69 protein-coding genes (1 of these 69 cut by a window edge) are annotated in these 53,053 nt (G+C 56.8%); 54 read left to right on the top strand and 15 right to left on the bottom strand.

What is annotated here, in order from left to right; genetic code table 11:
* From recG to gntU, 3 genes are all read right to left on the bottom strand, one after another.
* Positions 1-221 carry the beginning of an ATP-dependent DNA helicase RecG gene (gene recG, locus AACW87_RS01160; protein WP_241326348.1) on the bottom strand. The gene continues 1,849 nt to the left of window position 1, outside the view, so 221 of the gene's 2,070 nt are visible here — the first part of the coding sequence; its start codon is at positions 219-221; its stop codon lies beyond the left edge, outside the window.
* A gap of 190 nt (positions 222-411) precedes the next feature.
* A complete protein-coding gene (gene pssA / locus AACW87_RS01155; protein ID WP_241326347.1) occupies positions 412-1,761 on the bottom strand; it encodes a CDP-diacylglycerol--serine O-phosphatidyltransferase in 1,350 nt (449 codons plus the stop codon).
* 146 nt (positions 1,762-1,907) lie between these two features.
* Positions 1,908-3,248, bottom strand: a complete 1,341-nt coding sequence (gene gntU / locus AACW87_RS01150) for a gluconate transporter (protein ID WP_241326346.1) — start codon at positions 3,246-3,248, stop codon at positions 1,908-1,910.
* 245 nt (positions 3,249-3,493) lie between these two features.
* Between gntU and AACW87_RS01145 the strand changes: the two genes are divergently transcribed.
* The 4 genes from AACW87_RS01145 to AACW87_RS01130 all read left to right on the top strand — a co-directional run bounded on the left by AACW87_RS01145 (position 3,494) and on the right by AACW87_RS01130 (position 7,277).
* The gene (locus AACW87_RS01145; protein WP_241280504.1) at positions 3,494-4,003 is read left to right on the top strand and encodes a gluconokinase; all 510 of its coding nucleotides are present in this window, start codon (positions 3,494-3,496) and stop codon (positions 4,001-4,003) included.
* Complete coding sequence (gene edd, locus AACW87_RS01140) at positions 4,000-5,796, top strand: phosphogluconate dehydratase (RefSeq protein ID WP_241326345.1); 1,797 nt, start codon at positions 4,000-4,002, stop codon at positions 5,794-5,796. Before AACW87_RS01145 ends, edd begins: the two co-directional genes overlap by 4 nt.
* Positions 5,797-5,805: 9 nt before the next feature.
* Entirely contained in the window at positions 5,806-6,447 is a 642-nt protein-coding gene (locus AACW87_RS01135; protein WP_241280506.1) for a bifunctional 4-hydroxy-2-oxoglutarate aldolase/2-dehydro-3-deoxy-phosphogluconate aldolase, read from the top strand.
* A gap of 137 nt (positions 6,448-6,584) precedes the next feature.
* On the top strand, positions 6,585-7,277 hold the full coding sequence (locus tag AACW87_RS01130; RefSeq protein ID WP_241326344.1) for a helix-turn-helix transcriptional regulator: 693 nt from the start codon (positions 6,585-6,587) through the stop codon (positions 7,275-7,277).
* Here AACW87_RS01130 and AACW87_RS01125 read toward each other — a convergent pair.
* Both AACW87_RS01125 and AACW87_RS01120 read right to left on the bottom strand, forming a co-directional pair.
* Positions 7,266-7,655 (bottom strand): nuclear transport factor 2 family protein, encoded by a 390-nt coding sequence (locus tag AACW87_RS01125; RefSeq protein WP_241280508.1) that lies wholly within the window; start codon positions 7,653-7,655, stop codon positions 7,266-7,268. The genes AACW87_RS01130 and AACW87_RS01125 overlap by 12 nt on opposite strands.
* Positions 7,656-7,769: 114 nt before the next feature.
* Positions 7,770-8,777, bottom strand: coding sequence for a substrate-binding domain-containing protein (locus tag AACW87_RS01120; protein WP_241326343.1), 1,008 nt, complete (start codon positions 8,775-8,777; stop codon positions 7,770-7,772).
* An 89-nt stretch (positions 8,778-8,866) separates the two neighbouring features.
* Between AACW87_RS01120 and AACW87_RS01115 the strand changes: the two genes are divergently transcribed.
* Positions 8,867-9,517: a Qnr family pentapeptide repeat protein gene (locus tag AACW87_RS01115; RefSeq protein WP_043136421.1), complete on the top strand. Its 651-nt coding sequence runs from the start codon at positions 8,867-8,869 to the stop codon at positions 9,515-9,517.
* Between the two features lie 114 nt (positions 9,518-9,631).
* Here AACW87_RS01115 and AACW87_RS01110 read toward each other — a convergent pair whose 3' ends face one another.
* Together AACW87_RS01110 and gpmM are read right to left on the bottom strand one after the other, a co-directional pair.
* Entirely contained in the window at positions 9,632-11,032 is a 1,401-nt protein-coding gene (locus tag AACW87_RS01110) for a peptidoglycan DD-metalloendopeptidase family protein (RefSeq protein WP_241326342.1), read from the bottom strand.
* A 9-nt stretch (positions 11,033-11,041) separates the two neighbouring features.
* Positions 11,042-12,571: a 2,3-bisphosphoglycerate-independent phosphoglycerate mutase gene (gpmM, locus tag AACW87_RS01105; protein WP_043554032.1), complete on the bottom strand. Its 1,530-nt coding sequence runs from the start codon at positions 12,569-12,571 to the stop codon at positions 11,042-11,044.
* Between the two features lie 325 nt (positions 12,572-12,896).
* On the opposite strand from gpmM, the gene AACW87_RS01100 reads away from it, so the two are divergent.
* The 3 genes from AACW87_RS01100 to gpsA are packed head-to-tail and all read left to right on the top strand — an operon-like array spanning position 12,897 to position 14,853.
* Positions 12,897-13,328 carry a rhodanese-like domain-containing protein gene (locus AACW87_RS01100; RefSeq protein WP_042866955.1) on the top strand — a complete coding sequence of 144 codons (432 nt, stop codon included), beginning with the start codon at positions 12,897-12,899 and terminating at the stop codon, positions 13,326-13,328.
* A 47-nt stretch (positions 13,329-13,375) separates the two neighbouring features.
* Positions 13,376-13,846, top strand: coding sequence for a protein-export chaperone SecB (gene secB, locus AACW87_RS01095; RefSeq protein WP_005319808.1), 471 nt, complete (start codon positions 13,376-13,378; stop codon positions 13,844-13,846).
* 2 nt (positions 13,847-13,848) lie between these two features.
* Positions 13,849-14,853 (top strand): NAD(P)H-dependent glycerol-3-phosphate dehydrogenase, encoded by a 1,005-nt coding sequence (gene gpsA, locus AACW87_RS01090; protein ID WP_043136411.1) that lies wholly within the window; start codon positions 13,849-13,851, stop codon positions 14,851-14,853.
* 245 nt (positions 14,854-15,098) lie between these two features.
* On the opposite strand, the gene nfuA is transcribed toward gpsA, so the two are convergent.
* Together nfuA and AACW87_RS01080 are read right to left on the bottom strand one after the other, a co-directional pair.
* The gene (gene nfuA / locus AACW87_RS01085) at positions 15,099-15,677 is read right to left on the bottom strand and encodes a Fe-S biogenesis protein NfuA (protein WP_011704302.1); all 579 of its coding nucleotides are present in this window, start codon (positions 15,675-15,677) and stop codon (positions 15,099-15,101) included.
* A 229-nt stretch (positions 15,678-15,906) separates the two neighbouring features.
* Complete coding sequence (locus AACW87_RS01080; protein ID WP_241326341.1) at positions 15,907-16,635, bottom strand: ComF family protein; 729 nt, start codon at positions 16,633-16,635, stop codon at positions 15,907-15,909.
* A gap of 38 nt (positions 16,636-16,673) precedes the next feature.
* Here AACW87_RS01080 and bioH point away from each other — a divergent pair, with 38 nt between their 5' ends.
* The 4 genes from bioH to AACW87_RS01060 all read left to right on the top strand — a co-directional run bounded on the left by bioH (position 16,674) and on the right by AACW87_RS01060 (position 18,919).
* The gene (bioH, locus tag AACW87_RS01075) at positions 16,674-17,438 is read left to right on the top strand and encodes a pimeloyl-ACP methyl ester esterase BioH (RefSeq protein ID WP_241326340.1); all 765 of its coding nucleotides are present in this window, start codon (positions 16,674-16,676) and stop codon (positions 17,436-17,438) included.
* 71 nt (positions 17,439-17,509) lie between these two features.
* Positions 17,510-17,743, top strand: a complete 234-nt coding sequence (locus AACW87_RS01070; RefSeq protein ID WP_042866965.1) for a hypothetical protein — start codon at positions 17,510-17,512, stop codon at positions 17,741-17,743.
* A gap of 1 nt (position 17,744) precedes the next feature.
* Positions 17,745-18,545, top strand: coding sequence for a putative metalloprotease CJM1_0395 family protein (locus tag AACW87_RS01065; protein WP_241326339.1), 801 nt, complete (start codon positions 17,745-17,747; stop codon positions 18,543-18,545).
* A gap of 95 nt (positions 18,546-18,640) precedes the next feature.
* Complete coding sequence (locus AACW87_RS01060; RefSeq protein ID WP_042866969.1) at positions 18,641-18,919, top strand: hypothetical protein; 279 nt, start codon at positions 18,641-18,643, stop codon at positions 18,917-18,919.
* A gap of 143 nt (positions 18,920-19,062) precedes the next feature.
* On the opposite strand, the gene AACW87_RS01055 is transcribed toward AACW87_RS01060, so the two are convergent.
* Both AACW87_RS01055 and AACW87_RS01050 read right to left on the bottom strand, forming a co-directional pair.
* The gene (locus tag AACW87_RS01055; RefSeq protein ID WP_241326338.1) at positions 19,063-20,049 is read right to left on the bottom strand and encodes a phage integrase; all 987 of its coding nucleotides are present in this window, start codon (positions 20,047-20,049) and stop codon (positions 19,063-19,065) included.
* Positions 20,050-20,115: 66 nt separating this feature from the next.
* Complete coding sequence (locus tag AACW87_RS01050; protein ID WP_241326337.1) at positions 20,116-20,415, bottom strand: helix-turn-helix domain-containing protein; 300 nt, start codon at positions 20,413-20,415, stop codon at positions 20,116-20,118.
* A gap of 116 nt (positions 20,416-20,531) precedes the next feature.
* On the opposite strand from AACW87_RS01050, the gene AACW87_RS01045 reads away from it, so the two are divergent.
* The 11 genes from AACW87_RS01045 to AACW87_RS00995 all read left to right on the top strand — a co-directional run bounded on the left by AACW87_RS01045 (position 20,532) and on the right by AACW87_RS00995 (position 30,102).
* Complete coding sequence (locus AACW87_RS01045; protein ID WP_241325099.1) at positions 20,532-20,861, top strand: Cox family DNA-binding protein; 330 nt, start codon at positions 20,532-20,534, stop codon at positions 20,859-20,861.
* A complete protein-coding gene (locus AACW87_RS01040) occupies positions 20,858-21,097 on the top strand; it encodes a hypothetical protein (protein ID WP_241326336.1) in 240 nt (79 codons plus the stop codon). Before AACW87_RS01045 ends, AACW87_RS01040 begins: the two co-directional genes overlap by 4 nt.
* Positions 21,097-21,297: a hypothetical protein gene (locus tag AACW87_RS01035; RefSeq protein ID WP_029305002.1), complete on the top strand. Its 201-nt coding sequence runs from the start codon at positions 21,097-21,099 to the stop codon at positions 21,295-21,297. The genes AACW87_RS01040 and AACW87_RS01035 overlap by 1 nt, the downstream gene beginning before the upstream one ends.
* Positions 21,231-21,488 (top strand): ogr/Delta-like zinc finger family protein, encoded by a 258-nt coding sequence (locus AACW87_RS22590; protein ID WP_445206839.1) that lies wholly within the window; start codon positions 21,231-21,233, stop codon positions 21,486-21,488. Before AACW87_RS01035 ends, AACW87_RS22590 begins: the two co-directional genes overlap by 67 nt.
* 39 nt (positions 21,489-21,527) lie before the next feature.
* Positions 21,528-21,848 carry an ogr/Delta-like zinc finger family protein gene (locus tag AACW87_RS01025; protein WP_065479349.1) on the top strand — a complete coding sequence of 107 codons (321 nt, stop codon included), beginning with the start codon at positions 21,528-21,530 and terminating at the stop codon, positions 21,846-21,848.
* Positions 21,845-22,486 (top strand): GPO family capsid scaffolding protein, encoded by a 642-nt coding sequence (locus AACW87_RS01020; RefSeq protein ID WP_241326335.1) that lies wholly within the window; start codon positions 21,845-21,847, stop codon positions 22,484-22,486. Before AACW87_RS01025 ends, AACW87_RS01020 begins: the two co-directional genes overlap by 4 nt.
* A gap of 13 nt (positions 22,487-22,499) precedes the next feature.
* On the top strand, positions 22,500-23,465 hold the full coding sequence (locus AACW87_RS01015; protein ID WP_241326334.1) for a P2 family phage major capsid protein: 966 nt from the start codon (positions 22,500-22,502) through the stop codon (positions 23,463-23,465).
* 4 nt (positions 23,466-23,469) lie between these two features.
* Positions 23,470-24,195, top strand: a complete 726-nt coding sequence (locus AACW87_RS01010; RefSeq protein WP_241326333.1) for a hypothetical protein — start codon at positions 23,470-23,472, stop codon at positions 24,193-24,195.
* A 263-nt stretch (positions 24,196-24,458) separates the two neighbouring features.
* Positions 24,459-24,740, top strand: coding sequence for a hypothetical protein (locus tag AACW87_RS01005; protein WP_241326332.1), 282 nt, complete (start codon positions 24,459-24,461; stop codon positions 24,738-24,740).
* Positions 24,737-26,725, top strand: coding sequence for a replication endonuclease (locus AACW87_RS01000; RefSeq protein WP_241326331.1), 1,989 nt, complete (start codon positions 24,737-24,739; stop codon positions 26,723-26,725). Before AACW87_RS01005 ends, AACW87_RS01000 begins: the two co-directional genes overlap by 4 nt.
* 314 nt (positions 26,726-27,039) lie before the next feature.
* Complete coding sequence (locus AACW87_RS00995; protein WP_241326330.1) at positions 27,040-30,102, top strand: TrlF family AAA-like ATPase; 3,063 nt, start codon at positions 27,040-27,042, stop codon at positions 30,100-30,102.
* A gap of 924 nt (positions 30,103-31,026) precedes the next feature.
* Here the strand turns inward: AACW87_RS00995 and AACW87_RS00990 are convergent.
* Positions 31,027-31,437, bottom strand: coding sequence for an H-NS family histone-like protein (locus AACW87_RS00990; protein ID WP_241326329.1), 411 nt, complete (start codon positions 31,435-31,437; stop codon positions 31,027-31,029).
* A 307-nt stretch (positions 31,438-31,744) separates the two neighbouring features.
* Here AACW87_RS00990 and AACW87_RS00985 point away from each other — a divergent pair, with 307 nt between their 5' ends.
* A complete protein-coding gene (locus tag AACW87_RS00985; RefSeq protein WP_241326328.1) occupies positions 31,745-31,936 on the top strand; it encodes a YegP family protein in 192 nt (63 codons plus the stop codon).
* A 153-nt stretch (positions 31,937-32,089) separates the two neighbouring features.
* Here the strand turns inward: AACW87_RS00985 and AACW87_RS00980 are convergent, their stop codons facing one another.
* On the bottom strand, positions 32,090-34,405 hold the full coding sequence (locus tag AACW87_RS00980; protein WP_241326327.1) for a Tex family protein: 2,316 nt from the start codon (positions 34,403-34,405) through the stop codon (positions 32,090-32,092).
* Positions 34,406-34,750: 345 nt separating this feature from the next.
* On the bottom strand, positions 34,751-35,224 hold the full coding sequence (greB, locus tag AACW87_RS00975) for a transcription elongation factor GreB (protein WP_043136397.1): 474 nt from the start codon (positions 35,222-35,224) through the stop codon (positions 34,751-34,753).
* A gap of 223 nt (positions 35,225-35,447) precedes the next feature.
* On the opposite strand from greB, the gene ompR reads away from it, so the two are divergent.
* Complete coding sequence (gene ompR / locus AACW87_RS00970) at positions 35,448-36,167, top strand: osmolarity response regulator transcription factor OmpR (RefSeq protein ID WP_005319762.1); 720 nt, start codon at positions 35,448-35,450, stop codon at positions 36,165-36,167.
* Positions 36,164-37,474, top strand: a complete 1,311-nt coding sequence (gene envZ / locus AACW87_RS00965) for a two-component system sensor histidine kinase EnvZ (protein ID WP_172955230.1) — start codon at positions 36,164-36,166, stop codon at positions 37,472-37,474. Before ompR ends, envZ begins: the two co-directional genes overlap by 4 nt.
* A 37-nt stretch (positions 37,475-37,511) precedes the next feature.
* Here the strand turns inward: envZ and AACW87_RS00960 are convergent, their stop codons facing one another.
* A complete protein-coding gene (locus AACW87_RS00960; RefSeq protein ID WP_043136391.1) occupies positions 37,512-38,426 on the bottom strand; it encodes a DMT family transporter in 915 nt (304 codons plus the stop codon).
* 356 nt (positions 38,427-38,782) lie between these two features.
* Here AACW87_RS00960 and rpsJ point away from each other — a divergent pair, with 356 nt between their 5' ends.
* The 28 genes from rpsJ to rplQ all read left to right on the top strand — a co-directional run bounded on the left by rpsJ (position 38,783) and on the right by rplQ (position 52,403).
* On the top strand, positions 38,783-39,094 hold the full coding sequence (gene rpsJ, locus AACW87_RS00955; RefSeq protein ID WP_005307944.1) for a 30S ribosomal protein S10: 312 nt from the start codon (positions 38,783-38,785) through the stop codon (positions 39,092-39,094).
* A gap of 22 nt (positions 39,095-39,116) precedes the next feature.
* Positions 39,117-39,749: a 50S ribosomal protein L3 gene (rplC, locus tag AACW87_RS00950; protein WP_005319753.1), complete on the top strand. Its 633-nt coding sequence runs from the start codon at positions 39,117-39,119 to the stop codon at positions 39,747-39,749.
* Positions 39,750-39,766: 17 nt separating this feature from the next.
* Positions 39,767-40,372 carry a 50S ribosomal protein L4 gene (gene rplD, locus AACW87_RS00945; protein WP_005340616.1) on the top strand — a complete coding sequence of 202 codons (606 nt, stop codon included), beginning with the start codon at positions 39,767-39,769 and terminating at the stop codon, positions 40,370-40,372.
* Positions 40,369-40,671, top strand: coding sequence for a 50S ribosomal protein L23 (rplW, locus tag AACW87_RS00940; protein ID WP_042019359.1), 303 nt, complete (start codon positions 40,369-40,371; stop codon positions 40,669-40,671). The genes rplD and rplW overlap by 4 nt, the downstream gene beginning before the upstream one ends.
* Before the next feature lie 15 nt (positions 40,672-40,686).
* Positions 40,687-41,508 carry a 50S ribosomal protein L2 gene (gene rplB / locus AACW87_RS00935; RefSeq protein WP_005319743.1) on the top strand — a complete coding sequence of 274 codons (822 nt, stop codon included), beginning with the start codon at positions 40,687-40,689 and terminating at the stop codon, positions 41,506-41,508.
* Between the two features lie 22 nt (positions 41,509-41,530).
* On the top strand, positions 41,531-41,809 hold the full coding sequence (gene rpsS, locus AACW87_RS00930; protein WP_005307960.1) for a 30S ribosomal protein S19: 279 nt from the start codon (positions 41,531-41,533) through the stop codon (positions 41,807-41,809).
* 10 nt (positions 41,810-41,819) lie between these two features.
* The gene (gene rplV / locus AACW87_RS00925) at positions 41,820-42,164 is read left to right on the top strand and encodes a 50S ribosomal protein L22 (protein ID WP_033130007.1); all 345 of its coding nucleotides are present in this window, start codon (positions 41,820-41,822) and stop codon (positions 42,162-42,164) included.
* A gap of 3 nt (positions 42,165-42,167) precedes the next feature.
* Positions 42,168-42,881, top strand: a complete 714-nt coding sequence (gene rpsC / locus AACW87_RS00920) for a 30S ribosomal protein S3 (protein WP_033130008.1) — start codon at positions 42,168-42,170, stop codon at positions 42,879-42,881.
* A gap of 12 nt (positions 42,882-42,893) precedes the next feature.
* Positions 42,894-43,307, top strand: coding sequence for a 50S ribosomal protein L16 (gene rplP, locus AACW87_RS00915; protein WP_005340612.1), 414 nt, complete (start codon positions 42,894-42,896; stop codon positions 43,305-43,307).
* Entirely contained in the window at positions 43,307-43,498 is a 192-nt protein-coding gene (gene rpmC, locus AACW87_RS00910; protein ID WP_005319733.1) for a 50S ribosomal protein L29, read from the top strand. Before rplP ends, rpmC begins: the two co-directional genes overlap by 1 nt.
* Entirely contained in the window at positions 43,498-43,746 is a 249-nt protein-coding gene (gene rpsQ, locus AACW87_RS00905) for a 30S ribosomal protein S17 (RefSeq protein ID WP_005319730.1), read from the top strand. The genes rpmC and rpsQ overlap by 1 nt, the downstream gene beginning before the upstream one ends.
* A 147-nt stretch (positions 43,747-43,893) precedes the next feature.
* A complete protein-coding gene (gene rplN / locus AACW87_RS00900) occupies positions 43,894-44,262 on the top strand; it encodes a 50S ribosomal protein L14 (RefSeq protein ID WP_005307975.1) in 369 nt (122 codons plus the stop codon).
* An 11-nt stretch (positions 44,263-44,273) separates the two neighbouring features.
* A complete protein-coding gene (gene rplX, locus AACW87_RS00895; protein WP_042033862.1) occupies positions 44,274-44,591 on the top strand; it encodes a 50S ribosomal protein L24 in 318 nt (105 codons plus the stop codon).
* A 13-nt stretch (positions 44,592-44,604) separates the two neighbouring features.
* Positions 44,605-45,144 (top strand): 50S ribosomal protein L5, encoded by a 540-nt coding sequence (rplE, locus tag AACW87_RS00890; RefSeq protein WP_005319725.1) that lies wholly within the window; start codon positions 44,605-44,607, stop codon positions 45,142-45,144.
* A 10-nt stretch (positions 45,145-45,154) separates the two neighbouring features.
* On the top strand, positions 45,155-45,460 hold the full coding sequence (gene rpsN / locus AACW87_RS00885) for a 30S ribosomal protein S14 (RefSeq protein ID WP_005319722.1): 306 nt from the start codon (positions 45,155-45,157) through the stop codon (positions 45,458-45,460).
* Between the two features lie 19 nt (positions 45,461-45,479).
* Complete coding sequence (gene rpsH / locus AACW87_RS00880) at positions 45,480-45,872, top strand: 30S ribosomal protein S8 (RefSeq protein ID WP_005307980.1); 393 nt, start codon at positions 45,480-45,482, stop codon at positions 45,870-45,872.
* 13 nt (positions 45,873-45,885) lie between these two features.
* Positions 45,886-46,419, top strand: coding sequence for a 50S ribosomal protein L6 (gene rplF, locus AACW87_RS00875; protein WP_005319720.1), 534 nt, complete (start codon positions 45,886-45,888; stop codon positions 46,417-46,419).
* A 9-nt stretch (positions 46,420-46,428) separates the two neighbouring features.
* A complete protein-coding gene (rplR, locus tag AACW87_RS00870) occupies positions 46,429-46,782 on the top strand; it encodes a 50S ribosomal protein L18 (RefSeq protein ID WP_005319717.1) in 354 nt (117 codons plus the stop codon).
* Between the two features lie 14 nt (positions 46,783-46,796).
* Positions 46,797-47,297, top strand: coding sequence for a 30S ribosomal protein S5 (gene rpsE / locus AACW87_RS00865; protein ID WP_042010196.1), 501 nt, complete (start codon positions 46,797-46,799; stop codon positions 47,295-47,297).
* 6 nt (positions 47,298-47,303) lie between these two features.
* Positions 47,304-47,483 (top strand): 50S ribosomal protein L30, encoded by a 180-nt coding sequence (rpmD, locus tag AACW87_RS00860; protein ID WP_005307985.1) that lies wholly within the window; start codon positions 47,304-47,306, stop codon positions 47,481-47,483.
* A 2-nt stretch (positions 47,484-47,485) separates the two neighbouring features.
* Positions 47,486-47,923: a 50S ribosomal protein L15 gene (gene rplO, locus AACW87_RS00855; protein ID WP_005319708.1), complete on the top strand. Its 438-nt coding sequence runs from the start codon at positions 47,486-47,488 to the stop codon at positions 47,921-47,923.
* Positions 47,924-47,931: 8 nt separating this feature from the next.
* The gene (gene secY / locus AACW87_RS00850) at positions 47,932-49,260 is read left to right on the top strand and encodes a preprotein translocase subunit SecY (protein ID WP_010672567.1); all 1,329 of its coding nucleotides are present in this window, start codon (positions 47,932-47,934) and stop codon (positions 49,258-49,260) included.
* A gap of 27 nt (positions 49,261-49,287) precedes the next feature.
* Positions 49,288-49,401, top strand: a complete 114-nt coding sequence (gene rpmJ, locus AACW87_RS00845) for a 50S ribosomal protein L36 (protein WP_005319705.1) — start codon at positions 49,288-49,290, stop codon at positions 49,399-49,401.
* Between the two features lie 139 nt (positions 49,402-49,540).
* Entirely contained in the window at positions 49,541-49,897 is a 357-nt protein-coding gene (rpsM, locus tag AACW87_RS00840; RefSeq protein ID WP_005307991.1) for a 30S ribosomal protein S13, read from the top strand.
* Positions 49,898-49,911: 14 nt separating this feature from the next.
* Positions 49,912-50,301 (top strand): 30S ribosomal protein S11, encoded by a 390-nt coding sequence (gene rpsK, locus AACW87_RS00835; RefSeq protein ID WP_005319702.1) that lies wholly within the window; start codon positions 49,912-49,914, stop codon positions 50,299-50,301.
* A 39-nt stretch (positions 50,302-50,340) separates the two neighbouring features.
* Positions 50,341-50,961: a 30S ribosomal protein S4 gene (gene rpsD / locus AACW87_RS00830; RefSeq protein ID WP_005340600.1), complete on the top strand. Its 621-nt coding sequence runs from the start codon at positions 50,341-50,343 to the stop codon at positions 50,959-50,961.
* Between the two features lie 25 nt (positions 50,962-50,986).
* On the top strand, positions 50,987-51,976 hold the full coding sequence (locus tag AACW87_RS00825; protein WP_005307997.1) for a DNA-directed RNA polymerase subunit alpha: 990 nt from the start codon (positions 50,987-50,989) through the stop codon (positions 51,974-51,976).
* A 43-nt stretch (positions 51,977-52,019) separates the two neighbouring features.
* Entirely contained in the window at positions 52,020-52,403 is a 384-nt protein-coding gene (rplQ, locus tag AACW87_RS00820) for a 50S ribosomal protein L17 (RefSeq protein WP_005307999.1), read from the top strand.
* The last annotated feature ends 650 nt before the right edge of the window (positions 52,404-53,053 follow it).

The raw sequence follows: 53,053 nt of genomic DNA, 5'->3' as shown, positions 1-53,053 counted from the left end.
CGGCCCATCACCAGCTGAGTGTCCTGGATTTCGCCCTCGACGGCGCCGTGCAGCCCGGGCGGCAGATCGCCGATGGGCCACACCTGGGTACGGTCCTCGTAGCGCAGGGGGAGGTGGAACAGCAGATCCTGTACCGTCGCCAGCCCCAGCCGCTCGAGTTTCTCCTGCATCTTGCTGCCGACGCCCTTGAGGCTGTCGAGGGAGATTTTATCCAATTTCATCAATTAGATGCCCGAAAACACTGTAAATATGTCCAGATGATAGGGGTTGTTGATGGCTCGATGCAAGCCGCGTTGCAGTGAGCCGGGCCGGCCGGGCGGCTGAAAAAAGGTGGTGGCCACATGTGACAAAGGCCTGCCGAAAAACGGGAGGCCTTTGTTGCAGCTGCCTGTGGGCGCGATGCGCCCGGCGTCAGATGATGCGTTTGAGCAGGATATGAGCCCTGACCCTGTGGATCCGGGCCAGCAGCTTGCGCACCTGTTCCGGGTAGTCCTTGATCTGCTCAATCTGATCGAAGTGGCTGATCCGCTTGGTGTTGGCGAGTATGTTCTCCCGCTCCCCGTTGAACTGGGCACGCAGGTGATGGCGACGATCGTACACCAGCAGACCGTTCTCCAGATCCAGCGCCCAGGCGCGGGGGTTCAGGTTGTTGCCGGTGAGCAGCGCCCACTCGTCATCCACGAAGATCCCCTTGAGGTGGTAGGAGTTGCGCTCGCAGCACCACAGCATCAGGTTGAGACGGCCGGCATCGATGTGATGCTGGTTGCGCTCGGCAAACTTGCGCAGATTGGTCTCGTACAGATAGGGCAGGCCGCCTATGGTGGAGAATTTCTCCTCCGGCGGGATGAAGAAGTCGTTGGCCGTCTTGTCACCCACCACTATGGTCACCTTGCAGCCGCGCTTGAGCAGGGCCTCGATGTCCTTGTTCAACTCCTTGGGCGGGTTGAAATAGGGGGTGCAGATGAAGATCTCCCGCTCGGTGGCGCGCACCAGGGTACGGATCATCTTGTTGAGCTGATTGCCCCGCTTGCCCAGCCCCGTCATCGGAGTGATGGCGATCTCCTGGCTGTTGACCGGCATGCTCTCGAAGCGGTACTGGCCCAGGCGCAGGCTGTGCTTGAAGCGGCGGATCGGCCCCTTCAGCTGCTTGGCAGTGGGGATGCCGCTGCGATCCAGCCGCTGTACCGCTTCGCTCTTGAGGAAGAGATCGTCCACATAGTGGACCATGCAGCGGGTCAGCTCGGGGCTGGTGATCTGGTGATAACGGTCGAAACGGTAGCGATCCTGCTGATGCAGGTAGATGTCGTTGAGGCTGGCACCCGAGTAGAGCAGGGTGTCATCGAAGATGAAGCCCTTGAGGTGCAGCACGCCGAGCAGTTCGCGCCCCTTCACCGGCACGCCGTAGATGGCGATCTGGTGTTCGTGGCGGGCGGCCATTTCCTGATACATCAGGTGGTTGCCCCCCTGCTTGCCCTTGCCGATCAGACCGCGCTGGGCACGGTGGAAGTCGACGAAGAGCTTGATGTCCAGGGCCGAGTTGCGCTGCTTGGCGGAGTAGAGGGCGGACAGTATCTCCCGTCCCGCTTCGTCATCCTGCAGGTAGAGGGCCACCAGATAGATGCGGTGAGTCGCGCTGGCGATGAGCGAAAGGATCCGGCTCTTGAAGTCCCGGGCGCTGTTGAGCACCTGAAACTGATCTGCGGCGACGGCGATCTGGGGCAGACGAGCCAACAGCTGTCGATAGTGTGCCGATGAATGCATAGAGAAACCTGAAATCACTGCGTTAAGCGTTCCACTCGGAGCGATGGATAGGCGATTCTAGCAACCTCGACCTGTTAGCCAAAGAAAGAATCGTCATAAAGATGAAAAAGGCCTCACATCGGAGGCCTTTTCGACAGCGGTTATGTTCAAAGGAAGCTGTAGATGATCATCGCCATGACGCCGCCCGTGGTGCCTATGATGGTCTCCATCACTGTCCAGGTCTGCAGGGTCTGCTTCTCGGAGAGGCCTAGATAGCGGTTGGCCAGCCAGAAGCCGGAGTCGTTGACGTGGGAGAGCACTATGGCCCCGCCCCCGATGGCGATGGTCACGGCGGCCAGCTGGGCACCGTTCAGGCCGAGCGGTTCCAGCATGGGCAGCAGCAGACCGCAGGCGGTCAGCATGGCGACGGTGGCGGAACCCTGAATCACCCGCACCGCGGCCGCCAGTATGAAGGCCAGCGCGACTATGGGCAGGCCGGAATCCGCCAGCATGTTGCCAAGGGCGGCACCCACCCCGGAATCCACCAGGATCTGTTTGAACACACCACCGGCGCCGGTCACCAGTATGATGACGCCGGCCGGCTGGATAGCGCTGTTGCAGACGCTCATCACCTCGTCACGGGACATGCCGCGACGCACCCCCAGCAGGTAGAAGGCGGCCAGACAGGCGACCATGATGGCGGTGAAGGGGTGACCGACGAACTCCAGCCAGTTGTGCAGGGTGGATCCCGCCTCGACGAAGCGGCCGACTATGGTCTTGAGACCTATCATCAGCAGCGGCAGACCGATCAGACCCATGGCCAGCCCGAACGAGGGCAGGGTCTTGCTGTCGTCGTGGGCGCTGCTCTGGGCATCGGCGGGCAGCGGCACATCCACCACCTTGCTGATCAGCTCCCCGAACAGCGGGCCCGCCAGGATCAGGGCCGGCACGGCGGCGATCAGGCCGAACAGTATCATGTAGCCAAAATCGGCCCCCAGCTGGGACGCCACCAGAATGGGACCCGGCGCCGGGATCAGGAACGCCTGGCAGGTGGCGATGCCCGCCAGCAGTGCTATGCCGATCTTCACCACGCTGCCGCCGCCGCGACGGACGATGGCAAAGGCCACCCCGATCAGCAGCACCACGGCCACGTCGAAGAAGAGCGGCAGTGCGCAGATGAAGCCGGTCAGTGACATGGCCCAGTTGGCGCGCTTGACGCCGAAGGTACCGAGCAGGGTATGAGCCACCCGGTCGAGGGCGCCGGTGACCTCCATCACCTTGCCGAACATGGCGCCCAGCGCCACCACCACGGCCACGAAGCCCAGGGTGCCGCCCATCCCTTTCTGGATGGTGTTGGCGATCTCGGCCGGGTTCATGCCAGCGGCAAGGCCGGCCACCATGGAGACCAGGATGAGGGAGACGACCGCGTGCAGGCGGGCCTTCATCACCAGAAAGAGCAGCAGCACTATGGAGCCGGCGGCCGTCATGATCAGGGAGAGGTCAGACATTGTTGTGCGTTCCTTGTTCCAGATTCAGTATCGACACCCTGCCGATCCATTGGCAGGCCATATCTTTATGATTTATTTAGATTTATGGCCAGGGCTCTAGCTCGCTTGCCCAGGTGACTGTGAGTTCGCTCAGTCTGTGGCAGACTTCACATTTCTTGTTGTTACCGGTAACATGTTACCGGTAACGTGCTAAGTTAGAACCCATCGGCAGCACGATTTTTGAAAAATGGGATAGAGGTCAAACAATGGCGGGCAAGAGCATTATCGTGATGGGTGTGTGTGGTAGCGGCAAGTCCAGCGTCGGCCTCAAGGTGGCCCAGGCGCTGGGGGCCAAGTTCATCGATGGCGATGATCTGCACCCCAGGGCCAATATCCAGAAGATGGCCGGTGGCAACCCGCTCAACGACGAGGATCGCGCCCCCTGGCTGGAGCGGATCCGCGATGCGGCCTACAGCCTGGAACAGAAGAACGAGGTGGGCGTCATCGTCTGCTCGGCCCTCAAGAAGCAGTACCGCGACCAGATCCGCGAGGGCAATGACTCGGTGCATTTCCTGTTTCTGGACGGTGATCAGCCGCTGATCCTCGAACGGATGCGGGCACGCAAGGGCCATTTCATGCGGGAAACCATGGTACAAAGTCAGTTCGATACCCTGGAGCGCCCGGATGGCGAGGCCGGTGTATTTCACATCGATATAGACGGCACCTTCGAACAGGTGGTTGATCGGGCCGTCACAGCATTGGAGCAAGCCCAATGATCCATCAGGTTATTTCCAGCGTCACTGCCCGCATTCGCGAGCGCAGTGCCGCCCGTCGCCAGACTTTTCTGGCCCGCATTCAGCGCCAGGCCGAGCAGGGCAAGACCCGCGCCGCCCTGGCCTGCGGCAACCTGGCGCACGCCGTGGCCGCCTGCAGCAGTGACGAGAAGGGGCGCATCCTTGACATGACCCGCGCCAACGTCGGCATAGTCACCGCCTACAACGACATGCTGAGCGCCCATCAGCCCTATCAGGGCTACCCGGACATCATCAAGGCCGCGCTGGCCGAACTGGGCCACAGCGCCCAGGTGGCGGGTGGCGTACCGGCCATGTGCGATGGCGTGACTCAGGGCCAGCCCGGGATGGACATGTCCCTGTTTTCCCGCGATCTGATCGCCCAGGCGACCGCGCTCTCCCTCTCTCACAACACCTTCGACGCCACCCTGTTGCTCGGCATCTGCGACAAGATAGCCCCGGGCCAGATCATGGGTGCGCTCTCCCACGCGCACCTGCCCACCGCCTTCGTGCCGGCCGGCCCCATGGCCAGCGGCATCAGCAACGATGACAAGGTGAAGGTGCGCCAGCAGTACGCCGCCGGTGAACTGGGCCGCGACGCCCTGCTGGAGATGGAGTGCGGCGCCTATCATGCGCCGGGCACCTGCACCTTCTACGGCACAGCCAACACCAACCAACTGGTGTTCGAGGCCATGGGCCTGATGCTGCCGGGCTCCGCCTTCGTCCATCCCCACAGCGAGTTGCGCCACGCCCTCACCGAAGAGGCCGCCCGCCGCATCAGCGCCATGATCCCGGGCTCCCCGGCCTACCGCCCCCTGAGCGAGGTGCTGGACGAGCGCTCCCTGGTCAATGGTCTGGTGGCCCTGCTTGCCTCCGGCGGCAGCACCAATCACAGCATCCACATGGTGGCGCTGGCGCGGGCCGCCGGCCTGCACCTGACCTGGGATGACATCAGCGACCTCTCGGACGTGGTGCCGCTGTTGGTGCGCATGTACCCGAACGGCCCGGCCGACGTCAACGCCTTCGAACAGGCGGGCGGGGTGCCCGGCCTGATGCGCCGTCTGGCGCAAGAGGGGCTGATCCACATGGATGCCACCCCTGTGTTTGGCGAGATGCAGGATTACCTCAGCCGTCCGGCACTGGTGGATGGCAAGCTGGTATGGCAGCCGGTGGGTGAAAGCAGCGACGGGAGCGTGTTGTCGCCGACCGGTTCCGTATTCCAGGCGACCGGTGGTACCAAGCTGCTGGCGGGCAATCTGGGCCGCGCCGTGGTCAAGGTCTCCGCCGTGGCTCCCGAGTATAGAGTCATCGAAGCGCCCGCCCGGGTTTTCTCCTCCCAGCATGCTGTGGAGGCGGCCTACAAGGCTGGCAGTCTCAATCAGGATGCCGTTATCGTGGTGCGCCACAACGGCCCGGCCGCCAACGGCATGCCGGAGCTGCACAAGCTGATGCCTGTGCTCGGCAATCTGCAGAAGGCGGGCCACAAGGTGGCGCTGGTCACAGATGGCCGCCTCTCAGGCGCCTCTGGCAAGATCCCGGCGGCCATCCATGTCACCCCGGAAGCCTTGCACGGCGGCGCCATAGGCCTGCTGCGCGATGGCGATCTGCTGCGGGTAGACGCGGTGACTGGCCGCCTCGACTGCCTGACCGATTTGAGTGGCCGTACCCAGGCCGAGATTGACCTCACTCTGGAACAAGAGGGGTGGGGCCGTGAACTGTTCAGCGTGATGCGTCGCGCGGTATCGAGCGCCGAGTGCGGCGCCACCATCTTTGATTAAGGAAGCGTTATGCAAAACTGGAAAGTGACCCCTGCCGAGGTGTTTGCCGCCTCTCCGCTGGTACCCGTGATGGTCATCAACGATCTGGAACAGGCCCTGCCGATGGCCAAGGCGCTGCTGGACGGCGGCATCTCCGTATTCGAGATCACCCTGCGTACCCCGGTGGCGCTCGATGCCATCGCCCTCATCGCCAAGGCGATGCCGGATGCCATGGTCGGCGCCGGTACCGTGCTCAACTGCGCGCAGTTTGATGCGGCCGTGGCCGCCGGTGCCCGCTTCGTCATCTCCCCGGGGATGACACCGGCGCTGCTGGCCCATGCCGCCAACAGCACGGCACCCTTGATACCGGGTGTTGCCACCGCTTCCGAAGTGATGCAGGCGCTGGAGGCAGGCTACGACCATCTGAAGTTTTTCCCGGCCGAAGCGAACGGCGGCACCAAGGCGCTGGCTGCCATCGCAGCACCGCTTCCCCAGATCAAGTTCTGCCCCACCGGCGGCATAGGCCCGAAAAACGTGGCCGACTATCTGGCGCTGAAATGCGTCGCCACCGTCGGCGGTTCCTGGATGCTGCCGGCCGATGCGGTCAAGAGCGGCAACTGGGAGGAGGTGACTCGCCTCTCTCGCGAAGCGGTCGAGCTGGTTACACGCTAAGCGCCGGTAGTGCAGAAAAATCAGACAGGCCACCCTCGGGTGGCCTGCTTTTTGGTCGTCCTAATGGTGAAAAAGCCATTTGCAGCACGCAGCCTGCTCCCTTATGGTTATGGCCGGTTTCTCTCCGGCTGGCCGACATGTCCTTTCTCCATCGTTCCTGCCCGCAAGGGCACTTCACCCCGCTGCACTGCCATCCACAGGCCCAGTATTGCTACATGCACGATGGCGGCGGCGTCATCACGGGAGGCGGTGCCAGCGAGCTGCTGGTCGCCGGCCAGCTCTGTTTTATTCCTAAGGGCTGGGAGCACGAGTTTCGCGCGCTGCGCCACACACGTCTCTCGCTCATCTATACAGCGCCGTCCGGGCATGATCCTTTTGGTCTGCGTCAGGTGACCCCCTTGCTGGCTGGTCTCTTTGCCCGTCTTGCCGAGTTGGGGGAGGGAAACGAGTGCGAGGCCTATTTGATGGTGATCGGCCACGAACTGGCACGCGCTGTCCCGCAGGCGGCTCAGCCTGCGCTTGCAGCCAATCTCGATCCACGCCTGCTGCGGGTGCTGGAGCGGGTCTGTCAGGCTCCCTCTGTCAACATTGCACTGGCGATGCTGGCAGAGGATTGCGGCGCCTCGGTACGCACCCTCAACCGACTCTTTCTCCAGCAGTTGGGTTGCACCTTTCGTCAGTGGCGGGAGCAGGTGGTGATGGGACGGGCGCGTCAGCTACAGCATCAGGGGCTCACGTTGGCGCAGATCGCCGACCAGCTCGGCTATGAGGATCCTGATGCCTTCTCTCACGCTTTCCAGCGCTTTGTGCGGTGCGACTCAGCGCCGTGAACCTATGTCCTCGTCCTGCGCGCTGCCAGTCAGCAGGCAGGTTACCTCGTCGGTCTGGCAGATCCTGCCGTGGTGAAAGGTAAAGAGGCCGCTCACCTTGCAAACGAGGGGGAGGCCATCGTGACGGGTGGCCCGCACCACGTGGGTCGAGTGCACTCTCTCCCCTTGCGCCAGCATGGCGATAAAATCGATTGATGCACTCGCCAGATGGTTTCTCAGTGCCGCGATGTGCTGGCGGAAAGCCGCGTAGTCGAGCTGCTCGCCATTCACTTGCTGGCAGTAGTCCGGAGTGAACCACTGGTCGAGTTCGGCAAGGGTAAAGCTGGGATCGCAGATCACGTGTTGCAGGCAGGTTTGCAATCTCTCGGTGTTGTTCATCTTCTGCTCCTGATGATGTGGTCGGGATGTCGGGCCAGCATAGATCAGGGGACGGAGAGAACAGGCGGGAGGATGCGCCATCATGGCTGGTAAATGCGCCATGATGGCAGTGGGTCAGCCCAGGCTGTCCCCTTCATAGAGGGAGAAGCCCATGTCGAGCTGGGTGTCGGCCAGTGGTTGACCGTTGAGGCGGGCGAGCAGCATGGTGGCTGCCGCACGGCCTATCTCCTTGCGCGGGGTGACGATACTGGCCAGCTTGGGGGTCATGGCATGGCCTATGTCGAGGGCGTTGCTGCCGGCGATGGCAATCTGCTGCGGTACGGGTATCCACTTGGCCTGACACTGCAGCAGGGCGCCCACCGCCAGGTCATCGTTGGTGCAGAACAGGCCGTCGAGGTCGGGGTAGCACACCAGCGCCTGATCCAGCAGCTGACCACCCAGGGTGAAACTGGAGGACTGCTCGGTCAGCAGGTGCTGGCCGGTCAGGCCATAATCGCCCATCGCCTGGTAGTAACCCTCCATCCGGAGCTGGGTGCGCACGTCGAGTCGCGCGCCGAGATAGACCAGCTTGCGTCGGCCCCGGCGCAGCATCTCTGTTACCATGGCCCGGGCGGCGGCCCTGTGATCCATCCCCACCACCATGTCGATGGGGGTCTGCGGCAGATCCATGGTCTCCACCACAGGAATGCCGGCGGTGGCGATCATCTTGCGGGTGCGCTCCGTGTGCTGGCTGTCGGAGAGGATCAGGCCGTCCACGTGATAGGAGAGCAGGGAGGCCACCTGCTCCTCTTCCCGTTCAGGGCTGTAGCCGTAGTGGGCGAGCAGGGTCTGGTAGCCGGCGGGCCGGGTCACCGACTCTATGCCGTGCACCACGGCGGAGAAGACCTGGTTGGAGAGGGAGGGGATCAGTATGCCGATCGCCCTGCTGGTGGCGTTGGAGAGAATGTCCGGCGCCCGGTTGGGGATGTAGCCAAGCGCCTCCACCGCGGCGGCGATCCGCTCACGGGTGCCCTCGGCCACGGCCTGCGGATCGCGCAGGTAGCGGCTGACGGTCATCTTGGTGACCCCGGTCTGGTCGGCTATGTCCTGCAGAGTGGGGCGGCGCTTTCGGGTATCGTTCATCTCGGGATCCGGCAAAAATGTTACAGGTAACATTACCGTTTTTGTTTAACAAAGTCAGCATATGACGCCATCGGCAGAGGACTATTCGCATGATCAAGGGCAAGTGCTTCGAGGGGAAGCGTTTCGAACAGCAGTATGTGGCGCAAGAGTGTTTTACTGAGTGCCGCTTCATCGACTGCAACTTCTCCTGGCTGGACTTGAGCGAGAGCCGCTTCGTCGACTGCAGTTTCTACGAGCGGGAGCGCGAGCTGGGCTGCCAGCTGCAGGGCTGCGATCTGCGGGAGGCCAGCTTCCTGCGCTGCGATCTGACCCTGGCAGATCTCAGCCGCAGCCAGTGCCTGGGGCTGGAGATGCGGGACTGCCAGGCCATGGGCATCAACTTCGCCCGCGCCAGCTTCGCCAACCAGATCACCGTCAAGAGCTACTTCTGCGAGGCGCATCTGACCGGCAACAACTTCAGCTATGCCAACTTCGATGGCTGCCTGCTGGAGCGCTGCGAGCTCAGCGGCAATCGCTGGCAGGGGGCCAACCTGCTGGGGGCCTCGCTGGCCGGCTCCGATCTGAGCGGTTCAGAGTTCGGCCAGATAGAGTGGACCAGCTTCAACCTGCAGGGCTGCGATCTGCGCCAATGCGATCTGCCCGGGCTGGATCTGCGTCGGGTCAACTTGGACGGGGTGCAGATCAATGAAGAGCAGCAGCAGGGGTTGCTCGAACAGCTCGGCCTCATCGTCTTCCCCTGATCCCGGCGGTCGAAAACGAGGTAAGTTTTCGTCATTCGATGCCGCCGACAGGGCCGTCGGCGACGATCAAAAAAGCCTGCGTCATGCAGGCTTTTTGTCATCGCGTGTGCGGGGTCAGCGTTTGGCCAGCCACTTGGTCGGGTTGATGGCTTCACCCTGATAGCGGATCTCGAAGTAGAGGCCGGGTCTGTCCTGGCCGCCACTGTCGCCGACCAGCGCCACGGGTTCGCCCTGTTCCACGCTCTGGCCCACCTGCCGCAGCAGCGACTGGTTGTGACCGTAGAGGCTCATATAGCCCTTACCATGATCTATGACCAGCAGCATGCCGAAGCCATCCAGCCAGTCGGCGTACACCACCTGGCCCGGTGCGACCGCCTTGACCTGGGTCCCTTCGCTGGCGCCAATCAGGGTGCCCTTCCACTTGAGCTCGGCAGTGCGGGGTGAGCCGTAGGAGATGAGGATCGGGCCCTGCACCGGCCAGCGCAGGCTGCCGTTGGTACTGAGGCCGCCGTAGCCGCCACTGCTTGGCTTGCTGCTGCGCGCGGCGGCTTGCTGCTCCGCCACCCGGTTCTGTTGTTCGGCGACTTTCTGCTGTTGGGCCGCGAGCCGTTGCTGCTCGCCGACCTGTCGCTGCTGCGCCGCGATCCGCTGCTGTTCTGCAATCCGTTTCTGCTCGGCGGCCAGGCGCTGGGCCTCCAGGCGGCGCTGGCGCTCCTGCTCGGCCTTCAGCTTGGCCAGCCGTTCCCGCTCGGCCCGTTCACGGCGCTCCTGCTCTTCCCGCTGGCGACGCAGCTCTTCCAGCCGGGCCTTCAGGGCTTTCTCCGCCTTGACCAGCTTGGTCAGCTTCTGTTCGTCATCCTGTACCGACTGCTGCAGCTGGTTGCGTACCTTGGCGCGGCTCTGCTGGCTGGCCAGCAGGCTCTGGTGATGTTGCTGCTGTTCGCTCAGCAGGGTTTGCAGCTTGTTCTCGGTCTCTTTGGTAGCCTGCTGGTTTTTCGCCAGCTTGGTGCGGGTCGTGCGCAGGGCTTCGATGGCCTCGATGCGGGCCTTGTTGAGGTAGTCGTAGTAATCGAGAGAGCGGCTCAGTTTGGCCGGATCCTGCTGATTGAGCAGCAGTTTGAGGTAATCGTGGTTGCCCGCCTGGAAGGCGCTTTCCGCCTGCTTGGCCAGCAACTGCTTCTGATGGCTGGCCTGTTGTTCCAGATCCAGCTTGTCCTGTTGCAGGCCCACCAGTTTTTGCTGATTCTGTTTCAGCTGTTGCTTGGTCTGCTCGAGCTTGGCCGCCGCGGCAGAGATGGCCTGCTCATCGGCCTTGAGCTGGGTGTTGAGTTTGGCCAGCTCCTGCTTGCTGAGCTTGATGGTCTTCTGTTGCTCTTTGATCTGGGACTGCATGGTGCCGAGCTGCTGATTGGCAGCCAGGGCCTTGCCCGCGATAAACGACAGGCAAAAAAACAGCGCGCCGGCCAACAGGCCGACGCGACTGGTTTTGTTTGAAATAACTTCGCATCCCCGCATGGGGAAGGATTATTTCAGAATCATCAGGGGCTTGCCAGTCATTTCCGGCGGGACCGGCAGACCCATCAGGGTCAGCATGGTCGGAGCCAGATCGGACAGTTTGCCACCTTCAACCACCTCGGACTTGCGACCGAAATAGATGAGGGGAACCGGCAGGTTGGTATGGGCTGTGTGGGCCTGACCCGTCTCTTCGTCCAGCATCTTCTCGGCGTTGCCGTGGTCGGCGGTGATCAGGCACTCGCCACCCACTTCGGCCAAGGCCTCGGTGACACGACCGATGCAGTGGTCAACCGCCTCACAGGCTTTGACGGCCGCATCGAACACGCCGGTGTGACCGACCATGTCGCCGTTCGGGTAGTTGCAGATGATGGTGTCGTACTTGCCGCTCTTGATGGCGGCAACCAGCTTGTCGGTCAGCTCTTCGGAGCTCATTTCCGGCTGCAGGTCATAGGTGGCCACTTTCGGGCTGGCGACGATCTCGCGGTCTTCGCCGGTGAAGCAGGACTCTTCGCCACCGTTGAAGAAGAAGGTGACGTGGGCGTACTTCTCGGTTTCGGAGATGCGCAGCTGGGTCTTGCCCTGCTTGGCCAGCCACTCACCCAGGGTGTTCACCAGGGCGGTCGGCGGGTAGGCGCAGGCGGTTTTGATGTCGGCCGCGTATTCGGTCAGCATCACGAAGTTCAGCGCCGGGGTGGCGGCACGGGCAAAGCCGGTAAAGTCGCTGTCGACGAAGGCGCGGGTGATCTCGCGGGCGCGGTCGGCACGGAAGTTCATGAAGATCAGCGCATCGCCATCCTGCATGGGGGCGGCAGCACCGATGCGGGTGGCTTTGACGAATTCGTCGTTCTCGTCGCGGGCATAGGCGGCGGCCAGGGCTTCGCTGGCGCTGTCGGCGGTGAACTCGCCCTTGCCCTGAGTCATCAGGTCATAGGCTTGCTGCACGCGATCCCAGCGGTTGTCACGGTCCATGGCGAAGTAGCGGCCGATCATGGAGGCGAAACGACCCTTGCCCAGACGGGCAAACAGGGCATCGAACTGTTCGATGGAGGACTGGGCGGAACGCGGCGGCACGTCGCGGCCATCCAGGAAGGCGTGGAAATAGATCTGCTCGGCGCCACGCTTGGCGGCCATTTCGATCATGCCCATGATGTGCTCTTCGTGGCTGTGTACGCCACCCGGGGACATCAGACCCATGATGTGCACGGCCTTGCCCTTGGTCACAGCACCGTCAACAGCCTTGGCCAGTTCGACGTTCTGGAAGAAGTCGCCGTCCTTGATCTCTTTGGAGATGCGGGTCAGTTCCTGATAGACGATGCGACCGGCACCTATGTTGACGTGACCCACTTCGGAGTTACCCATCTGACCATCCGGCAGACCCACGTCCAGGCCGGAGCCGGAGATTAGGGTGCTGGTGTAGTCACGGGCGAGACGGTCGAGGTTGGGAGTCTTGGCGGCAGCGACGGCGTTGTGCTCTTGCTTGGTGCTGTAGCCCCAACCGTCCATGATGACCAGAACCAAAGGTTTCTTAGCTGTTGACATAAGGCTATGTCCTCTCGGATAGGAATGAATTGCGGGAAGTGAAACTAGCGTAATATTACTACATCTGCCGAAATAGTCACCTGATAGCCAAGCCCAGGCCCGCCGTCGTTCAGGACTGTTGCCAGCCTGTTTCCCCTTTGTCGCCGGCTTGTCTCCCGGCTCGAAGAATCCTCGCCTCAAGGCGTCGGACGCCACTTTTTATTCCGATCCTTTATCGTGCCCCTGCCCGATGGGAGCCCGCTCCCGCTTTGCCGCCAAGATGGCTGATCTTGGTGGGGTCCCCATGTATACTCGGGCCCTTGTCTTGGTCCCTGGATAGTAGAAGATGCAAGAGTATTTGGATTTTGCGGCCCGTAACCCGCTGCTGACCGCAGCCTGGTTCGGCCTGGCAGGCACCCTGGTTTACACCACTGTGCGTGCTCGTTTTTCTCCGGTTAAGACGGTGAACAACCACACGGCTACCCTGCTGATCAACCGTGAAAATGCCACAGTGGTGGACATTCGCAGTCAGGAAGAGTTTGCCAAGGGCCATCTGGCCGGTGCCCAGCACCTGCCGCTCAGCCAGATCCAGAGCAATAACCTGGGTCCGGTTGAAAAGCATAAAGATGCCCCCATCATAGTGGTGTGCGAGTCGGGGATGACCGCTGGTGGCGCGGGTCGCCAACTGAGCAAGGCCGGTTTCAAGCAGGTGTATGTGCTCAGCGGTGGCATGGCCCAGTGGCGTGCAGATAATCTGCCGGTGACCAAAAAACGCTGATTTAAGGGCCTGCGCCCACATATTTTCTTAAAAAGGAATCAAACGAAATGGCTGACGAAATCAACAACCAGGAAGTACAACCGGAATTCCACATCCAGCGTGTTTACACCAAGGATGTCTCTTTCGAAGCCCCGAATACCCCGCACATCTTCCAGAAAGAGTGGCAGCCGGACGTCAAGCTGGACATGGACACCAAGACCAACATCCTGGCTGACGGCGTGTATGAGGTTGTGCTGACCCTGACCGTGACCTGCAAGCTGGAAACCGAGACTGCCTTCCTGTGTGAAGTGCAGCAAGCCGGTATCTTCACCATAGGCAACCTGCCGGAGCCGCAACTGGCTCACTGCCTGGCCGCCTTCTGCCCGAACATCCTGTTCCCGTATGCCCGCGAAGCCGTGGCCAACATGGTGAGCAAGGGTTCCTTCCCGCAGCTGAACCTGGCACCGGTCAACTTCGATGCCCTGTTTGCCCAGCACATGGCGCAAGCACAGGCCCAGCAGGCGACTGCGGAAGCCTGATAATGGCTGACCAGATCGCTATCTCAGTCTTGGGGGCGGGGTCTTATGGCTCCGCCCTTGCCATTTCTCTGGCGCGCAACGGTCATCCGACCCTGCTGTGGGGTCACGACCCTGCCCATGTCGCCGAGCTGGAACAAGACCGCTGCAACAAGGCTTTTCTGCCGGATGTCCCTTTCCCTGCCGATCTGCAGCTGACCGCCGATCTGCAGGCGGCGGTGCAAGCCGCGCCCGTGCTGCTGCTGGTAGTGCCGAGCCATGTGTTCGGCCAGGTGCTGGCTCAGGTCAAGCCCTTCCTGCGCCCCGATACCCGTATCGCCTGGGCCACCAAGGGGCTGGAACCTGACAGCGGCCGCCTGCTGCAAGACGTGGCCCGTGAGGTGCTGGGTGAGGCGATCCCGCTGGCGGTGATCTCCGGTCCCACCTTCGCCAAGGAGCTGGCCGCCGGCCTGCCGACCGCCATCTCGGTGGCGTCGACTCACGACGACTTCGCCGACGATCTCTCCCTGTTGCTGCACTGCGGCCGTTCGTTCCGGGTCTATACCAATCCGGACTTCGTCGGTCTGCAGCTGGGCGGTGCCGTCAAGAACGTCATCGCCATCGGTGCCGGTCTCTCAGATGGGCTGGGATTTGGCGCCAACGCCAGAACCGCGCTCATCACCCGGGGTCTGGTGGAGATGCAGCGTCTGGGCGCGGCCCTGGGTGCTGACGCCAAAACCTTCATGGGGATGGCGGGGCTCGGGGATCTGGTGCTGACCTGTACCGACAACCAGTCGCGCAACCGTCGCTTCGGTCTGGCCCTCGGGGCCGGCAAGAGCGTGGATACCGCCATGGCCGAGATAGGTCAGGTGGTGGAAGGCTATCGCAACACCAAGGAGGTGCATCTGCTGGCGGCCCGTTGTGGCGTCGAGATGCCCATCTGCGAGCAGATCTTCCAGGTGCTCTATCAGGGCAAGAACCCGAAAGAGGCCGCCATCGCCCTGCTCAGTCGGGACAAGCGCGACGAATAAGAGCAAATCCCATTAGGCTGTTTTATTAGCCATTTTGAACCTGGGCAGTGCTCGAAATCCTCACGTATGCCTATACGCTCCGGTTTCTGCGCGCTGTCCGTGTTCAAACTGCCGTCAACAACGACGCCTACTGAGATAGGCTCATTCGGTTCGCCGGATAGCAAAAGGCCCCGCCAGATTGGCGGGGCCTTTTTATGTGCAGCAAGGGAGATCAAGCCTGGCGGGTGATCGCCACTGGCACAGGATCAATAGTAGGAGTGATCGCCGCGCTGGTGCTCGGTGGCATCTTTGACGCCGTTGAGCTCGCCCGGGAATTTCTCCAGCAGCTGCTTCTCGATCCCCTCTTTCAGGGTGTAATCGACCATGGAGCAACCGTTGCAACCGCCGCCAAACTGCAGGATGGCCAGCTTGTCTTCGGTCAGCTCGACCAGGGTAACCTTGCCGCCGTGACCGGCCAGCATGGGGTTCACCTCGGACATCAGCACATATTCGATGCGGTCGATCAGCGGTGCATCGTCGGCCACCTTGCGCATCTTGGCGTTTGGCGCCTTGAGGGTGAGCTGGGAGCCCATCTGATCGGTGACGAAGTCGATGGTGGCATCGACCAGGAAGGGGGCGCTCAGAGGATCGACCAGGCAGTCGAAGCCGCTGAAGGGCAGGTGTTGATCTTCCGGATCGACCGCATCGGGTGGGCAATATGATACGCCGCACTCGGCATTCTGGGTTCCCGGATTGACCACAAACACCCGGATATTGGTGCCATCAGGCTGTTTTTCCAGCAGTTTACGGAAATGGGCCTGGGCGGTGTCGGAAATGCTGATCATCACTATCCTCATAAACCTGAGTGTACGACTAGGGTATTCATGATAACTCGCTTGGCAGTGCTTGGGTAGCATGCTGATGGCGCCGAGCATATGTCAAATATACCTATGGCCGCCTGATGTGGATGAGCCTGCGGGATACATGCCGCGGATTATTGAGGATGTTTGCGGGGGCGGCATACATCTCTGTGGCAGCCTGATGTGCCTGAGCTTGCGGTAGCCATGCCGAGTGTCATTTGAGGTGTTTGAGCGTGCGGCAAATGGCCCACACCTCCACTTTTGCGATGCCGCTCTCGTGCAGCACTCGGGTGAGTTGGCCTGCCGTCGCCCCCGTGGTCACCACATCGTCGAGCAAGGCCACGTGCTGGTAACGGTGGGGCTGGATCTGGAAGGCACCGCGCAGATTCCGTCGTCGCTGAGCGGCACTGAGCCTGGTCTGCTGCGGGGTGGCTCGGGTTCTGCGCAGCAGCCGGGTGTCGCAGGGGATGCCGGTGATCTCGCTGAGGGTGATGGCTATCTCCTCCGCCTGATTGAAGCCGCGCCACCACAGTCGCCACCAGTGCAGGGGAACCGGAATGATGGCCTCGGGGAGATCGTCTCTCTCCAGATGATCGGCCAGCAGACGGGCGAGCAGCGGCGCCAGCAGGATCTGGCCAGAATATTTCAGCTGCGGAATGAGCATGGAGTAGGGGGCCTGGTAGTCGCCAATGACCTGCAGCCGCTGCCAGGGCGGTGGCCTGCGCTGGCAGCGCCCGCAGACAGCTTCGGTTTCTCCGTCAGGTTCCGGCAAGGGCGCCGCACACAGGCTGCATTTGCGATAGGGCTGGTGGAGGGCCTGCTGGCACCAGCTGCAGAGCAGTGGCTGTGTATCGCAAGGCTGTTGGCAGAGCAGACAGTGGCCCTGCCAGTCGGCATGGTTGCCAAGGATCGGACTTGCTTTGGCGAGCAGCCGCTTTAACATGCTGACCCCAAGAGAATGAACAGGGATCTTGAGTCTAGATGAGCGTATCGGTAGAGCGATTTGGTCAGGGGCCCGATCTGGTGCTGTTGCACGGATGGGGCATGAATGGTGCAGTTTGGCATGGTATTGCCCAGCAGTTGGCGGCCCATTATCGGCTGCATCTGGTGGACTTGCCCGGGTTTGGCAACAGTCCGCTGGCCGACGGGAGTGAGTACTCCTTGCCCTGGCTGGCTGAGCAGATTGCCGCCGTCTTGCCGCAGAAGTGCCATCTGCTCGGCTGGTCCCTCGGTGGTCTGGTGGCGAGCCAGTTGGCGCTGACCCAGCCTGAGCGCTGCCAGAGCCTGATCACGGTGGCGAGCTCCCCCTGCTTCATGGCCCGTGACGACTGGCCGGGGATAGCCCCCAAGGTGCTGACCGGCTTCAATCAGATGCTGGCGGGTGACTTCAAGCAGACCATAGAGCGTTTCCTCGCGATCCAGGCCATGGGCAGTGAGCACGCCCGGGATGATATCCGCCAGCTGCGCCATTGGTTGGCAGAGCGTCCGGCTCCCCAACTTGCGGCACTGGAGGCTGGACTCGGTCTGCTGGCTGACGTTGATCTGCGCGATGAGCTGGCAACGCTGAGCCAGCCCTGGCTGCGGGTCTATGGCCGACTGGATTCGCTGGTGCCCAAGGCGGCCATACCACTGCTGGACGAACGCTACCCAGCCAGTCACAGCCTGGTGCTGGAAAAGGCCTCGCACGCACCCTTTATTTCCCATCCACAGCAGTTCGTTGAAATCATTCGACATTTTGTTGGTTGAAAAACAACCTATTTGCTTCATTAATCCTCTGGCGTGACGGATAATTAATCCAGTGTCAGAGGAGTGTCATCATGCGTATAGATTCTGCATTGAACAGCGGAGTACAAGGGTTTCAGCGAGCGGAACAGATTGCCGACAAGGCATCCAGCCAGATCGCCCGGCTCAACACCCCGAGCGGTGATCAGGTACAGCTGCCTGATGAGTTGGTCAACCTCAAGGTGGCCGAAGTACAGGCCGGAGCATCTGCCAAGGTGATCCAGACCGCCAGTGATGTTATGGGTACCCTGATCGATATCCGGGTGTGACATGAACATCAATGTCAGTCTGCCGACCATTATTCCTAATCAGCTGCAACCGCAGACGGAATCGGCACGCACTGACAATCGCCGTGCAGCCCTCATCCCCCAGACCCGTCAGAGCGAGGCATTCAATGCCGAGCCTGAAGTCGGCTCACAGAAAGACAAGTCCAAGGCCAGCCAGGCCAATCCCAACCAGACCTCCCAGCAGACGCGGGAAGCTTCCCAGACCGGCAATCCGCAAACGCCGGTTGATCACCGCTTCGTGGAGGCCACGGGTGAAGACGGGCAGCGCAACAAGCAACAGCAGGATCCCAGACAGCAGGAGCAACAACAGAAGCAGGAGCTGCAGATCAAGGAGCTGGCCGACAGGGATCAGGAGGTACGGACCCACGAGCAGGCACATCAGAGCACTGGCGGCCAGTATGCCAGCAGTCCGACCTATCAGTTCTCGATGGGACCGGATGGCAAGCGCTACGCTACCGGCGGTGGCGTCTCCATCGACATCGGAACCATTCCCGGCGATCCCAGGGCGACTATCGCCAAGATGCAGCAGGTGCGTGCCGCCGCCCTGGCCCCGGCCGATCCTTCCGCACAGGATCTGAGCGTGGCCAGAAGTGCCGCCGCCAAGGAGGCTCATGCCCGCAAGGCGCTACTCTCATCCGACCCAGACTCCACCTTGGCGGCCGATGGCAGCGCCAAGACGGGCGTGCTGAATGGCTACATGGAGCAGCGCAACCAGGTCATTGCCCAGCGTTATCAACAGGCGGTCAGGCCTGCTGCGCAGCAAGGTTTCAGCCTGAACGTCTGAGCGCGGCGCCACTCTGCCCCCTGATTTTTCGATCACGTCCCGGGTAATTGCAACTAATCTGAGGGGTAATCCCATTCATCCTCACAGGAGTCGTCATGCACTTTGATGAAGTCAAACCGGAAGACTTTGCCACCTTCTCCCGCGTTCCCCCTCCTCACCTTCAGATGGAACAGTTTTTGATGCAGCTTGGTGGTGGCGGAACCGAAGGCACTCACTTCAAGAAGAAAGTCATGCTGGCGGCCGGTTGGAGCCATACCGGCGTGGTTTCCTATGGCAAGTACCCGCAGGAGGCCTGCAAGGCATTCAATCGACTGCGGGAGGTGCTGGCCCGGCATCAGGATCCTGAAAGCATTCTGGCCACCCTCAGTCAATGAGTCTTGGCGTCTTGTAAAAAAGCCCCTTTCGGGGCTTTTTCGTACCCTGTGCAGCTATCGGCCGCACAGGGTATCAATCACTTAGCTACCATTATGGCCCAATATCACAGGGCAAAATGTCCCTAAATGTGGACACAGTGTGGTCACTCAATGCCAGCTCTTCCCCGTAGTGGATTGAAGGTGATGGCATCCTGCAAATAATCCGGTGCAAAGTGCGCATAGGTCATTGTTTGCTGGATGTTTGCATGGCCCAAAATCCGCTGTAGCGTGATGATATTCCCCCCATTGGCCATAAAGTGTGTGGCGAACGTGTGGCGCAAAACATGGGACGCTTGCCCGTGTGGCAAGTCCGGTTTCACCTCTCGCAATATCTGCCTCACGACCAGGTAATCTACCTTCGGAAATAACCGCCCTGTTTTCCCATCAACCAGCTGTGTAGATAAGTCTGCCGAGATTGGCACCACGCGCGTTTTGCCATTCTTGGTGGCCACGAACATGACCCGCTGATTGATGACATGTTCGGCCCTGAGTGCAGCAGCCTCTCCCCACCTTGCACCAGTGCTCAAACACAACATGGCCAGGTTGCGATTGTCGCCCTCTAATCGAGTTAGTAAACCGGTAATCTCACCTTGAGATAAATAGCTCATGGCGATGGGGGCCTCTTTGAGCTTCTTCATTTCTCTCAATGGGTGAGGTGCGTGATACATCCCGGCACCAATCAGGAAACTAAACATCCCCCCCAAGGTGATCAACCGCCGATTCACCGTTGAGGCTTTTATCCCCTGGCTGAGTAGGCGAGATCGAAATACCGCAATAGCACGATCATCAATCTGGAAAGCACAGGGATTACCCATTAATCGCTCAACCAGCCCCAGGGTTTGGCGTGCTGTTACACCCCATTTCATATTCTGCCCGTGATAGAGCCACCAGAGTTGGATGAGTTCAGACAATCGCCGAGCATCCTTCGGTTTCTCTATCCACGCCTTGTCATGCTGGTTTGCCAGCACATACCGCTCGAAGGCAGTTGCTTCATGCTTCTTGGCAAACTTCCGCCGGATACGCTTTCCGTTGCGCCCTTGCGGTCTAATGTCCACTTCATAACGACCATCATCGAGCTTCTTAATCGACATAAGGAAGCCCTCCGATGTAACCCAAACACGATGTTTCTATTTCGCTGAGAAATGCCTCATGCAGGGTTAGCCAATTTTCTGGTCGGAGAGGGATGAGTCCCCTTCCTCTTGCCCAAAGTGTGCGAGAGCCGGTGCTATCTGACCGGCTTCCGGAGCGACCTTATCGGTCATAAACCAGAGCGTGTACTTAGTGAATAAAGGGATGTTGAGAATCTTCATGGAAACGTCTGTCGGTGGCGTGGACCTCCCAGTTTCATAATAATTTAGTGTTCCAACAGGAACCCCTGTCGCTTCTGAAAACTGCTTTCTCGTCATGTATTCAGACTTTCGAATCAATACCAGTTTTTCACTTATGCTCGTTGACATAGTGATTTGATCTCCATAGCATAGTATCAAGATGTAAATAGTTAACTATCTATAGGTAGTCAACCAACCATTATGATGCACTAAGGCCCATTGAGGCCCGCGAGGGAGAATATCAGATGACAGCAGCAAGCCAAACCCAACCGCCGACCGAGACAGACCCGCGCGTGTCGCTGGTGCTCGAACCCATGATAAATGCCTCCGATGCCGTGCCCGTTGAGGTGTTCGCCAAGATGATTGGCAAAACCAAGGGCGCAGTGCGGGGGATGATTGAAAAGGGCAAGGTGCCGGTGGTGCCGATGCGCAACCCCCTTAACCCGAGCGCCCCCGCCGAATACTGGATCTACCTTCCGGCATGGAACGAGGGGATGAAACTGGCCTTCGAGAGCCGCCCTCGTGAAATCCGTGACGGCTGGTTGTCCTGGCTGGGGCTGGGGTGTCCGGTATGAGCCAGACATGGGATGAACAAGCAGCCTTGAACATGGCGGGGGCACAGTTGCTGCGCGAAACCGTGGAGCGGGTCAATAGCCGCCAGCAACGGGCCAGCCATGAGAAGGGGGCGCAGTGCCTGTCGCGCAAGCTGGCAGTGCTGCAAACCCTGAATGGCGGGCAAAGAAAAACCCCGTTTAACGGTGCGCTAACACCAAACGGGGTTTCCAAATCAGCTTTAGAGGGCATGATTTGATGAGCATCTTATCTATCCCCTGCGCGTTGCGCAACCTGCGGCTGCAACGCCGCAAGCTGGCGGGGTCTGCCTGCCAGCGCTTCATACACCTGCCTGACTACCTTGTCGCCATTGAGCAACCTGACGCCTTGGCATGGGCGGCCCTGTGGCAACGCCTGCCCCAACCCGTCAACCCACTGCGGGGGAACCTATGCGCGTGATGTGCACCGAGTGCGGCGAACTGGGCCGCATTACCAAGACCTATCGACACACCCGAGGCGTGGCCACGCTCTATTGCCAATGCATTGACCCCGAGTGCGGTCATTCGTGGGTGTCGTCCCTGTCATACAGCCACACCCTGCACCCGTCAGCCAGGAAAATCCCCGAGACGTCACCCGTTACCAAAGCGTAACCCGATGATGCCTCACGCCATTTGTGCCGGAGGGAAACTATGCGTGTGCTTTGCACCGAGTGCGGCAAGCCCGGCCGCATTACCAAGACCAACCGCATGACAGCGGGGGTCGCCAATATCTATTGCCGTTGTTCGGATATTGCGTGCCACCACTCCTGGGTGTCCACCTTGTCCTATAGCCATACCCTGAGCCCGTCCGCCAAGCGGGCCAATGAACTTACCCTGGCGCTGGTGCGGGCCATGTCACCCGAGGCCCACGCCAACTTGTGTCAAAGCGTGAACGAGCACCAGCAACAGCTGGATATCGAAGCCGCACAAGAGCGGGATAAACCGGTGGTCACACTGCGGAGGGTCGGATGAGCAGTCAGGTAAAAACAGGCTGGATTTGTATTGCCAGCGCGGGGCCGACACTAGATGGCCGCACTATCAGTCCCGAGTGTCTGCGCCAGCTGGCCGAGACATACGACCCGAACTTTTACGTGGCCAACCTCTGGCCGGAGGGGGTGCGGGGTCGCCCGCTGGGGCACGTCTACGCGCTCAAGGTGCAAGAGCAGGGCGACCAGCTCAAGCTGCTGGCGGTGCTGTGCCCGACCCTGGAGCTGATAGACCTCAACACCAGCGGCACCCATGCCTTTTGCACCATTGAGGCCAGCGAGAATTTCGCGAGCACTGGCAAGTGGTATCTGTCCGGGGTGACGGTCACTGACCAGCCCACCCTGACGGGGCTAACCCAGCTGCAATTTAGCGCCAAGCCACCGAGCGGGCGCCCCCTGGTGGTGCCAGTACCGGCGCCCGCAGTTCCTGCGCCTTCACCTGCAAAACCGGCTTTCCGGACATCAAAACCCGAGCGGATGTTTAGCCAGATAGAGGCCCTGTCGGCGGGGGTGGCGGCCCTTTGCCAAAAGCTGGACAGCTTCACCCCGTATCGACCCAACCAGCCGAGCGCCGCTGACCGCAGTGACGACCCCACCCACGCCAACCATCACCGCATTTACTAAGGAGCCCCACCCGATGAGCTTATCTGACCTGCTGCGCGATGTGCGCCTGAGCTTTGCTCCCGCGCCCCAGCCTAGCTTTGGCAACCTGGATACCGCCGCTGGCCTTGCCCTGACGGCGGCCATTGTGCAGGCCACCCCGTTTTTGTGGATGGTTTCTATCCTGGGCGTGGATGACCCCCATGCACCGCGCTTTGACCCGCTCAAGCCTGCGCTGCGCAGTGGCCGCAAGGCGCAGGGCCGTTTTCTGGTGCGGGCCGAGCCGAGCAAGCGCGAACATGAATACGAAGAGCTGGATAGCAGCGCCATCTGGACGTGGCAACAGCTGGCCCAGATGCTGGCAGGGCTCGACCAGCGCCAAGCCAACAACCTGCTCGAAGGCTTGGCGCTGGCTGCCTTTGGGGATGACCTGATACGGGTCGGTTTCCATGGCCAGACTGCCGCCGTCAACACTGACCCCGAGGCCAATCCGAACGGGGAAGATGTGATGATGGGCTGGCCTGCGCTGGCCAAGGCTGCCGACCCCGAGGGGCTGCGGGTGCTACGCGATGCTGTGACGTTTGCCCCCAGCGGCCAGGGCGATTTCGCCGACCTGGACGCGATGGTGTATGCCCTGATTGAGAAGTTGCCAGAAGCCTACCGCCAAGACCCGCGCTTGGTGGTGATGGTCGGCGGCGACCTGTTGCAGGCTCACCAGAAAGCCTACCTCAAGCCAGGGCAGGTACGGGACAAGACCCAGCGCATGAAGATTGCCGACCTGGGCATTGTATCTCACCGCCACATGCCCCCCACCTACTTGGCCATCACCCTGGTCGAGAACCTGCAATTGCTCACCGTCAACCATACCCACCGCCTCAACGCGGGGGACGTTGACGCGCTCGCCAGCTGGAGCATTCGCTACAACCGCGCCCAGTCCTACGCCCTGGGCGAGCCGACCGCTTACGCCGCCTTTGATGCCATCACCCTTGCCACTCAGGAGTAACCCCATGCAACAACCGATTTTGCAGGCCGTGCCGACCATTCAACTCCCTAACGCCCCTGCGGGCACCCGCGCCAGCCGACTGGATGAGCACGTGGCCCTGTTCCAAAGCGAGCACCACAAGCTGATGGAACTGGACGGCGAAATTCACACCCTGCGGGAACAGCGTAAAGCGCTGCTGGCGCAAATCCCGTCTGCCAAGGAGCGCCGCGAGGAGCTGCGCCAGGGGCGGATTAACCAACTGATGGGCGGGGTGGTGTCGCTGGAAGCGGCGCAGGAATACCGCGAACTGGGGGAACTGCTAGAGGATGCCAAGGCGGCGACCACCTTGTCAGAGTGTCAGGAAAAGCGCTTGGCCATGCCGCTCTATCAGGCCCAGCTGGCGGCCAACAGTGCCCAGAGCATGGTGGCCGGAGGCTATGAAAGCTACCTCGACCACAAGGTGATGCCGTCCATCCTCAATGCCCTCAAGAAACGTCTGGCCGAGCTGGCCGCCCTGACTCACGCCAAGGCCACTATCATGGGGCCGAAGGGGGCGCGCAAGTGGGCACAGAACGAGCTGGCCCACGCCCTCAAAGAGGCGATGAGCGGCGAGCAGGTGGCACTGGATGGCGACAAGCCCGCCGCCCGTGAGGTGCTGGCCACCTCGACTCGCCCGCAAGCGGCTGACCTGCTGACGCTGTGCAATAGCCCTGGCAAGCGCCAGTGCTTGCAGCGGGAGCTGGAAGAGTAACCCGACCATATGAAGAGGGGAGCCGATAACGGCTCCCCCCAGTGCTCACACGCTTATCACAACAGAGCGAGCGGGCGCAGATTAGCAAAGCCGAGCGCGCCGGACAAATGGCCGGACGGGAGAGACGAAGAAGAAGGAGGTGCAGCGAACAAAACAAAACAAGAAGAGGAGAGCAAGAGAGGCTGAACGCCAGAAAAGACAAAGGGAGCCGGTCGAGGGGCCCCCTTTAGCTAACCCATATCAAGCACGACAAGAGATAGCCAATGAACAGTATCAAATTCAATGCCGCCCAGCAAGCGGAGGGACTCGTTTTGTCCGCATTCTGGGGTGAGTCCCTGCGCCAAGACCATCACCGCCTCTATTCCCTGCAATCGCGCCTTGCCGTATTGCGTATCCGGCGACGGGTCAGGGGGATACGTGACAGGGGCCAAGTACGGGTGCTGTTGCAGATGTGCCGATTAACCCGCGCCACCTTGCGCCAAGCCCACACCAAGGCCACCGCCCACGCCAGGGCACTGCGGGCAAGCGTAGGGGGTCTGGTATGAACAACCCGCTAAGCACCTTCACCGACAAAGGCCACCCCCGCCGTAACCAGTCCGCCGCAGTCTTGCGGGCACGGGTCAAAAAGATGACCCACATCTTGCAGTTGCAACTGCGGCCCCTGTGCCCGCTCGAAGAGGCCCGCAAACCCGCCAGCCAGCGCGACCGCAACGCCTCCGCCTCAGAGGACACCATCCGCTCCTATTTCAAGGACAGGCTGGGGGTCTATGACCTTGATTGGGCGCTCGACCTGCTGATGTTCTCGGTTAAGCGGGGCCAAGGCGGGTCGGTGCAACTGGCCGATGAACTGGTCGGCGAGCTGTTCGTTGGCTACTGCGTGCGGCGGGTGCCTGCCATCCTCAAGGGCATCACCTGCAAGGAGGCCAACCTCTGGCTATGCGACCGGGTAAAGGTGCTGCGGCAAGTGCAGGCAGACCTGCCCGAACCGCTGGAACAATTGCAGCACAAAGACCGCCGCGAAAAGCTGGCTGTGGATTATGTGGAGCGCGTCCAGCGCCTGCTGGATGCGGCCACCAATGGCCAAGCCGACACCATGCCCGCCACCTACCTCTGGCGGGTCTGTGGCCAGCCGCTCAAACCCTGGGGATTCCTGCCCACCCTGCCGCGCTTCAAGAGCACCGAGGCCCGCGATACCTTCATTGCTGCCCACCTAATCCGCTGGCTCGACCCGCAATGGTGGGCGCGCAAACTGCGCAAGCTCTGGGAGCAATATCGGGAGCACTGCGCCATCTTGCTTGGCAAGGTGCGGCGCGGTGTCTCGCCCTACGTGTCGAGCTACGCCCTGCGGGCCTTCAACGAGCGCCAGCTGGCCGCCGAGCTGTGGCTAAAGAGCATGGAGGCGCACAACGAAGCGCACGACATTACTATCTCCCTGGCCGATGCTGTGGCCAGCTCGATGGCCAACCCGTCAAACCGCCGTGATGAACTGGTGGTTAGGGCGCGGGGCTTCTCCGATGCAGCGGACGAAATGGGCTATGTGGGCCTGTTCTTCACCTGGACTGCCCCGAGCCAATATCACCCATGGAAGACAACCCCCCAGGGACATGGCCAACCCGCTCGCACCACTGAAAACCCCAAGTATCAGGGCCATACACCCCGCGACACCAACACCTATCTAGGCACCCTCTGGAAGCGCTGCCGCGCGGCACTCGCCCGCCGTGGTATCGAGTATTTCGGCTTTCGGGTCGTTGAGCCCCATCACGATGGCACCCCCCATTGGCACTTGCTGCTGTTCGTCAATCCGGCTCAGCAGCATGAGCTGATAAGCACCTTGCAACGCTACGCCCTGAGCCATGACCAGGGCGACCTTGAGCGCAAGCGCCATCCGGTGAGCAAGCGACCCTATAGCGACATCACCCCGCGCTTTGACTGGAAGGTAATGGATCCGGCCAAAGGCGGGGCCGTGGGCTACATCGTGAAATACATTGCCAAGAACATAGACGGCCACCAGATAGGGGACGAAGGCGACCTAGAGGCTGAAACCGCCGCCAGTGAAGGGGCGAGACGGGTCAGGGCGTGGGCGTCCCTCTGGGGCCTGCGCCAGTTTCAGCAACTAGGCGGACCGTCTGTGAGCGTGTGGCGAGAACTGCGGCGACTACCAGGGCGAGTGCAAGAGAAGGAAGGCCGCACGGTGGCCCCGCTTGAGAGTGACATCATGGAAGAGTGCCGCCGCTATGCGGACGCGGCGAACTGGAAGGAGTTTACCTATTCCATGGGCGGCCCTGTGTGCCCACGGGATGCGCGACCGGTGCGGCTGCATCACCTAATAGACCTTGCCAAGAATAAGTACGGGGAAGATGTGATCCGGCTTGTAGGTGTAGCCGCTGGCAGCGCCGCTAAGCGAACCCGTATTGATGGCTGGGTGCTACGCCGCAAGGCGACCGACAAGCCCACAGAGAGCACCGAGGAGGTGTTGAGCGAGCAAAGCGAAGCGAAGCAGGGTTTGGCGAGCGTAGCGAGGTGCCCTTAAGCGGCGATAGCTGCGCTCCTTGGAGCTCTGGCAATAACTGTACGCAGACACTATTCTCCGAAAGCCAACACAGTAACGGAGACTCTTCATGTCAAAAATAGCTCTGACTCTGAAGATAGAGAACGTGACACACAGTCATATGTAACATTCAACTGCAAAGATTCTTAATCTTTGAACCACTTCAACTTTAGTCTAAGGTATTTGTGAAAAAATAAAAACCTGAGTGCTTTGAAACCTTTCTGGGACTATCGTATTTTCAGCCAGTAAGGCATTATCTTACCAGTGTAAAACAACAAAAAAAGGATAGCTTTATTATGAGTGCGGATAATTATGCAAGAGGCGCTGAGTGGCGAAAATGGGATCTTCACGTCCATACTCCGTCATCAATTTATCAAAAGTTTGGGCAAAATGATGATAGCACATGGGAGAGTTATATTAATGACCTGGAGAACCTCCCTGATGAGTTTGCTGTCGTTGGCATAAACGATTATTTATTTATTGATGGTTATGAACGGCTACTAAAGGAACAGAAAGAAAACGGCAGGTTAAAGAAATTAAAGCTGCTCCCCGTTGTTGAGTTTAGAATAGATAAGTTTGCTGGTATAGACTTTGGGAGTTTCAAAAGAATAAACCTGCATGTGATTTTTTCTGATGACGTATCTCCAGAAACTATAAGAAGCCAGTTCTTAAATACGCTTGAACAAAGTTACACTCTAAACTCTGGTGATAGCTGGTCAAGGTCAATAACTCCGGAAAGTGTGGCAGACTTAGGCCGAGCCATAAAGATAGATGTTCCCCCAGAACAACTATCAAAATATGGGTCTGACATTTTTGAAGGATTTAACAACCTCAATCTGAAGGAAGACCAGATATATAAATCCCTTGAAAAAGACTGTTTTACTGGGAAATATATTATAGCTATTGGAAAAACTGAGTGGTCAGAGCTAAAGTGGACCGATGCTTCAATTGCAACAAAAAAAACAATCATCAACAAAGCGGATATTGTGTTTACATCTTCGGAATCCGTAGAAGCATTTTTTAAATCTAAAGAGCAATTAAGAAAGCAAGGTGTAAATGACTTCTTGTTGGATTGTAGTGATGCTCATTATCTGTCATCAGCAACGGACAAAGATAGACTTGGCAAGTGCTTTACATGGCTTAAAGCAGACCCAACTTTTGAGGGGCTGAAGCAGGTATTAAACGAGCCAGTTGAAAGAGTTCATATTGGTGATGCACCTCCTCTGTTTGAGCGCGTATTATCCAACAGAACAAAGTACATAAAAGACCTCCGTATTTTTAGTGCACATGACTATAATGATGAAAAGAACGTTTGGTTTAATGATGTATCCATTCCATTAAGCAAAGAGCTTACTGCAATTATTGGGAATAAAGGAAGTGGTAAGAGTGCAATTACAGATATAATATCTCTTTGCTCAAACTATTATGACAGCCATGACTTTTCGTTCTTAACACCTAGTAAATTTAGAACTAAGAATGGAAAGCTCGCTAAAAACTTCACTGCAGAGTTAATTTGGGAAAGTGACGAAAGGTACATTAGAAACCTAAATGAGACCCCCAATAATACGGAGGTTTTAGGGGTTAAGTATCTTCCTCAGGGACGGTTTGAAAAGCTAACAAATGAAATAAACTCTGCCACTGAATTTCAGCAAGAAATAGAAAGTGTTGTTTTTTCACACATTCCTGAATCAGAAAGACTAGGGGCATATAATTTTTCTGAATTGATTGATAAAAAAACAATTGCGGTTAATTTAGAGCTTGATGAGTTATATGGTGATATAAAAACGATAAATAGCTCTATATTTTTATTAGAAAGTAAATGTACTGATGACTACAAGAATGAACTTCTTAGTAAGCTGAAAAAAAAGCAAGAAGAGCTTACAGCCTTAATTAAGCCAGAAGAAGTGTCAGACCCTAACAAAGATCCTGAAAAGAAACGTCTGCATGAAGAAGTTGGCAAGTATATCTCAGAGCTTAGAGATAGCATTGCTACTCTTGAGAATGCCATAAAAGAGGCCGAAAAAAACAAAGGAATTTATAATGAGAACATTCAGATTGTAAATGATATAAGATCTCAAGTATTGCAGAAGGAACGTGAGATATCATCTTTTAAACAATCCTTGTCGGAAGTATTTAAATCTAGAGGTATTAATGCAGAGATTAACACTTTAATATCATTCAACACTGATTTCACCGAGCTAGATGCCATATTGGAAATGCAAAAAAATGGCCTACAGCAAATCAATGTGATACTAGGTGATGAAATTAATGAGAACTTGCCAAAAAATCTAGTCCAGCAATTACAAGATAAGAAAAATGACCTACTAGTTGCTCAAAATGGTCTAGATACAGAGCAGCAACATTATCAAAGTTACTTGACAAGGCTACATGAGTGGGAGAAGAGTAAACAACTTCTACTAGGTACAAAAGATATACTTGGCACAATAGCTTTTTACCATGCAGAGCTCGATTATCTAGACAATGAACTTAATGTAGATCTCGAGGCTGAATATAATGTCCGCATAGATATAACAAAGAAAATTTTTGATAAAAAACAAGAGATAATAAATGTATATAAAAGTGCTCGTTCTACTCTCAATGAGATTATTGCAGAGAACAGCAGCACTCTTAAAGATTATAAAATAAGGGTTGATGCATCTTTAGTTCAAGTTCAAGATTTCAATACCTCCTTCTTGGGAAGTATATTGCAGAATAAATCCGGCTCATTCTACTCAAAAGATGGTGCTGAAAAGGAGTTAGCATTATTAATAGGTGAGACAGATTTCGATAGCAAAGATGATACTGTTTCTTTCTTAATTAGAATCATGTCAGCATTCAAGTGTGACCGAAGGATTGGACAAAATAATGCTAAAAGAGATATACACCAACAAATAAGAAATGTGCAGGAGCTTTATAACTACCTGTTCACTTTGTCATTCTTGACAAATAACTACAAACTAAAGCAAGGTGATAAAGAGATTGAACAACTATCTCCCGGGGAGCGCGGGGCATTACTTCTCGTTTTCTATCTCCTGCTTGATAAAAATGATATTCCATTGATAATCGATCAGCCAGAGGATAACCTTGACAACCATAGTGTTGCTACTGTTTTGGTTCCATTCATAAGAGCCGCAAAAAAGAAACGTCAAATAATAATTGTAACTCACAATCCAAATCTTGCAATCGTATCTGATGCAGAACAAATCGTTCATGTGGAACTGGATAAAGAAAGTGGATATAAATTTTCAACCCTATCAGGCAGTATTGAGAACAGAGTTATTAATGAGAGGATTGTTAAAATATTAGAAGGGGACATGCCTGCATTCAATACTAGGAAGAAAAAATACTACGAACAATAAATAATGGTATTAATGAGGCCTCAAGTTGAGGCCTCATTATATATTGTCGATATGAAATTTAATTTTCATCAAACTTACAAATAACCATACACAACATGTATTGAACAGGTTTTATCTAACGAATCTGATATTCTATTGCCGACACTTTTATTCCAGATACTACACGTTCATAAGAAGTTAGATGCCGCAATGCATTGGCGAAAGAGATCACTGCAAAGGAGCAGACGCTTTATGTGGCGGGCCACGGCTATCTGCCTGGAGTGTCACAGGGGATCTCTGTGGTGCCACGGAAACCACGCTCTTCCGCTACCACCTATGTGTTAGGCATATCACACCATTCTGCAAAGACTTAGCGCTTGAAAAATAGATTGATTAGAACTTATAAAGCAATAGAAGCGGTATCCTGTAGGCTAAGAAAAGACTATCCAGCCAAGCTCAAAACACGTATGCCCCCACGCAGCTGAGAGAGCTACGGACAGGGCTACCTCACGGAATCCGCGCTCATCCGCTCCCGCCTGCGCGCCCCGTATAGAAAACTTTTTGCAAAAATGGATTACTGCAAAACCATATGCCCAGAGCCCGCCAGCGCTGGGCTTTGCGGCTAGAACCCGAACTGAAAACAGTGAACATTTTTTCACTGTTTTACAGTTTTTGATGTGGCCTCATGGGGTAGGGAGAAAACATAAGCGCATGATTTATAGGTTAAAAGCCTACTTTCCGTGAGCATTTTAGCAGGGCGCCACTTTTTTCATCGGCCAAGGGTGAGTAGATTTTTTCCTTTAAAATCAGATGATTAATCAGTTTTTTGTCAATGTGCGGTTTTGCAATTTTGCAAAAATTTTAGGCAGGAAAGATAGGGGGTTGCAGGGCGTGAGAAGGCAATGAAAATGCCGCCCGTAGGCGGCATTTGGTAAAGCGCTGATATTAAATCAGGAAGTCATCAAGGCTCTTGCCTTGCTCAACTTGTTCAGCGATTGCCTTTGGCATACGGCCCTGACCAGTCCAGGTTTTCTCTTGGCCATCTTCTTGATATTTGTATTTGGCTGGGCGTGGTGCTCGTTTCGCCTTATTGCTGGCCTTGGTTGAAGCGGCAGGGGTCGAGCTACTGATTAAGTCACGGGGGTCTACACCAGCTTGTTTCAGCATCTCAGAGAACTCAGCCAGCTTACGCTGATGCTCTGCTTGCTCGGCCCGTTCTTTTTCGGTGGATTCAAAATACTCTGTATAAACCTGCTCGAATTTTTCTTTAACTTCTTGCAGTTGTTCAAATGACAGCTCGCGCAGGGCCGCCCGAAGACTACGGATATTCAGCAGTGTTTTAAGAAAGTCGTTCATGGAGTCCCCATTAAGTGGCGGATAAAGGCGGTAGTCAATTTCATGAGGAACATATCATAGAAAATTGGAAAGGATATATAGATATCATTCGGATAATTCTGGATGTAAGTGGCCATAAGTTACAAGACCCAGCAAGGCAAGTAAGGCAATGCCTCTCTGCCTTTCTTGTCTTACTGGGAGGCAAGCGCAGCGCGGCAGCTCTGGGGGAGTGGGATTTATGGATCCACTCGAGTGTTGAAAAAACCTATTGAGCAGGTATGTTATTTAGCAGCCATGCGCTGTTGCATGGTGTTCAAAGGAGTTGAGCATGGGTTACTACGTAATTCACAAATCTAAGAAAACAACGGACCAGCCATTTTACTTTGTGCTGCACGCTTCGAATGGCGAGCCTATCGCTACAAGTGAAATGTATGCATCCAAGGATGGTGCTAAAAATGGCATCAAGTCCGTGCAAAGTAATGGTCCAACCACGGATGTTCGCGATAAAACGGATGAGTAAAGCCGCGAGATGTGAAGTGAAAGCCCCAGCAAGCTGGGGCTTTTTGTCGATGTGGTCAACGTGTGGACATTGACTGAAACAAATCCTTTTGTTTCATGTGCTTACTCGCTTTATAAAAAAGACCTTTCGGGGCTTTTTTCATGTCTTGACGGCTTATTTCTTGGTTTTGGAGAGGGCTGCCGCGAAGGCGTTGCCCATGGCGCCGCCACCCACCGGCGTGCTTGGACGCGGCGCCTGTCTCGGCTTGGTACTGTCAGCATTCGTGTTGCGGGACTCCGCCGGCTTGCGGGCCGGTTGTCCGGCTTTTTCGTCCAGTCGCATGGTCAGGCTGATCCGCTTGCGCGGGGCATCCACCTCCAGCACCTTGACCCTCACTATGTCACCTGCCTTGACCACCTCGCGGGGATCCTTGACGAAGCGATCCGTCAGTGACGATATGTGCACCAGCCCATCCTGATGGACGCCGATGTCGACGAAGGCGCCGAAGTTGGTGACGTTGGTGACCACGCCTTCCAATATCATCTCGGGCACCAGGTCGCTTATCTTCTCCACCCCATCCTTGAAGGTGGCGGTCTTGAACTCGGGGCGCGGGTCGCGGCCCGGCTTGTCCAGCTCACCTATGATGTCGGTGACGGTGGGCACGCCGAACTGCTCATCCGTGTAGTCGGCCGGCTTCAGGCTGCGCAGCAGACTGCCGTTGCCGAGCAGGCTCTCAACGTGCTGCTGGAGTTGCGCCAGGATCCTCTCAACCACAGGGTAGGATTCCGGGTGCACCGCCGAGCTGTCGAGCGGGTTGCTGCCCCCGCGAATGCGCAGGAAGCCGGCGCACTGCTCGAACGCCTTGGGGCCGAGCCGGCTCACCTTCAGCAGTTGCTGGCGGCTCTGGAAGGCGCCGTGCTCGTCCCGATAGGCGACGATATTCTGGGCCAGGGTCTGGGAGAGACCGGATACCCGATTCAGCAGGGCGACCGAGGCGGTATTCACATCCACCCCGACCGCGTTCACGCAATCCTCAACCACGGCATCCAGCCGGCGGGCCAGCTGGCTTTGACCCACATCGTGCTGGTATTGGCCCACGCCTATGCTCTTGGGATCTATCTTGACCAGCTCGGCCAGGGGATCCTGCAGGCGGCGGGCGATGGAGACGGCGCCACGGATGGAGACATCGAGATCCGGGAACTCCTGGGAGGCGAGCTCGGAGGCGGAATAGACAGAGGCCCCCGCTTCGCTCACCACTATCTTCTGCGCCTTGGCGGCGGGGTAGCGCTCGAACAGATCGCTCACCAGCCGGTCTGTCTCTCGCGAGGCGGTGCCGTTGCCTATGCTGATGAGCTCGACCTTGTGCTTCTGACACAGCTCGCTCAGGGTCTTGAGGCTCTGATCGATCTGGCGCTTCGGCTCGAACGGGTAGATGGTGGCGTGATCGACCAGCTTGCCGGTGGCGTCGACCACGGCCACCTTGACCCCGGTGCGGATGCCCGGATCCAGCCCCATGGTGCAGCGCATGCCAGCCGGCGCCGCCATCAGCAGATCCTGCAGGTTCATGGCGAACACCTTGATGGCCTCGTCTTCTGCCGATTCGCGGATGCGGCCGATCAGCTCCGTCTCCATCTGCAAGGAGAGCTTGATCTTCCAGGTCCAGCTCACCACCCCCTGCAGCCACTTGTCGGCCGGGCGGTTTTGCAGATTCAGCTTGAGGTGGTGGGCTATGATGCCTTCGCAGGGGCTGGTGCCCTCGTCTTCACCCGTGATCAGCGCCAGATTGAGAATGCCCTCGTTGCGACCGCGCAGCATGGCCAGCACCCGGTGGGAGGGGGCCTTGTGCAACGGCTCGTCGTGCTCGAAGTAGTCCTTGAACTTGGCTCCTTCCTGCTCCTTGCCTGCCACCACGCGGGCGCGCAGGGTGGCGTTGTGCCACAGGTAGTCCCGCAGCTTCTCCAGCAGGTCGGCCTGCTCGGCGAAACGCTCCATCAGGATGTAGCGGGCGCCGTCGAGGGCGGCCTTGCTGTCAGTGATGCCGTGCTCGCTGTTGAGGAAGGCGGCAGCGGCCTGTTCGGGATCCCGCATAGGGTCCGTGAGCAGCAGGCTCGCCAGCGGCTCCAGTCCCGCCTCTATGGCCATCTGCCCCTTGGTGCGACGCTTGGGCTTGTAGGGGAGGTAGAGATCTTCCAGCCGTGTCTTGCTGTCGGCGCCGTTCAGCTCGCGGGCCAGTTCCGGGGTGAGTTTGCCCTGCTCCTCGATGGAGCGAATGATCACCTGGCGGCGATCCTCCAGTTCACGCAGATAGCCGAGGCGGCTCTCCAGGGTACGCAGCTGGCTGTCGTCCAGGCCACCGGTCACCTCTTTGCGATAACGGGCGATAAAGGGCACGGTCGAACCTTCATCCAGCAGGCGCACGGCCGCCTGCACCTGTTCCGGACGGGCATTCAGCTCACCGGCAATCTGTTTCTCTATTACATGGCTGTGCATCTGGGATCTCTGTGGTCGCTTCTATCCAACTGGCCCGGGGTGGCGTCGATGTGCTGCGGCCGGTTATGCCGCTCGTCAGCCCGCCGCCTCTCTGCACCATGAGGGGGGACCGCATGGTGTGCATTGAGCGTCGCCGGGACTGGCCCGCACCCAAGGCGCCAAATGTGAGCACTATATGGGGTCGGGCGGCGCTATGCCACCCTGCTGAAATGACATGCATGGCTGTCGGGCCGAATGGCGGGAGAGGGGTTGGCCGCCCAGATACTTGTCATGGGGGTTCTTTGCTTGGACGGGCTGGGCATCAGCCCTTGCCCATGGCGGGGAGGCGAGCGCTTCCCGCCACCGTCACTTCGGATAACTGATCTCGTTGACATACCAACAGACGTCACCGACTGGCGTAGGCACTATGGCCTCATCCCCGACCTCCTTCTTGAGCAGGGCGCGGGCCATGGGGGAGTCGATGGAGATGTAATCCTTGCGGCCGAAGATCTCGTCATAACCGACGATGCGAAAGCGCTTGGTCTCGCCCTCGTCGTTTTCCACCTCGACCCAGGCACCGAAGAACACCTTGCCCTCCTGGGCGGGGGCATAATCGACGATCCCCAGCTCCTCGAGGCATTTGCGCAGGTAGCGCACCCGCCTGTCGATCTCCCGCAACCGCTTCTTGTTGTACTGGTAATCGGCATTCTCGCTGCGATCGCCCAGGCTGGCGGCCCAGGCCACCTTGCGGGTGGTCTCGGGGCGCTCTTCGCGCCACAGGAAATCGAGCTCTTCTTTCAGCTTGTTGTAGCCTTCGCGGGTGATCAGCTTGGTCTTCATGGATTTCAAGTACCTGCGTCAATGTGGGCTGATGGGCCTCTGGTGGCTCGGCCGATCTTATCCGCTGTCGCCTCGCTGTCGAGCAAAACCTGCGTCGTCATGGGAGAGGGCGTGGGCCGGGGGGCGCAAGGCGGCCATGGGCAATAACCAGTAACATATTTATGCTTTGCCGTTGGGGGCCCGGGCTCTAGTATTGGCAGCATATCGAGAGGAGAGGCAAGCAATGAGTCAGCAATACAAGGTTCTGGTGGTCGACGATGATTTGAAATTGCGTTCCCTGCTGGAGCGCTATCTGACCGAACAGGGATTCGTGGTTCGTGGCGTCGCCAATGGTGAACAGGCGGATCGCCTGCTGACTCGTGAAAATTTCAGCCTGATGGTGCTGGACTTGATGCTGCCGGGGGAGGATGGCCTCTCCATCTGTCGCCGCCTGCGCGAGGCCGGCAACCAGATCCCGGTACTGATGCTCACCGCCAAGGGCGATGAGGTGGATCGCATCGTCGGGCTCGAGATGGGGGCTGACGATTATCTGCCCAAGCCGTTCAATCCGCGCGAACTGCTGGCGCGGATCCGCGCCGTGCTGCGCCGTCATACCGTCGAACTGCCCGGGGCTCCCTCGACCGCCGAGAAGATGGTGACCTTCGGCAGCTATCAGCTCAACCTGGCGACCCGCGAGCTGAGCCGTGATGGCGAGCCGGTAGCCCTGACCAGCGGCGAATTCGCCGTGCTCAAGGTACTGGTCAGCCATCCCCGCGAGCCCCTCTCCCGCGACAAGCTGATGAACCTGGCCAGAGGGCGCGAGTACACGGCGACCGAGCGCAGCATAGACGTGCAGGTTTCCCGTTTGCGCCGCCTGCTGGAGCAGGACCCGGCCCAGCCGCGTTACCTGCAGACCGTCTGGGGCCTGGGTTATGTGTTCGTGCCGGACGGTGATGGCGAATGAAGAAAGTGAGCAGCATGTTTTCCCGCATGCTCTGGTTTCTGGCCGCCGTCCTGGTGGTCTATCAGTTTGTCTCCTATGCCACCTTCTACAACTATCTGCTGGCGCCGACCGTCAAGCAGATCAGCCACCTGCTGGCCAATCAGGTCAAACTCATCTTTCCGGTCGAAAGCAACCAGCTGGCGCTGAGCGAGGATGCCGAGGCGCTGGTCTATGTGGCGACCGGCAGCGACATCTATACCCAGACAGAGGCGGAGCAGCACGGGCTCAATGACTCCAAGCCCTACACCTATCTGGAAGAGAGCATCAGCCGCGAGCTGGGGGGCAAGACCAAGGTGCGGGTCGAGATCCAGGATCACTACATCATCTGGATCCAGCCGCCCCAGGCCAATCAGGTGTGGGTTCGCATCCCGCTGACCGAGATCGAGGATGACGACATAGAGCCGCTGATCCTCTACATGAGCGTGCTGCTGGTGGTGACCCTGTTCGCGGCCTGGCGGTTTGCCCGCCAGCTGGTGCGTCCGCTGGAGGATCTGGAGGCCGGTGCCGTGGCCGTGGCCCGCGGCAACTTCCCCGACGCGCTGGGAGAGCAGGGCTCGCGGGAGGTACGCCGGTTGACCCGCACCTTCAACCACATGTCGAGCTCGATCAAGGGGCTGATCGAGGAGCGCAACCTGATGATGGCCGGGGTCTCCCACGATCTGCGTACCCCCTTGACCCGCATCCGGCTGGCGACCGAGATGATGTCGTCCGGGGATGAGTATCTCAAGGAGAGCATCAACGCGGACATTGACGAGTCCAACGGCATCATAGATCAGTTCATCGACTACATCCGGCCGGACGAGGGGCTGGATACCCAGCAAATCGACCTGACCCAGCTGATCCACGACGTGCTGCTGGTGCAGACCGATCAGGGGCTGGAGGTGGATCTCGAATTGCCGGAAGAGGCGGTGCGGGTGGCCTGCAATCCCATCAGCATCCGGCGCATCCTCAACAACCTGTCGGGCAACTCGTTGCGCTATGGCGCGAGCCGCCTGCATGCAGAGCTGAAGGATGATGGCCACTGGGTGCGGCTGCGGCTGTCAGACAACGGCCCCGGCATCCCGGAGCAGGATTATTACCGGGTGCTCAAGCCCTTTACTCAGGGCAACGAGGCCCGCACCGGCAGCGGCAGCGGCCTGGGGCTGGCCATAGTCGCCAAGATTGTCTCCCAGCACCATGGCACCATACGGCTGGGGAGTTCGGAACTGGGGGGCTTGCTGGTGGAGATCCGGTTACCCAAGAACCAACCACTGGAGTGGATGGATTGAGAGAAGGGCGTATCCGTGGATACGCCCTTCTGCATTGTCAGGCTTGCGGCTCGGCGCTCTTGCGGTAGCGCTTGCCGTATTTGAGCTGCTGGATCAGCAGGGCGGCCACGATCAGCCCGAGCCCTATGGGAGTGGCCGGGTGTATGGCTTCGCCGATCAGCAGGTTGAGCAGTACCAGGGAGGCAAACGGCGAGATGAAGATGAGGTTGCTGATGGGGGCCGTGTTGGTGGCGTGGCGCAGGGCCATCAGCCAGAGCACGAAGCCGAAACCCATCTCGAACAGGCCCACATAGATGGCGCCGGCCCAGCCTTGCCAGGCGGTCATGGCAAAATCGGAGAGCAGCCAGGTCGCCGCGACGATGAAAGGCAGGCTGATGATGAAGCCGAGCAGCAGGCTGACGATGGGGTCCCCCTGATTGCGGGTGTTGAGGATCCAGTAACTGGCCCAGATAAGGGTCGATACAAGCGCCAGGGTCACCCCGAGCGGGCTGTCGAACTGCAGGCCGAATACATCCCCCTTGGTGGCGATCACCAGGGCCCCAAAGTAGCCCAGTACTATGGCGACGCCGTCGCGGCGGCGCAGCTTCTGGCCGAGAAAGGGAACGGCCAGCAGGCTGAGGGTGATGGCCCAGGTGTAGTTGAGGGTCTGCGCCTGTTGCGCGGGCAGCAGGTCATAGGCCTTGAACAGCAGCAGGTAATAGAGGAAGGGATTCAATACCCCCAGCGCCAGGTAATATAGGGGGCGGGCCTTGAGGTAACTCAGCAGCAGTGCCAGCTTGCCCTGTTTGGCAACGATAGCGCCGAGAGTCAGGGTCGAGGTGAAGGCGGCCACAAGCAGCAGCTGTACAGGCTCGAAGTAGGCGAGGGAAATCTTGAAGGCGGTGGCGACCGTCGACCAGAGGGCAACGGCGCAGAGTCCATACTGATAGGCTTTCTTTTGATCTTTGAGCATAGAATGTCGTTCCACTGACGGAGGCTGGCGCACAGTCTACCAGCCTGTTTGTAACATTGTCGTCACCCCCGGTTGGCGGGGAATGGCGTCACCGCCGGCGAGATCCATCTGTCACATAAAACTGCGCACAATCTGTTCGCTCTCCCTTGCGCAAATTTGAAAAATCCGTATAATCCCCTCCGCTTACCCATGAGGTAAGCCAGACGATATGTCTGCTGCTGAGTTGTTCGTTTACGGACAGCCAGCCATACAGTCCTCCCGATATGGGGGGAAACGTGAAAAATCACACCTCTGGCGGGATCACTCCCGGTCGGGCGGTGTTGGTTTATGTTCTTTTATCTATTGGAGCTCTGTCAATGCAGAACCAAAGAATCCGTATTCGCCTGAAGGCTTTTGATCATCGCCTGATTGATCAATCCACAGCGGAAATCGTTGAAACTGCAAAGCGCACCGGCGCGCAGGTTCGCGGTCCTATCCCGCTGCCGACTCGCAAAGAGCGCTTCACCGTCCTGATCTCCCCGCACGTCAACAAAGATGCGCGTGATCAGTACGAGATCCGCACTCACAAGCGTCTGGTAGACATCGTTGAACCGACTGACAAGACCGTTGACGCTCTGATGCGTCTGGATCTGGCAGCTGGTGTAGACGTCCAGATCAGCCTGGGTTAATTACGGAAAGAGGTTGATAACAATGACAATCGGTCTTGTAGGTCGCAAAGTGGGTATGACTCGCATCTTCACTGAAGATGGCGTTTCTATCCCGGTGACTGTTATCGAAGTTGAAGCTAACCGTGTAACTCAGGTCAAATCTGTAGAAACCGACGGCTACAACGCTATTCAGGTTACCACTGGCGCCAAAAAAGCCAGCCGTGTGACCAAGCCGGAAGCTGGCCACTTCGCCAAAGCTGGTGTAGAAGCCGGCCGCGGTCTGTGGGAATTCCGCTTGAACAACGGTGAAACTTTCACTGTTGGTAGCGAGCTGAAAGTAGATCTTCTCGCTGACGTTAAGATGGTAGACGTTACCGGCACATCCAAAGGTAAAGGTTTTGCGGGCACTGTAAAGCGCCACAACTTCCGTACCCAGGATATGACCCACGGTAACTCCTTGTCTCACCGCGCTCCGGGTTCTATCGGTCAGAACCAGACTCCGGGTCGTGTATTCAAGGGCAAAAAGATGGCTGGTCACATGGGTGCTGAGCGTGTAACGACTCAGAACCTGGAACTGGTTCGTGTTGACGCTGAACGTAACCTGCTGCTCATCAAAGGTGCAGTCCCAGGTGCAACCAACGGCAACGTGATCGTCAAACCTGCCGTCAAAGCGTAACGTCTGAGGAGATAGTAATGGAATTGGTAATGAAAGACGCCAAGAGCGCTCTTGAAGTTTCCGAGACTACCTTCGGGCGCGAATTCAACGAAGCTCTGGTTCACCAGGTCGTCGTTGCATATGCCGCAGGTGCCCGTCAGGGTACTCGCGCGCAGCTGACTCGCTCTGAAGTGTCTGGTGGCGGCAAAAAGCCGTGGCGTCAGAAGGGTACTGGTCGTGCCCGTGCTGGCTCCATCCGTTCGCCCATTTGGCGTTCCGGTGGTGTGACTTTTGCTGCTAAGCCGCAAGATCACAGCCAAAAAGTAAACAAGAAGATGTACCGCGGCGCTATCCGTAGCATCCTGTCCGAGCTGGTACGTCAAGAGCGCCTGATCGTTGTCGAGAAATTCGGCATCGAAGCGCCGAAGACCAAAGAACTGATCGCCAAGCTGAAAGAGATGGAACTGACTGACGTTCTGATCGTGACAGCTGAAGTCGATGAGAACCTGTTCCTGGCTGCTCGCAACCTGTACAAAGTTGACGTGCGTGACGTTGCCGGTATCGACCCGGTCAGCCTGATCGCTTTCGACAAGGTTCTGATGACTGCTGATGCAGTTAAGCAAATCGAGGAGATGCTGGCATGATCCGCGAAGAGCGTCTGTTGAAAGTTCTGAAGGCTCCGCATATCTCTGAAAAGAGCACCATGGTCGCCGAGAAGCAGAACACTATCGTGTTCAAAATTGCTGTCGACGCCACCAAGGCGGAAGTCAAAGCTGCAGTTGCGAAACTGTTCGAGGTCGAAGTTGAGACCGTCCGTACCCTGAACATGAAGGGTAAAACCAAGCGCGCAGGTGCACGCGTAGGCCGTCGTTCCGATTGGAAAAAGGCTTATGTGACCCTGAAAGCTGGTCAGGACATCGACTTCATGGGCGCAGCCGAGTAAGAGGAGTTCTGAAAAATGGCAATCGTTAAGTGCAAGCCTACTTCTCCGGGCCGCCGCCACGTCGTTAAGATCGTCAATCAAGAGCTGTACAAGGGTAAGCCCTTTGCCGCTCTGCTGGACAGCAAGAGCAAGTCCGGTGGTCGTAACAACAACGGTCGTATCACTACCCGTCATATCGGTGGTGGTCACAAGCAGCATTACCGTATCGTCGACTTCAAGCGCGACAAAGACGGTATCCCGGCCAAAGTAGAGCGCCTGGAATACGATCCTAACCGTACCGCTAACATCGCTCTGGTGTTGTATGCAGACGGTGAGCGTCGTTACATCCTGGCTCCGAAAGGCCTGAAAGCTGGTGACGCTATCGCTTCTGGTGCTGATGCCGCAATCAAGGTAGGTAACACCCTGCCGATGCGCAACATCCCGGTCGGTTCGACTGTTCACGCCGTTGAGATGAAACCTGGTAAAGGTGCCCAGCTGGCTCGTTCCGCTGGTACTTTCATCCAGATCCTGGCTCGTGAAGGTAACTATGTAACTCTGCGTCTGCGTTCCGGCGAAGTACGTAAAGTTCTGGCCGAGTGCCGTGCCACCATAGGTGAAGTCGGTAACTCCGAGCACATGTTGCGTCAACTGGGTAAAGCCGGTGCCAACCGCTGGCGTGGTATTCGTCCGACCGTTCGCGGTATGGCGATGAACCCGGTCGACCACCCGCACGGTGGTGGTGAGGGTCGTAACAAGGGCATGCAGCCTGTGTCCCCATGGGGCCAGAAGGCTAAAGGCTTCAAGACCCGTAAGAACAAGCGTACCGACAAGTACATCGTACGTCGTCGTAACAAGTAATTGTTAACATAGAGGAATCACCATGCCACGTTCTCTCAAGAAGGGTCCATTTATTGACCTGCACTTGCTGAAGAAGGTAGAGAAAGCGGTGGAAAGCGGGGATAAAAAGCCGGTTAAGACCTGGTCCCGTCGTTCAATGATCATCCCGAACATGATCGGTTTGACCATCGCTGTCCATAATGGTCGTCAGCACGTTCCGGTTTTCGTTACCGAAGAAATGATCGGTCACAAACTGGGTGAATTCGCACCGACTCGTACTTATCGCGGCCATGCTGCTGATAAGAAGGCTAAGAAGCGCTAAGGGATAAATGATGGAAGCTATCGCTAAACACCGTTATGCCCGTACTTCTGCCCAGAAAGCTCGTCTGGTAGCCGATCAAGTACGTGGTCTGTCCGTAGACAAGGCTCTGAATCTCCTGACCTTCAGCCCGAAAAAGGCTGCTGTGCTGGTTAAGAAAGTGCTGGAATCTGCCATTGCAAACGCTGAGCACAACGAAGGCGCCGACATCGACGCCCTGCGTGTTGCTACTATCATGGTCGACGAAGGTCCCTCCATGAAGCGCATCCGTCCGCGTGCCAAAGGTCGTGCGGATCGTATCCTCAAGCGTACCGCTCACATCACTGTAGTGGTATCCGACGCTAAGGCTGGGAGATAAGCAATGGGTCAGAAAGTACATCCTAATGGCATTCGCCTGGGTATTACCAAGCCTTGGAATTCTACCTGGTTCGCGAACACCAAAGACTTCGCTGACAACCTGTACAGCGATTTTCAAGTACGCCAGTTCCTGACCAAGGAGCTGAAAAACGCTTCCTTGTCCAAGATCACCATCGAGCGTCCGGCCAAGAGCATCCGTGTGACCATTCACACCGCTCGTCCGGGTGTCGTGATCGGCAAGAAAGGCGAAGACGTTGAGAAACTGCGCAAAGCCGTCGCCGTAATTGCTGGCGTGCCTGCTCAGATCAACATTTCCGAAGTCCGCAAGCCGGAGCTGGATGGCAAACTCGTTGCCGACAGCATCACTTCCCAGCTGGAACGTCGCGTTATGTTCCGTCGTGCTATGAAGCGCGCCGTACAAAACGCCATGCGCCTGGGTGCCAAGGGCATCAAAGTGGAAGTGTCCGGTCGTCTGGGCGGCGCTGAAATCGCGCGTACCGAATGGTACCGTGAAGGTCGTGTGCCTTTGCACACCCTGCGTGCCGACATCGACTACGCAACTTCTGAAGCCCACACCACTTACGGTGTGATCGGCGTCAAAGTTTGGATCTTCAAGGGCGAAGTTCTGGGCGGTCTGGCTGCAGTCAATGCTGCCGCTGCTCAAGAGCAAGCTCCTGCAAAGCCCAAGCGTGACAACAAGCGCCGCGCTGCTAAGTAAGGAGATCGGTAAATGTTGCAACCTAAGCGTACTAAATTCCGCAAGACCCATAAGGGTCGTAACCGCGGTCTGGCCACCTCTGGTAACGAAGTATCCTTCGGTACCTTTGGCCTGAAGGCGACATCTCGTGGCCAACTGACTGCTCGTCAAATCGAAGCAGCCCGTCGTGCCATGACCCGTCACGTTAAGCGTCAAGGTAAGATCTGGATCCGTGTATTCCCGGACAAGCCCATCACCGAAAAGCCCCTCGAAGTTCGTATGGGTAAAGGTAAGGGTAACGTGGAATATTGGGTTTGCCCGATCCAGCCTGGCAAGGTTCTGTACGAGATGGACGGTGTACCTGAGGCTCTGGCGCGTGAAGCGTTTGCCCTGGCCGCAGCTAAGCTGTCTGTTCAGACCACTTTCGTAATTAAGACGGTGATGTGATGAAAGCCCAAGATCTGCGTCAAAAGAGCGTCGATGAACTGAACCAGGAGCTGCTGGGCCTGCTGCGTGAGCAATTCAACATGCGCATGCAAGCGTCCACCGGCCAGCTGGCTCAGACTCACACTCTGAAACAAGTGCGTCGTGACGTCGCACGTATCAAGACTGTACTGACTGAGAAGGCAGGTGCGTAATGACTGACAAGATCCGTACTCTGCAAGGTCGTGTAATTAGCGACAAGATGGAGAAATCCATCACTGTTGCTATCGAGCGCAAGGTAAAGCACCCGATCTACGGTAAGATCATCAAGCGCACTACCAAGCTGCACGTACATGATGAGAACAACGAGTGTAAAGCTGGCGATCTCGTGGAAATCCGCGAGTGCCGCCCGCTGTCCAAGACCAAGTCCTGGACCCTGGTTGCGATCTTAGAAAAGGCCTAATCGGTACTTTTTAGCCCAAACGGCCCCTTAGCGGGGCCGTTTGTTTTTTAGGCTACCTTTTCTAAAAATCCTGTGTTATAGTTTCGCGCCTTTTGAAGGCAGCCAGATCCCGAGAGGGATAAGAAGTAAACAAAGCGGAGCACTAAAATGATCCAGATGCAAAGTATGCTGGGCGTAGCCGACAACTCCGGCGCTCGCAGTGTAATGTGTATTAAGGTTCTGGGTGGCTCGCACCGCCGTTACGCCGGCATCGGCGACATCATCAAAGTTTCCATTAAGGAAGCCATTCCTCGCGGTAAAGTGAAGAAAGGTGATGTGTATAACGCGGTGGTCGTACGCACCCGTAAAGGCGTTCGTCGTCCGGACGGCTCAGTCATCCGTTTCGACAACAATGCGGCTGTGTTGCTTAACAACAACCAACAGCCAATCGGTACTCGTATTTTTGGCCCGGTGACCCGTGAACTCCGTAATGAGAAGTTCATGAAGATTGTGTCCCTGGCACCCGAAGTACTGTAAGGAGTCGAACGATGGCAGCTAAAATCCGTCGCGAAGACGAAGTGATTGTTCTTACCGGCAAAGACAAGGGCAAGCGTGGCAAAGTCACTCAAGTCCTGGTAAGCGAAGGTAAGGTATACGTTGAAGGCATCAACCTGGTGAAGAAACACCAAAAGCCGGTACCCGCACTGGGTCAGGCTGGCGGTATCATCAGCAAAGAAGCCCCAATGGACGTTTCTAACGTAGCGCTGTTCAACTCTGCCGCTGGCAAGGCTGATCGCGTTGGTTTCCGGATTGAAGACGGCAAAAAAGTTCGTTTCTTCAAATCCACCGGCGAACTTGTGAAGTAATTGGAGTTTAACGATGGCGAAACTGCATGATTACTACAAATCCGATGTAGTAAATGAACTGGCCAAACAGTTCGGTTACAAGACTATCATGCAAGTCCCTCGGATCGAGAAAATCACCCTGAACATGGGTGTTGGTGAAGCTATCTCTGACAAAAAGCTGTTGGAAAATGCCGCTGCCGATATGGCTGCCATTTCCGGTCAGAAGCCGCTGATCACCAAAGCTCGCAAATCTGTTGCGGGCTTCAAGATTCGTGAAGGCTACCCGATAGGTTGTAAAGTAACCCTGCGTGGCGAGCGTATGTGGGAGTTCCTGGAACGGCTGATTTGCATCTCCGTACCGCGTATCCGTGACTTCCGTGGCCTGAACGCTAAAGCGTTCGACGGTCGTGGTAACTACTCCATGGGCGTGCGTGAGCAAATCATCTTCCCGGAAATCGACTATGACAAAGTCGATCGCGTTCGTGGTCTGGATATCACCATCACCACTTCCGCGAATACCGATGAAGAAGGCCGTGCTCTGCTGGCTGCCTTTAACTTCCCATTCCGCAAGTAAGGTTAGGGTTATGGCTAAAACATCCATGAAAGCACGTGAAGCAAAGCGTGCGAAGCTGGTAGCCAAGTTCGCGACCAAGCGAACCGAGCTGAAAGCTATCATCGTTGATATGAACGCTTCTGAAGAAGCGCGTTGGGATGCTGTCTTGCAACTGCAACAGCTGCCCCGTGATTCCAGTCCGTCCCGCCAGCGTAACCGTTGCAATATTACTGGTCGTCCGCACGGTTTCCTGCGCAAGTTTGGCCTGTCCCGCATCAAGGTGCGTGAGCATGCCATGAAGGGCGAAATTCCAGGCCTCAAAAAGGCCTCTTGGTAAGAATCTCGGGAGTTAGACTATGAGCATGCAAGATCCGATCGCGGATATGCTGACCCGCATCCGTAACGGTCAGGCGGCGAGCAAAGTTGCGGTTTCCATGCCTTCTTCCAAGCTGAAAGTGGCAATTGCCAAAGTGCTGAAAGAAGAAGGTTACATCGCTGGCTACTCCGTAGCGGGTGATGTGAAGCCTGAACTGGAAATTGAACTGAAATATTTCCAGGGCAAGCCGGTTGTAGAACTGATCCAACGCGTGAGCCGTCCCGGCCTGCGTATTTACAAGCGCACTACTGATCTGCCGAAAGTTATGGGCGGTCTCGGTGTTGCTATCGTGTCCACGTCTAAAGGTGTGATGACCGACCGTGCTGCCCGCAAGGCAAGCATGGGCGGTGAGATCATCTGCTACGTCGCTTAATAGGAGGTCGGAAATGTCTCGCGTTGCTAAGGCACCCGTCACTATTCCTGCTGGCGTAGAGGTGACTCTGAACGGTCAGGAACTGTCCATCAAAGGTGGTAAAGGTTCTCTGGTTCGTTCCATCCACGCCGGTGTAGAAGTGACCAAAGAAGACAATGTACTGAAGTTCGCCCCGCGCGACGGCATCGCTGGTGCTGACGCTCAGGCCGGTACTGCACGTGCATTGGCTAACAACATGGTAATCGGTGTTACCCAAGGCTTCGAGCGTAAGCTGCAGCTGGTTGGTGTAGGTTACAAAGCCTCCATCAAGGGCAATGCTGTCGCGCTGGCCCTGGGCTTCTCTCACCCGGTAGAGCATGCGCTGCCGGCTGGTGTCACCGCTGAATGCCCGACCGCTACAGAGATCGTTCTGCGTGGTGTGGACAAGCAGCTGGTTGGCCAAGTCGCCGCCGATATCCGTTCTTACCGCGCTCCGGAGCCCTACAAGGGCAAGGGTGTACGCTATGCCAACGAGCAAGTGCGTACTAAAGAAGCTAAGAAGAAGTAAGGTAACACTATGGACAAGAAAGCAGCTCGTCTCCGTCGTGCTACTCGTGCTCGGAAGAAGATGCAGGAACTGGGAGCTACCCGTCTGGTTGTTCACCGTACCCCGCGTCATATCTACGCGCAGGTTATCGCAGCCAACGGTTCCGAAGTTCTGGCCTCTGCTTCTACAGTAGAGAAAGCCATCAGTGAAGCGCTTAAATACTCCGGTAATGCTGATGCAGCTACCGCAGTAGGTAAAGCAATCGCTGAGCGTGCTATTGCCAAAGGCGTTCAGAACGTATCTTTCGATCGTTCCGGTTTCAAGTATCACGGTCGTGTAGCCGCTCTGGCTACCGCTGCTCGTGACGCTGGTCTTCAGTTCTAAGCTAGGAGTCGAAGATGGCTAAAGTCGAATCTCAAGCCGGCGAACTGCAAGAAAAGCTGATTGCAGTAAACCGTGTTTCGAAAACTGTTAAAGGTGGTCGTATCATGTCCTTCACCGCGTTGACCGTGGTGGGTGATGGTAACGGCCGTGTAGGTTACGGTTACGGTAAGGCCCGTGAAGTTCCGGCCGCTATTCAAAAAGCGATGGAACAGGCTAAACGTAACCTGAGCAAGGTAGAACTGAACAATGGCACTCTGCACCACCCGGTGCGCGGTGTTCACTCCGGTTCCACCGTGTTCATGAAGCCGGCCTCACAAGGTACTGGTATCATTGCAGGCGGCGCCATGCGTGCTGTTCTGGAAGTTGCTGGTATCCACAACGTGCTGGCCAAGACCTACGGTTCCACCAACCCAATCAACGTTGTTCGCGCAACTGTCGACGCTCTGGTACAGGGTCAATCCCCGGCCCAGATCGCTGCCAAGCGTGGTCTGCGCGTTGAAGAAATTCTGGGGTAATGCGACATGGCTAACACTGTAAAAGTAACTCAAACTCGCAGCTCTATCGGCCGTCTGCCAAAGCACAAGGCGACTCTGCGTGGTCTGGGTCTGCGTCGCATTGGTCACACCGTTGAGCTGGAAGATACTCCCTGCGTACGCGGTATGATCAACCAGGTTTATTACATGGTTAAGGTGGAGGGCTAAGCATGCGTCTGAATACTCTGTCTCCGGCCGCTGGTTCCAAGCCTGAAAAACAACGTCGTGGTCGTGGTATCGGCTCCGGCCTGGGCAAGACTGGTGGTCGTGGTGTGAAAGGTCAAACCTCTCGTTCCGGTGGCGGTAAAGTCCGCGCTGGTTTCGAAGGCGGCCAGATGCCTTTGAAAATCCGTCTGCCGAAGTTCGGTTTCTTCTCTCGCAAATCTTTGGTTTCTGCCGAAGTGCGTCTGAACGAAATCGCCATGGTAGAAGGTGATGTGGTCGATCTGAGCACTCTGAAGCAAGCCGGTGTTGTTACTAAGAACATCGTTTTCGCTAAAGTTGTTCTGTCTGGCAACATTGACCGTGCTGTGACCGTTCGTGGTGTGTCCGTCACCAAAGGTGCACGTGCAGCCATCGAGGCCGCTGGCGGTAAAATCGAGGAATAATCAGTACAATGGCTAAGAAACCAGGATTGGATGTTAAAGCACAGGGTGGTCTGAGTGAACTGAAGAGCCGTCTGCTCTTCGTTCTCGGGGCGATTATCGTTTTCCGTGCAGGCTCTTATGTGCCGATTCCTGGTATTGACGCCGCCGTACTGGCCGAGTTGTTCCAACAACAGAAGGGCACCATCATTGAGATGTTCAACATGTTCAGTGGTGGTGCACTCTCGCGTGCTTCTATTCTTGCGCTGGGGATCATGCCGTACATTTCGGCGTCGATCATTATCCAGCTGCTGACTGTGGTTCACCCCGCTCTTGCTGAACTCAAGAAAGAAGGTGAATCCGGCCGTCGCAAGATTAGCCAATATACCCGTTGGGGCACGCTGGTTTTGGGAACTTTCCAGGCCATTGGTATTGCAACCGGTCTGCCGAATATGATGCAGGGACTCGTGACTCATCCGGGTTTGGGCTTCTATTTCACGGCCGTTGTGAGTCTGGTCACCGGTACCATGTTTTTGATGTGGTTGGGTGAGCAGATTACCGAGCGTGGGATCGGTAATGGTATCTCGTTGATTATTTTCACGGGTATCGTTGCTGGTTTGCCGCATGCCATTGGTGCTACGGCCGAACAGGCACGTCAAGGGGAATTGCACATCCTGCTGTTGTTGTTGCTGGGCTTGATTGTTTTCGCAGTGACTTACTTTGTGGTGTTCGTGGAACGTGGTCAGCGTCGTATCGTCGTCAACTACGCCAAGCGTCAACAAGGCCGCCAGGTATTCGCCGCGCAAAGCACACACCTGCCGTTGAAAGTGAATATGGCCGGTGTGATTCCTGCGATTTTCGCATCCAGCATCATCCTCTTCCCAGGGACCATTACCTCTTGGTTTGGTCAGGGCGAGGGCAAGATCGCTGATATCCTGCAACAGGTCTCTATGGTCCTGCAGCCGGGTCAGCCCTTGTATGAGATGTTGTATGCAGCAGCCATTATCTTCTTCTGTTTCTTCTATACCGCGCTGGTGTTCAACCCCCGCGAGACAGCAGACAACCTGAAGAAGAGTGGAGCCTTTATCCCGGGGATCCGCCCGGGCGAGCAGACAGCACGTTACATCGATAAGGTTATGACTCGCCTGACATTGGCAGGTGCACTCTATATAACCTTTATCTGTCTGGTACCCCAGTTCTTGATGACTGCCTGGAACGTACAGTTCTACTTCGGTGGCACTTCGCTGCTGATTATCGTGGTAGTTATCATGGACTTCATGGCTCAGGTACAAACCCATATGATGTCTCATCAATATGGCGACGTCCTGAGGAAGGCCAACCTGAAGGGCTACGGCCGCTAAAGGTCGGCGTAGTTACGGAGTTAAGCAATGAAAGTTCGTGCTTCCGTTAAGGCAATCTGCCGTAACTGCAAAATCATCAAGCGTCACGGTGTGGTGCGTGTGATTTGCAGCGAGCCAAAGCATAAACAGCGCCAAGGCTAATTTTTTACGGTTAGTACTTGCAACAAATAGTTGTGCTGGCTAATATAGCCAGCCAACTTTTGTTGTGTATTGGTTGACCGCCACGTATCCGCTCACGGGCTTTGTGGTGGTCGTTATCTACGCTACGTAGGAGTGAACAGTGGCCCGTATCGCTGGCATTAACATTCCTGACCATAAGCATGCAGTCATTGCGTTGACTGCGATTTATGGCGTCGGTCGTACCCGCTCCAAGGCCATCTGTGCCGCAGCCGGTATTGCTGAGAATGTGAAAATTAAAGACTTGGACGAAGCTCAGATCGAAAGTCTGCGCGAGCAAGTAGGTAAATTCACCGTTGAAGGTGACTTGCGTCGTCAGATTTCCATGAACATCAAACGCTTGATGGATCTGGGTTGCTACCGTGGTTTGCGTCACCGTCGTAGCCTGCCTGTTCGTGGTCAACGTACCAAGACCAACGCTCGTACCCGTAAGGGTCCGCGCAAGGCTATCAAGAAGTAACGGGAAGGTAGAAAATGGCTAAAACTCCGACTCGTGCTCGCAAGCGCGTTAAAAAGCAAGTGAGCGACGGTATTGCGCACGTTCATGCATCTTTCAACAACACAATCGTGACCATTACTGACCGTCAGGGCAATGCTCTGTCATGGGCTACCTCCGGTGGTTCAGGTTTCCGTGGTTCCCGTAAGTCCACTCCGTTTGCTGCCCAGGTAGCTGCTGAGCGTGCTGGTGAGATCGCCAAAGAATACGGCGTGAAGAACCTGGAAGTCATGGTCAAAGGTCCGGGTCCCGGTCGTGAGTCTTCCATCCGCGCTCTGAACGCGGCTGGTTTCCGCATCACTAATATTACTGATGTGACTCCGATCCCGCACAACGGTTGTCGTCCTCCCAAGAAGCGCCGCGTATAACGCTGTAGCTACTTGGTCTAGGATTGTTGGAGAAAGAAGATGGCAAGATATATCGGTCCTAAGCTTAAGCTTAGCCGTCGTGAGGGCACCGACCTCTTCCTGAAGTCTGGTGTTCGTGCGATTGATTCTAAGTGCAAGATTGACACCGCCCCTGGTCAGCACGGTGCGCGTAAAGCGCGTCTGTCCGACTACGGTGTTCAGCTGCGCGAGAAACAAAAAGTTCGTCGTATCTACGGCGTATTGGAAAAACAGTTCCGCAACTACTACCGCGACGCTGCCCGTCAAAAGGGTAACACCGGTGAAAACCTGTTGCAGCTGCTGGAAGGTCGTTTGGACAACGTTGTTTACCGTATGGGCTTCGGCGCTACCCGTGCTGAATCTCGTCAGCTGGTGAGCCACAAAGCCATCATGGTAAACGGTCGCGTTGTGAACATTCCTTCTTTCCAGGTTTCCCCTGAGGACGTGATCTGCGTTCGTGAGAAGGCTAAGAAGCAAGCGCGTATCAAAGCTTCCCTGGAAGTTGCTGGTCAGCGTGAGAAGCCGACTTGGGTAGAGGTTGATGCCGCTAAAATGGAAGGTGCTTTCAAGCGTCTGCCAGAGCGTTCCGACCTGTCTGCCGACATTAACGAACAGCTGATCGTCGAGCTTTACTCCAAGTAAAGCTAGCTTCTAAAGAGAGGACACAATGCTGGGTTCTGTAACAGATTTTCTTAAACCGCGGCTAGTTGACATCGAGCAAGTTAGCCCGACTCATGCGAAAGTGACTCTTGAGCCACTCGAGCGTGGCTTTGGTCACACGCTGGGTAACGCCCTGCGTCGTATTTTGCTGTCATCTATGCCCGGTTGTGCAGTTACTGAAGTCGAAATTGACGGGGTACTGCATGAGTACAGCAGCAAAGAAGGTGTACAGGAAGACATTCTTGAAATCCTGCTCAACCTGAAAGGTATCGCTGTAAAGCTGGAAGGCAAGGACGAGGTAACTCTGTCCCTGACCAAGTCTGGAACAGGCCCCGTTACCGCTGGTGATATCACTCACGGTGATGAAGTCGAGATCGTAAACCCGGAGCACGTAATCTGCCACCTGACTGGTGCCAATGCTGAAATCAGCATGCGCCTGAAAGTTCAGCGCGGTCGTGGTTATGTGCCTGCTTCTGCTCGTGTTCACAACGATGATGAAGAGCGTCCGATTGGTCGCCTGCTGCTGGACTCCGCGTTCAGCCCCATCGTTCGTATTGCCTACAATGTTGAGGCAGCGCGTGTGGAACAGCGTACCGACTTGGACAAGCTGGTCATCGACATGGAGACCAATGGTACTCTGGATCCTGAAGAAGCCATCCGTCGTTCAGCCACTATTCTGGCCGAACAACTGGAAGCCTTCGTGGATCTGCGCGATGTCAGCGTGCCCGAGAAGAAAGAAGAGAAACCCGAGTTTGATCCGATTCTGCTGCGTCCTGTCGATGATTTGGAGCTGACAGTTCGTTCTGCGAACTGTCTGAAGGCAGAAGCTATCCACTATATTGGTGATCTGGTACAGCGTACCGAAGTTGAGTTGCTTAAGACTCCTAACCTCGGTAAGAAGTCCCTGACTGAGATCAAGGACGTGTTGGCCTCCCGTGGTCTGTCTCTTGGCATGCGCCTCGAGAATTGGCCGCCCGCCAGCATCGCTGACGAGTAATCCAGATTACGGGTTTCACAGATTTAGTTAGAAGGATAAGGTCATGCGCCATCGTTTGAGTGGTCGTCAACTGAACCGGAACAGCAGCCATCGTCAGGCTATGTTCCGCAACATGGCCAGCTCCCTGGTTCGTCATGAGATCATCAAGACGACTCTGCCTAAGGCAAAAGAGCTGCGTCGTGTCGTTGAACCGCTGATCACCCTTGCCAAGACTGATAGCGTTGCTAATCGTCGCCTGGCATTTGCCCGTACTCGCGATAACGCGATCGTGGCTAAGCTGTTCAATGAACTGGGCCCGCGCTACCTGGAGCGCGCCGGCGGTTATACTCGCATTCTGAAATGCGGTTTCCGTGCAGGCGACAACGCCCCTATGGCTTATATTGAGCTGGTAGACCGCCCGGCCGCTGCTGAAGCAGCTGCTGAGTGATAAAGAAAAAGCCGGGCTTGTCCCGGCTTTTCTTTTAATGGATTCTGATACTACCTCAACTGCCTCAACTGCCTCAACTGCCTCAACTGCCTCAACTGCCTCAACTGCCTCAACTGCCTCAACTGCCTCAACTGCCTTCTTATATAAGCTATTCGCCTATATGCATCGTTATGATGCTTCCCATACTTGGCATCAGGGTGTCGTGTCGAGACGGATGGCCTGTGTGTGAGATGTGCTGCGCTGCAAAGCAGAGAAAAATAGATGTTCTTAACCCTCCCAATGCTGGCTTCTGTGGATAAGTTTGTACAAAAGCTGTGGTTGGTTATGAATAACTAAATAAGTGCCGATTTTTGCAGTTTTATTGCATTGCGACCCTTGCCAACGCGATCAATCTCTCTATAATGCGCCACATCGACAGGGCAAGCGGCAACGCAAACAAGCCTGTCGGTGCCTCGAAAAAGCCTTTGAAAATAAGGCTTGACTCGAGAAGGCGGTTGAGTAGAATTCCACTCCCGCAGCAACAACACTGTTGCGTCGCTCTTTAACAATTTGAATCAAGCAATCTGTGTGGGCACTCACAGCATCGAACATCAAACAATTTTGTTGATTTTCAATGTCTGGTGAAGTGACCAAAACGACTTGTTAGCAAT

It is taken from the genome of Aeromonas sp. MR7, from assembly GCF_963899385.1.
GTDB classification, from domain to species: domain Bacteria; phylum Pseudomonadota; class Gammaproteobacteria; order Enterobacterales; family Aeromonadaceae; genus Aeromonas; species Aeromonas bestiarum.
Note: the sequence above shows the minus strand (reverse complement) of the source record. Positions and strands in the feature narration are given on the sequence as shown.

Bases quoted from the DNA above. Each gene is read 5' to 3' on its own strand.
- AACW87_RS01010 (WP_241326333.1), top strand. From the start codon at position 23,470: ATGCAACAACCGATTTTGCAGGCCGTGCCGACCATTCAACTCCCTAAC.
- greB (WP_043136397.1), bottom strand. From the start codon at position 35,224: ATGAAGACCAAGCTGATCACCCGCGAAGGCTACAACAAGCTGAAAGAA.
- AACW87_RS01015 (WP_241326334.1), top strand. From the start codon at position 22,500: ATGAGCTTATCTGACCTGCTGCGCGATGTGCGCCTGAGCTTTGCTCCC.
- AACW87_RS01110 (WP_241326342.1), bottom strand. From the start codon at position 11,032: ATGCGGGGATGCGAAGTTATTTCAAACAAAACCAGTCGCGTCGGCCTG.
- rpmC (WP_005319733.1), top strand. From the start codon at position 43,307: ATGAAAGCCCAAGATCTGCGTCAAAAGAGCGTCGATGAACTGAACCAG.
- AACW87_RS00985 (WP_241326328.1), top strand. From the start codon at position 31,745: ATGGGTTACTACGTAATTCACAAATCTAAGAAAACAACGGACCAGCCA.
- rpsH (WP_005307980.1), top strand. From the start codon at position 45,480: ATGAGCATGCAAGATCCGATCGCGGATATGCTGACCCGCATCCGTAAC.
- AACW87_RS22590 (WP_445206839.1), top strand. From the start codon at position 21,231: ATGGGCGGCCCTGTGGCAACGCCTGCCCCAACCCGTCAACCCACTGCG.
- AACW87_RS00960 (WP_043136391.1), bottom strand. From the start codon at position 38,426: ATGCTCAAAGATCAAAAGAAAGCCTATCAGTATGGACTCTGCGCCGTT.
- AACW87_RS01055 (WP_241326338.1), bottom strand. From the start codon at position 20,049: ATGTCGATTAAGAAGCTCGATGATGGTCGTTATGAAGTGGACATTAGA.
- AACW87_RS01100 (WP_042866955.1), top strand. From the start codon at position 12,897: ATGCAAGAGTATTTGGATTTTGCGGCCCGTAACCCGCTGCTGACCGCA.
- edd (WP_241326345.1), top strand. From the start codon at position 4,000: ATGATCCATCAGGTTATTTCCAGCGTCACTGCCCGCATTCGCGAGCGC.
- rplF (WP_005319720.1), top strand. From the start codon at position 45,886: ATGTCTCGCGTTGCTAAGGCACCCGTCACTATTCCTGCTGGCGTAGAG.
- rpsJ (WP_005307944.1), top strand. From the start codon at position 38,783: ATGCAGAACCAAAGAATCCGTATTCGCCTGAAGGCTTTTGATCATCGC.
- rpsK (WP_005319702.1), top strand. From the start codon at position 49,912: ATGGCTAAAACTCCGACTCGTGCTCGCAAGCGCGTTAAAAAGCAAGTG.
- rplO (WP_005319708.1), top strand. From the start codon at position 47,486: ATGCGTCTGAATACTCTGTCTCCGGCCGCTGGTTCCAAGCCTGAAAAA.
- rpsQ (WP_005319730.1), top strand. From the start codon at position 43,498: ATGACTGACAAGATCCGTACTCTGCAAGGTCGTGTAATTAGCGACAAG.
- AACW87_RS01125 (WP_241280508.1), bottom strand. From the start codon at position 7,655: ATGAACAACACCGAGAGATTGCAAACCTGCCTGCAACACGTGATCTGC.
- AACW87_RS01035 (WP_029305002.1), top strand. From the start codon at position 21,097: ATGAGCATCTTATCTATCCCCTGCGCGTTGCGCAACCTGCGGCTGCAA.
- AACW87_RS01025 (WP_065479349.1), top strand. From the start codon at position 21,528: ATGCGTGTGCTTTGCACCGAGTGCGGCAAGCCCGGCCGCATTACCAAG.
- AACW87_RS01000 (WP_241326331.1), top strand. From the start codon at position 24,737: ATGAACAACCCGCTAAGCACCTTCACCGACAAAGGCCACCCCCGCCGT.
- rplR (WP_005319717.1), top strand. From the start codon at position 46,429: ATGGACAAGAAAGCAGCTCGTCTCCGTCGTGCTACTCGTGCTCGGAAG.
- AACW87_RS01045 (WP_241325099.1), top strand. From the start codon at position 20,532: ATGACAGCAGCAAGCCAAACCCAACCGCCGACCGAGACAGACCCGCGC.
- rplD (WP_005340616.1), top strand. From the start codon at position 39,767: ATGGAATTGGTAATGAAAGACGCCAAGAGCGCTCTTGAAGTTTCCGAG.
- AACW87_RS01070 (WP_042866965.1), top strand. From the start codon at position 17,510: ATGCGTATAGATTCTGCATTGAACAGCGGAGTACAAGGGTTTCAGCGA.
- AACW87_RS01120 (WP_241326343.1), bottom strand. From the start codon at position 8,777: ATGAACGATACCCGAAAGCGCCGCCCCACTCTGCAGGACATAGCCGAC.
- AACW87_RS01145 (WP_241280504.1), top strand. From the start codon at position 3,494: ATGGCGGGCAAGAGCATTATCGTGATGGGTGTGTGTGGTAGCGGCAAG.
- rpmD (WP_005307985.1), top strand. From the start codon at position 47,304: ATGGCTAACACTGTAAAAGTAACTCAAACTCGCAGCTCTATCGGCCGT.
- gntU (WP_241326346.1), bottom strand. From the start codon at position 3,248: ATGTCTGACCTCTCCCTGATCATGACGGCCGCCGGCTCCATAGTGCTG.
- AACW87_RS00825 (WP_005307997.1), top strand. From the start codon at position 50,987: ATGCTGGGTTCTGTAACAGATTTTCTTAAACCGCGGCTAGTTGACATC.
- AACW87_RS00995 (WP_241326330.1), top strand. From the start codon at position 27,040: ATGAGTGCGGATAATTATGCAAGAGGCGCTGAGTGGCGAAAATGGGAT.
- rplC (WP_005319753.1), top strand. From the start codon at position 39,117: ATGACAATCGGTCTTGTAGGTCGCAAAGTGGGTATGACTCGCATCTTC.
- rplW (WP_042019359.1), top strand. From the start codon at position 40,369: ATGATCCGCGAAGAGCGTCTGTTGAAAGTTCTGAAGGCTCCGCATATC.
- rpsS (WP_005307960.1), top strand. From the start codon at position 41,531: ATGCCACGTTCTCTCAAGAAGGGTCCATTTATTGACCTGCACTTGCTG.
- AACW87_RS01130 (WP_241326344.1), top strand. From the start codon at position 6,585: ATGTCCTTTCTCCATCGTTCCTGCCCGCAAGGGCACTTCACCCCGCTG.
- AACW87_RS01115 (WP_043136421.1), top strand. From the start codon at position 8,867: ATGATCAAGGGCAAGTGCTTCGAGGGGAAGCGTTTCGAACAGCAGTAT.
- rpsN (WP_005319722.1), top strand. From the start codon at position 45,155: ATGGCTAAAACATCCATGAAAGCACGTGAAGCAAAGCGTGCGAAGCTG.
- AACW87_RS01020 (WP_241326335.1), top strand. From the start codon at position 21,845: ATGAGCAGTCAGGTAAAAACAGGCTGGATTTGTATTGCCAGCGCGGGG.
- rpsE (WP_042010196.1), top strand. From the start codon at position 46,797: ATGGCTAAAGTCGAATCTCAAGCCGGCGAACTGCAAGAAAAGCTGATT.
- rplN (WP_005307975.1), top strand. From the start codon at position 43,894: ATGATCCAGATGCAAAGTATGCTGGGCGTAGCCGACAACTCCGGCGCT.
- rplX (WP_042033862.1), top strand. From the start codon at position 44,274: ATGGCAGCTAAAATCCGTCGCGAAGACGAAGTGATTGTTCTTACCGGC.
- AACW87_RS01080 (WP_241326341.1), bottom strand. From the start codon at position 16,635: ATGTTAAAGCGGCTGCTCGCCAAAGCAAGTCCGATCCTTGGCAACCAT.
- secY (WP_010672567.1), top strand. From the start codon at position 47,932: ATGGCTAAGAAACCAGGATTGGATGTTAAAGCACAGGGTGGTCTGAGT.
- gpmM (WP_043554032.1), bottom strand. From the start codon at position 12,571: ATGTCAACAGCTAAGAAACCTTTGGTTCTGGTCATCATGGACGGTTGG.
- AACW87_RS01060 (WP_042866969.1), top strand. From the start codon at position 18,641: ATGCACTTTGATGAAGTCAAACCGGAAGACTTTGCCACCTTCTCCCGC.
- nfuA (WP_011704302.1), bottom strand. From the start codon at position 15,677: ATGATCAGCATTTCCGACACCGCCCAGGCCCATTTCCGTAAACTGCTG.
- rplQ (WP_005307999.1), top strand. From the start codon at position 52,020: ATGCGCCATCGTTTGAGTGGTCGTCAACTGAACCGGAACAGCAGCCAT.
- rpsD (WP_005340600.1), top strand. From the start codon at position 50,341: ATGGCAAGATATATCGGTCCTAAGCTTAAGCTTAGCCGTCGTGAGGGC.
- rplB (WP_005319743.1), top strand. From the start codon at position 40,687: ATGGCAATCGTTAAGTGCAAGCCTACTTCTCCGGGCCGCCGCCACGTC.
- AACW87_RS01050 (WP_241326337.1), bottom strand. From the start codon at position 20,415: ATGTCAACGAGCATAAGTGAAAAACTGGTATTGATTCGAAAGTCTGAA.
- rplE (WP_005319725.1), top strand. From the start codon at position 44,605: ATGGCGAAACTGCATGATTACTACAAATCCGATGTAGTAAATGAACTG.
- rpmJ (WP_005319705.1), top strand. From the start codon at position 49,288: ATGAAAGTTCGTGCTTCCGTTAAGGCAATCTGCCGTAACTGCAAAATC.
- AACW87_RS01065 (WP_241326339.1), top strand. From the start codon at position 17,745: ATGAACATCAATGTCAGTCTGCCGACCATTATTCCTAATCAGCTGCAA.
- AACW87_RS01135 (WP_241280506.1), top strand. From the start codon at position 5,806: ATGCAAAACTGGAAAGTGACCCCTGCCGAGGTGTTTGCCGCCTCTCCG.
- rpsC (WP_033130008.1), top strand. From the start codon at position 42,168: ATGGGTCAGAAAGTACATCCTAATGGCATTCGCCTGGGTATTACCAAG.
- rplV (WP_033130007.1), top strand. From the start codon at position 41,820: ATGGAAGCTATCGCTAAACACCGTTATGCCCGTACTTCTGCCCAGAAA.
- AACW87_RS00980 (WP_241326327.1), bottom strand. From the start codon at position 34,405: ATGCACAGCCATGTAATAGAGAAACAGATTGCCGGTGAGCTGAATGCC.
- bioH (WP_241326340.1), top strand. From the start codon at position 16,674: ATGAGCGTATCGGTAGAGCGATTTGGTCAGGGGCCCGATCTGGTGCTG.
- AACW87_RS01040 (WP_241326336.1), top strand. From the start codon at position 20,858: ATGAGCCAGACATGGGATGAACAAGCAGCCTTGAACATGGCGGGGGCA.
- AACW87_RS01005 (WP_241326332.1), top strand. From the start codon at position 24,459: ATGAACAGTATCAAATTCAATGCCGCCCAGCAAGCGGAGGGACTCGTT.
- ompR (WP_005319762.1), top strand. From the start codon at position 35,448: ATGAGTCAGCAATACAAGGTTCTGGTGGTCGACGATGATTTGAAATTG.
- secB (WP_005319808.1), top strand. From the start codon at position 13,376: ATGGCTGACGAAATCAACAACCAGGAAGTACAACCGGAATTCCACATC.
- pssA (WP_241326347.1), bottom strand. From the start codon at position 1,761: ATGCATTCATCGGCACACTATCGACAGCTGTTGGCTCGTCTGCCCCAG.
- rplP (WP_005340612.1), top strand. From the start codon at position 42,894: ATGTTGCAACCTAAGCGTACTAAATTCCGCAAGACCCATAAGGGTCGT.
- AACW87_RS00990 (WP_241326329.1), bottom strand. From the start codon at position 31,437: ATGAACGACTTTCTTAAAACACTGCTGAATATCCGTAGTCTTCGGGCG.
- envZ (WP_172955230.1), top strand. From the start codon at position 36,164: ATGAAGAAAGTGAGCAGCATGTTTTCCCGCATGCTCTGGTTTCTGGCC.
- gpsA (WP_043136411.1), top strand. From the start codon at position 13,849: ATGGCTGACCAGATCGCTATCTCAGTCTTGGGGGCGGGGTCTTATGGC.